The sequence below is a fragment of the Flavobacterium cheonanense genome (genome assembly GCF_039539185.1).
GTDB lineage: Bacteria > Bacteroidota > Bacteroidia > Flavobacteriales > Flavobacteriaceae > Flavobacterium > Flavobacterium cheonanense.
Map to the genome: position 1 here is coordinate 1 of NZ_BAABCT010000007.1, position 57,671 is coordinate 57,671.

At 31.8% G+C, this 57,671-nt stretch carries 61 protein-coding genes and 2 tRNA genes (1 of these 63 running past the window's edge); 25 read left to right on the forward strand and 38 right to left on the reverse strand.

The window, feature by feature from the left end; all coding sequences use genetic code 11:
• Window positions 1-2,070 (reverse strand): choice-of-anchor L domain-containing protein (locus ABD766_RS12125; protein ID WP_344816937.1); only part of this gene is annotated, 2,070 nt, incomplete at its 3' end.
• A 125-nt stretch (window positions 2,071-2,195) separates the two neighbouring features.
• On the opposite strand from ABD766_RS12125, the gene ABD766_RS12130 reads away from it, so the two are divergent.
• Together ABD766_RS12130 and ABD766_RS12135 are read left to right on the forward strand one after the other, a co-directional pair.
• Window positions 2,196-3,092, forward strand: a complete 897-nt coding sequence (locus ABD766_RS12130; protein ID WP_344816938.1) for a NifU family protein — start codon at window positions 2,196-2,198, stop codon at window positions 3,090-3,092.
• A 145-nt stretch (window positions 3,093-3,237) separates the two neighbouring features.
• On the forward strand, window positions 3,238-5,004 hold the full coding sequence (locus tag ABD766_RS12135) for a DUF885 domain-containing protein (protein ID WP_344816939.1): 1,767 nt from the start codon (window positions 3,238-3,240) through the stop codon (window positions 5,002-5,004).
• A 34-nt stretch (window positions 5,005-5,038) separates the two neighbouring features.
• Here ABD766_RS12135 and ABD766_RS12140 read toward each other — a convergent pair whose 3' ends face one another.
• Both ABD766_RS12140 and ABD766_RS12145 read right to left on the reverse strand, forming a co-directional pair.
• Window positions 5,039-5,806 (reverse strand): hypothetical protein, encoded by a 768-nt coding sequence (locus ABD766_RS12140; protein ID WP_344816940.1) that lies wholly within the window; start codon window positions 5,804-5,806, stop codon window positions 5,039-5,041.
• 246 nt (window positions 5,807-6,052) lie between these two features.
• Window positions 6,053-6,134 (reverse strand) — tRNA-Leu (locus tag ABD766_RS12145).
• A 157-nt stretch (window positions 6,135-6,291) separates the two neighbouring features.
• On the opposite strand from ABD766_RS12145, the gene ABD766_RS12150 reads away from it, so the two are divergent.
• Window positions 6,292-7,680, forward strand: coding sequence for a dipeptidase (locus ABD766_RS12150; protein ID WP_344816941.1), 1,389 nt, complete (start codon window positions 6,292-6,294; stop codon window positions 7,678-7,680).
• Between the two features lie 177 nt (window positions 7,681-7,857).
• Window positions 7,858-8,958: a DUF4407 domain-containing protein gene (locus tag ABD766_RS12155; protein WP_344816942.1), complete on the forward strand. Its 1,101-nt coding sequence runs from the start codon at window positions 7,858-7,860 to the stop codon at window positions 8,956-8,958.
• A 98-nt stretch (window positions 8,959-9,056) separates the two neighbouring features.
• Here ABD766_RS12155 and ABD766_RS12160 read toward each other — a convergent pair whose 3' ends face one another.
• The 6 genes from ABD766_RS12160 to ruvC all read right to left on the reverse strand — a co-directional run bounded on the left by ABD766_RS12160 (window position 9,057) and on the right by ruvC (window position 13,212).
• The gene (locus tag ABD766_RS12160; protein WP_344816943.1) at window positions 9,057-9,767 is read right to left on the reverse strand and encodes a PH domain-containing protein; all 711 of its coding nucleotides are present in this window, start codon (window positions 9,765-9,767) and stop codon (window positions 9,057-9,059) included.
• A gap of 46 nt (window positions 9,768-9,813) precedes the next feature.
• Window positions 9,814-10,185: an MmcQ/YjbR family DNA-binding protein gene (locus tag ABD766_RS12165; RefSeq protein WP_344816944.1), complete on the reverse strand. Its 372-nt coding sequence runs from the start codon at window positions 10,183-10,185 to the stop codon at window positions 9,814-9,816.
• A 58-nt stretch (window positions 10,186-10,243) separates the two neighbouring features.
• A complete protein-coding gene (locus ABD766_RS12170) occupies window positions 10,244-10,651 on the reverse strand; it encodes a GNAT family N-acetyltransferase (protein WP_344816945.1) in 408 nt (135 codons plus the stop codon).
• Window positions 10,648-11,400, reverse strand: a complete 753-nt coding sequence (locus tag ABD766_RS12175) for a cyclase family protein (RefSeq protein ID WP_344816946.1) — start codon at window positions 11,398-11,400, stop codon at window positions 10,648-10,650. Before ABD766_RS12175 ends, ABD766_RS12170 begins: the two co-directional genes overlap by 4 nt.
• A 61-nt stretch (window positions 11,401-11,461) precedes the next feature.
• Window positions 11,462-12,595, reverse strand: a complete 1,134-nt coding sequence (gene hemW, locus ABD766_RS12180) for a radical SAM family heme chaperone HemW (RefSeq protein WP_344816947.1) — start codon at window positions 12,593-12,595, stop codon at window positions 11,462-11,464.
• Between the two features lie 62 nt (window positions 12,596-12,657).
• Window positions 12,658-13,212, reverse strand: a complete 555-nt coding sequence (gene ruvC / locus ABD766_RS12185) for a crossover junction endodeoxyribonuclease RuvC (protein WP_344816948.1) — start codon at window positions 13,210-13,212, stop codon at window positions 12,658-12,660.
• A gap of 121 nt (window positions 13,213-13,333) precedes the next feature.
• On the opposite strand from ruvC, the gene ABD766_RS12190 reads away from it, so the two are divergent.
• Window positions 13,334-14,269, forward strand: a complete 936-nt coding sequence (locus tag ABD766_RS12190) for a hypothetical protein (RefSeq protein ID WP_344816949.1) — start codon at window positions 13,334-13,336, stop codon at window positions 14,267-14,269.
• A gap of 82 nt (window positions 14,270-14,351) precedes the next feature.
• Window positions 14,352-15,479, forward strand: a complete 1,128-nt coding sequence (locus ABD766_RS12195; RefSeq protein ID WP_344816950.1) for a glycosyltransferase family 2 protein — start codon at window positions 14,352-14,354, stop codon at window positions 15,477-15,479.
• Here ABD766_RS12195 and ABD766_RS12200 read toward each other — a convergent pair whose 3' ends face one another.
• On the reverse strand, window positions 15,480-15,959 hold the full coding sequence (locus ABD766_RS12200; protein WP_298305654.1) for a hypothetical protein: 480 nt from the start codon (window positions 15,957-15,959) through the stop codon (window positions 15,480-15,482). It abuts the gene before it with no gap.
• Window positions 15,960-15,963: 4 nt separating this feature from the next.
• Window positions 15,964-16,335, reverse strand: a complete 372-nt coding sequence (locus tag ABD766_RS12205) for a hypothetical protein (RefSeq protein ID WP_344816951.1) — start codon at window positions 16,333-16,335, stop codon at window positions 15,964-15,966.
• A 33-nt stretch (window positions 16,336-16,368) separates the two neighbouring features.
• Here ABD766_RS12205 and ABD766_RS12210 point away from each other — a divergent pair, with 33 nt between their 5' ends.
• Window positions 16,369-16,863 carry a DUF456 domain-containing protein gene (locus ABD766_RS12210; protein ID WP_344816952.1) on the forward strand — a complete coding sequence of 165 codons (495 nt, stop codon included), beginning with the start codon at window positions 16,369-16,371 and terminating at the stop codon, window positions 16,861-16,863.
• Window positions 16,864-17,081: 218 nt separating this feature from the next.
• Here the strand turns inward: ABD766_RS12210 and ABD766_RS12215 are convergent.
• The 7 genes from ABD766_RS12215 to ABD766_RS12245 all read right to left on the reverse strand — a co-directional run bounded on the left by ABD766_RS12215 (window position 17,082) and on the right by ABD766_RS12245 (window position 25,541).
• Window positions 17,082-17,155: transfer RNA gene (locus ABD766_RS12215), tRNA-Asp, on the reverse strand.
• Window positions 17,156-17,241: 86 nt separating this feature from the next.
• The gene (locus tag ABD766_RS12220; protein ID WP_344816953.1) at window positions 17,242-18,168 is read right to left on the reverse strand and encodes a DUF58 domain-containing protein; all 927 of its coding nucleotides are present in this window, start codon (window positions 18,166-18,168) and stop codon (window positions 17,242-17,244) included.
• A gap of 279 nt (window positions 18,169-18,447) precedes the next feature.
• Complete coding sequence (trxA, locus tag ABD766_RS12225) at window positions 18,448-18,765, reverse strand: thioredoxin (RefSeq protein ID WP_035128033.1); 318 nt, start codon at window positions 18,763-18,765, stop codon at window positions 18,448-18,450.
• Window positions 18,766-18,879: 114 nt separating this feature from the next.
• On the reverse strand, window positions 18,880-19,458 hold the full coding sequence (locus tag ABD766_RS12230; protein WP_344816954.1) for a peroxiredoxin family protein: 579 nt from the start codon (window positions 19,456-19,458) through the stop codon (window positions 18,880-18,882).
• 75 nt (window positions 19,459-19,533) lie between these two features.
• Complete coding sequence (gene dnaE / locus ABD766_RS12235; RefSeq protein ID WP_344816955.1) at window positions 19,534-24,093, reverse strand: DNA polymerase III subunit alpha; 4,560 nt, start codon at window positions 24,091-24,093, stop codon at window positions 19,534-19,536.
• A 193-nt stretch (window positions 24,094-24,286) separates the two neighbouring features.
• The gene (locus tag ABD766_RS12240; RefSeq protein ID WP_298306287.1) at window positions 24,287-24,661 is read right to left on the reverse strand and encodes an RNA-binding regulator; all 375 of its coding nucleotides are present in this window, start codon (window positions 24,659-24,661) and stop codon (window positions 24,287-24,289) included.
• Between the two features lie 136 nt (window positions 24,662-24,797).
• A complete protein-coding gene (locus ABD766_RS12245; protein ID WP_344816956.1) occupies window positions 24,798-25,541 on the reverse strand; it encodes a DUF6252 domain-containing protein in 744 nt (247 codons plus the stop codon).
• A 178-nt stretch (window positions 25,542-25,719) separates the two neighbouring features.
• Here ABD766_RS12245 and ABD766_RS12250 point away from each other — a divergent pair, with 178 nt between their 5' ends.
• The 8 genes from ABD766_RS12250 to ABD766_RS12285 all read left to right on the forward strand — a co-directional run bounded on the left by ABD766_RS12250 (window position 25,720) and on the right by ABD766_RS12285 (window position 31,981).
• Window positions 25,720-26,316, forward strand: coding sequence for a 30S ribosomal protein S16 (locus ABD766_RS12250; protein WP_344816957.1), 597 nt, complete (start codon window positions 25,720-25,722; stop codon window positions 26,314-26,316).
• A gap of 12 nt (window positions 26,317-26,328) precedes the next feature.
• The gene (gene rimM / locus ABD766_RS12255) at window positions 26,329-26,853 is read left to right on the forward strand and encodes a ribosome maturation factor RimM (RefSeq protein ID WP_298304784.1); all 525 of its coding nucleotides are present in this window, start codon (window positions 26,329-26,331) and stop codon (window positions 26,851-26,853) included.
• Window positions 26,854-26,922: 69 nt separating this feature from the next.
• The gene (locus ABD766_RS12260) at window positions 26,923-27,270 is read left to right on the forward strand and encodes a four helix bundle protein (RefSeq protein ID WP_344816958.1); all 348 of its coding nucleotides are present in this window, start codon (window positions 26,923-26,925) and stop codon (window positions 27,268-27,270) included.
• Window positions 27,271-27,326: 56 nt separating this feature from the next.
• On the forward strand, window positions 27,327-28,034 hold the full coding sequence (locus ABD766_RS12265; protein ID WP_344816959.1) for a tRNA1(Val) (adenine(37)-N6)-methyltransferase: 708 nt from the start codon (window positions 27,327-27,329) through the stop codon (window positions 28,032-28,034).
• Between the two features lie 128 nt (window positions 28,035-28,162).
• Window positions 28,163-29,341: an acyl-CoA dehydrogenase family protein gene (locus tag ABD766_RS12270; RefSeq protein WP_344816960.1), complete on the forward strand. Its 1,179-nt coding sequence runs from the start codon at window positions 28,163-28,165 to the stop codon at window positions 29,339-29,341.
• A gap of 169 nt (window positions 29,342-29,510) precedes the next feature.
• Complete coding sequence (locus ABD766_RS12275) at window positions 29,511-30,293, forward strand: DUF3050 domain-containing protein (protein WP_344817051.1); 783 nt, start codon at window positions 29,511-29,513, stop codon at window positions 30,291-30,293.
• 90 nt (window positions 30,294-30,383) lie between these two features.
• On the forward strand, window positions 30,384-31,286 hold the full coding sequence (locus tag ABD766_RS12280) for a metallophosphoesterase (protein ID WP_344816961.1): 903 nt from the start codon (window positions 30,384-30,386) through the stop codon (window positions 31,284-31,286).
• The gene (locus tag ABD766_RS12285; RefSeq protein ID WP_344816962.1) at window positions 31,283-31,981 is read left to right on the forward strand and encodes an SGNH/GDSL hydrolase family protein; all 699 of its coding nucleotides are present in this window, start codon (window positions 31,283-31,285) and stop codon (window positions 31,979-31,981) included. The genes ABD766_RS12280 and ABD766_RS12285 overlap by 4 nt, the downstream gene beginning before the upstream one ends.
• A 5-nt stretch (window positions 31,982-31,986) precedes the next feature.
• Here ABD766_RS12285 and ABD766_RS12290 read toward each other — a convergent pair whose 3' ends face one another.
• The 13 genes from ABD766_RS12290 to ABD766_RS12350 form a co-directional block, all read right to left on the reverse strand.
• Complete coding sequence (locus ABD766_RS12290) at window positions 31,987-33,000, reverse strand: hypothetical protein (RefSeq protein ID WP_344816963.1); 1,014 nt, start codon at window positions 32,998-33,000, stop codon at window positions 31,987-31,989.
• Window positions 33,000-34,607 (reverse strand): NAD(P)/FAD-dependent oxidoreductase, encoded by a 1,608-nt coding sequence (locus ABD766_RS12295; protein ID WP_344816964.1) that lies wholly within the window; start codon window positions 34,605-34,607, stop codon window positions 33,000-33,002. The genes ABD766_RS12290 and ABD766_RS12295 overlap by 1 nt, the downstream gene beginning before the upstream one ends.
• Window positions 34,585-36,102, reverse strand: a complete 1,518-nt coding sequence (locus tag ABD766_RS12300; protein ID WP_344816965.1) for a polyamine aminopropyltransferase — start codon at window positions 36,100-36,102, stop codon at window positions 34,585-34,587. The genes ABD766_RS12295 and ABD766_RS12300 overlap by 23 nt, the downstream gene beginning before the upstream one ends.
• Window positions 36,095-36,304: a DUF350 domain-containing protein gene (locus tag ABD766_RS12305; protein ID WP_344816966.1), complete on the reverse strand. Its 210-nt coding sequence runs from the start codon at window positions 36,302-36,304 to the stop codon at window positions 36,095-36,097. The genes ABD766_RS12300 and ABD766_RS12305 overlap by 8 nt, the downstream gene beginning before the upstream one ends.
• 17 nt (window positions 36,305-36,321) lie before the next feature.
• Window positions 36,322-36,504: a hypothetical protein gene (locus ABD766_RS12310; RefSeq protein WP_344816967.1), complete on the reverse strand. Its 183-nt coding sequence runs from the start codon at window positions 36,502-36,504 to the stop codon at window positions 36,322-36,324.
• Between the two features lie 12 nt (window positions 36,505-36,516).
• Window positions 36,517-37,719 carry a DUF4178 domain-containing protein gene (locus ABD766_RS12315; protein WP_344816968.1) on the reverse strand — a complete coding sequence of 401 codons (1,203 nt, stop codon included), beginning with the start codon at window positions 37,717-37,719 and terminating at the stop codon, window positions 36,517-36,519.
• 6 nt (window positions 37,720-37,725) lie between these two features.
• Entirely contained in the window at window positions 37,726-38,088 is a 363-nt protein-coding gene (locus ABD766_RS12320; RefSeq protein ID WP_344816969.1) for an S-adenosylmethionine decarboxylase family protein, read from the reverse strand.
• A 99-nt stretch (window positions 38,089-38,187) separates the two neighbouring features.
• Window positions 38,188-38,520 (reverse strand): 2Fe-2S iron-sulfur cluster-binding family protein, encoded by a 333-nt coding sequence (locus ABD766_RS12325; RefSeq protein WP_344816970.1) that lies wholly within the window; start codon window positions 38,518-38,520, stop codon window positions 38,188-38,190.
• Between the two features lie 31 nt (window positions 38,521-38,551).
• Window positions 38,552-39,010 carry a hypothetical protein gene (locus ABD766_RS12330; RefSeq protein ID WP_344816971.1) on the reverse strand — a complete coding sequence of 153 codons (459 nt, stop codon included), beginning with the start codon at window positions 39,008-39,010 and terminating at the stop codon, window positions 38,552-38,554.
• Window positions 38,994-39,200: a hypothetical protein gene (locus ABD766_RS12335; protein ID WP_298304815.1), complete on the reverse strand. Its 207-nt coding sequence runs from the start codon at window positions 39,198-39,200 to the stop codon at window positions 38,994-38,996. The genes ABD766_RS12330 and ABD766_RS12335 overlap by 17 nt, the downstream gene beginning before the upstream one ends.
• Before the next feature lie 91 nt (window positions 39,201-39,291).
• Window positions 39,292-40,344, reverse strand: coding sequence for an NAD(P)/FAD-dependent oxidoreductase (locus ABD766_RS12340; protein WP_344816972.1), 1,053 nt, complete (start codon window positions 40,342-40,344; stop codon window positions 39,292-39,294).
• A gap of 70 nt (window positions 40,345-40,414) precedes the next feature.
• Window positions 40,415-40,654: a NifU family protein gene (locus ABD766_RS12345; protein WP_298304821.1), complete on the reverse strand. Its 240-nt coding sequence runs from the start codon at window positions 40,652-40,654 to the stop codon at window positions 40,415-40,417.
• 76 nt (window positions 40,655-40,730) lie between these two features.
• Entirely contained in the window at window positions 40,731-41,861 is a 1,131-nt protein-coding gene (locus ABD766_RS12350; RefSeq protein WP_344816974.1) for an Mrp/NBP35 family ATP-binding protein, read from the reverse strand.
• Window positions 41,862-42,095: 234 nt separating this feature from the next.
• Between ABD766_RS12350 and ABD766_RS12355 the strand changes: the two genes are divergently transcribed.
• Window positions 42,096-42,680, forward strand: coding sequence for a hypothetical protein (locus ABD766_RS12355; protein WP_344816975.1), 585 nt, complete (start codon window positions 42,096-42,098; stop codon window positions 42,678-42,680).
• Here the strand turns inward: ABD766_RS12355 and ABD766_RS12360 are convergent, their stop codons facing one another.
• Genes ABD766_RS12360 through trmB form a run of 3 tightly spaced genes read right to left on the reverse strand, consistent with a single transcriptional unit; the run spans window position 42,681 to window position 44,367 of the window.
• The gene (locus ABD766_RS12360) at window positions 42,681-43,004 is read right to left on the reverse strand and encodes an MGMT family protein (RefSeq protein WP_344816976.1); all 324 of its coding nucleotides are present in this window, start codon (window positions 43,002-43,004) and stop codon (window positions 42,681-42,683) included.
• A complete protein-coding gene (locus ABD766_RS12365; protein WP_298304832.1) occupies window positions 43,004-43,639 on the reverse strand; it encodes a LysE family transporter in 636 nt (211 codons plus the stop codon). Before ABD766_RS12365 ends, ABD766_RS12360 begins: the two co-directional genes overlap by 1 nt.
• A gap of 53 nt (window positions 43,640-43,692) precedes the next feature.
• Window positions 43,693-44,367 carry a tRNA (guanosine(46)-N7)-methyltransferase TrmB gene (gene trmB, locus ABD766_RS12370; protein WP_344816977.1) on the reverse strand — a complete coding sequence of 225 codons (675 nt, stop codon included), beginning with the start codon at window positions 44,365-44,367 and terminating at the stop codon, window positions 43,693-43,695.
• Window positions 44,368-44,488: 121 nt separating this feature from the next.
• Here trmB and ABD766_RS12375 point away from each other — a divergent pair, with 121 nt between their 5' ends.
• Together ABD766_RS12375 and ABD766_RS12380 are read left to right on the forward strand one after the other, a co-directional pair.
• Window positions 44,489-45,307 (forward strand): UDP-2,3-diacylglucosamine diphosphatase, encoded by an 819-nt coding sequence (locus ABD766_RS12375; RefSeq protein ID WP_344816978.1) that lies wholly within the window; start codon window positions 44,489-44,491, stop codon window positions 45,305-45,307.
• A 2-nt stretch (window positions 45,308-45,309) separates the two neighbouring features.
• Window positions 45,310-46,365 carry a glycosyltransferase gene (locus ABD766_RS12380; RefSeq protein ID WP_344816979.1) on the forward strand — a complete coding sequence of 352 codons (1,056 nt, stop codon included), beginning with the start codon at window positions 45,310-45,312 and terminating at the stop codon, window positions 46,363-46,365.
• Here ABD766_RS12380 and ABD766_RS12385 read toward each other — a convergent pair.
• A complete protein-coding gene (locus ABD766_RS12385; protein ID WP_344816980.1) occupies window positions 46,339-47,379 on the reverse strand; it encodes a sensor histidine kinase in 1,041 nt (346 codons plus the stop codon). The two genes, ABD766_RS12380 and ABD766_RS12385, sit on opposite strands and share 27 nt — an antisense overlap.
• Before the next feature lie 140 nt (window positions 47,380-47,519).
• The gene (locus tag ABD766_RS12390) at window positions 47,520-48,203 is read right to left on the reverse strand and encodes a response regulator transcription factor (protein ID WP_298304844.1); all 684 of its coding nucleotides are present in this window, start codon (window positions 48,201-48,203) and stop codon (window positions 47,520-47,522) included.
• A 189-nt stretch (window positions 48,204-48,392) separates the two neighbouring features.
• On the opposite strand from ABD766_RS12390, the gene ABD766_RS12395 reads away from it, so the two are divergent.
• The 3 genes from ABD766_RS12395 to ABD766_RS12405 all read left to right on the forward strand — a co-directional run bounded on the left by ABD766_RS12395 (window position 48,393) and on the right by ABD766_RS12405 (window position 53,239).
• Window positions 48,393-51,197: a TonB-dependent receptor gene (locus tag ABD766_RS12395; RefSeq protein WP_344816981.1), complete on the forward strand. Its 2,805-nt coding sequence runs from the start codon at window positions 48,393-48,395 to the stop codon at window positions 51,195-51,197.
• A 33-nt stretch (window positions 51,198-51,230) separates the two neighbouring features.
• Window positions 51,231-52,616, forward strand: a complete 1,386-nt coding sequence (locus tag ABD766_RS12400) for a hypothetical protein (protein WP_344816982.1) — start codon at window positions 51,231-51,233, stop codon at window positions 52,614-52,616.
• Between the two features lie 71 nt (window positions 52,617-52,687).
• Entirely contained in the window at window positions 52,688-53,239 is a 552-nt protein-coding gene (locus ABD766_RS12405) for a hypothetical protein (protein WP_344816983.1), read from the forward strand.
• A gap of 54 nt (window positions 53,240-53,293) precedes the next feature.
• Here ABD766_RS12405 and ABD766_RS12410 read toward each other — a convergent pair whose 3' ends face one another.
• Complete coding sequence (locus ABD766_RS12410) at window positions 53,294-53,644, reverse strand: toxin-antitoxin system YwqK family antitoxin (RefSeq protein WP_298304855.1); 351 nt, start codon at window positions 53,642-53,644, stop codon at window positions 53,294-53,296.
• Between the two features lie 407 nt (window positions 53,645-54,051).
• Between ABD766_RS12410 and ABD766_RS12415 the strand changes: the two genes are divergently transcribed.
• From ABD766_RS12415 to ABD766_RS12430, 4 genes are all read left to right on the forward strand, one after another.
• Window positions 54,052-54,387, forward strand: coding sequence for a T9SS type A sorting domain-containing protein (locus ABD766_RS12415; protein ID WP_344816984.1), 336 nt, complete (start codon window positions 54,052-54,054; stop codon window positions 54,385-54,387).
• A gap of 95 nt (window positions 54,388-54,482) precedes the next feature.
• Window positions 54,483-55,532 carry a T9SS type A sorting domain-containing protein gene (locus ABD766_RS12420; protein ID WP_344816985.1) on the forward strand — a complete coding sequence of 350 codons (1,050 nt, stop codon included), beginning with the start codon at window positions 54,483-54,485 and terminating at the stop codon, window positions 55,530-55,532.
• Window positions 55,533-55,657: 125 nt separating this feature from the next.
• The gene (locus ABD766_RS12425; protein WP_344816986.1) at window positions 55,658-56,638 is read left to right on the forward strand and encodes a LuxE/PaaK family acyltransferase; all 981 of its coding nucleotides are present in this window, start codon (window positions 55,658-55,660) and stop codon (window positions 56,636-56,638) included.
• Window positions 56,639-56,683: 45 nt separating this feature from the next.
• Window positions 56,684-57,406, forward strand: coding sequence for a hypothetical protein (locus ABD766_RS12430; protein ID WP_344816987.1), 723 nt, complete (start codon window positions 56,684-56,686; stop codon window positions 57,404-57,406).
• Between the two features lie 28 nt (window positions 57,407-57,434).
• On the opposite strand, the gene tyrS is transcribed toward ABD766_RS12430, so the two are convergent.
• Window positions 57,435-57,671 carry the 3' end of a tyrosine--tRNA ligase gene (gene tyrS, locus ABD766_RS12435; protein ID WP_344816988.1) on the reverse strand. Its footprint extends 1,059 nt past the window's final position, so 237 of the gene's 1,296 nt are visible here — the last part of the coding sequence; its start codon lies beyond the right edge, outside the window — the gene reads right to left on this strand; it ends in the stop codon at window positions 57,435-57,437.

Genomic DNA, 57,671 nt, shown 5'->3' on the forward strand with positions numbered 1-57,671 from the left:
TGTTCCGCCACTACCCGAAGTCTGTGTCCAAACTCCTCCTGAACTCTCGCCTGTAATCAAACTAAATAAGTTTATAACACTTGAACTACTGCCGCAAATGTTTATACTGCCATCAGTGCCGGCTGTTAATGGTGTATTAACTGTAACTTGAATTTCCTGAAATGGTCTACATGCTACATCTGAAGGTAGAGGATTAGCGATTGCATAAACATAATATGTACCAGCTGTGTTAGGAAGAGAACCTATACTTCCTAATATAGGAGCATCATATACTGCTGTACCTGTTGCTGGAGTAGCATTTCCTAAAATTGTACCTCCTGTATACATATTGTCTCCTGTTTGTTGTGTATTGAAATATACATAACTTATGGCGTCAGTTCCTGTAAAGGTTGTATTTACAGAAAAAGGCGTTGGATTACCATTCAAACACAATACTTGATTTGAAGAAGGATTTGTAATTGTAGGACAAGATGTTATTGCGATACAAGTCAATGATGCTGAAACAAAACATGATCCCGATGCGCCAACTGGAGTCAAAGTAAAATTTACATTATCTCCTGATGACAAACCACTTATGTTGTAAGTTGATGTATTTCCAATTGAACCTATAGAAATTGGTGTATTTGAATTTACTTGATACGAGACTGTATAATCCGTTGCTCCAGAAAGCGGTGTCCAATCAAAAGCAACAGAAGTAGATGTAATGGTACCACAAGTTATTGCAGGGGCTATAGTTGTATTTAATTGATATAGAAAAAAAGCATCAATTGCCACGCAATTAGATCCAGATGCTAAATCTTGAATAGTTACCCATATTTGCTGTCCATTAACTCCTGGATAAGTTGTTAAATTAGCTATTGGAGATGCTATATTTTGAGCGTCTGAAAGTGAACTATGGTAACTAATTTCATAATCAGCTGCACTTTGTCCATTTAATATTATAGGATTGTTGATTGATAAATTGAAAGTTGAACCAGCACAAACTGTTAAATCAATAGGTTCATCAATTGGCATTGGTGGTAAATATTCTACAATTACACAATCTGATATTGGACAACCAAGACCATATGGATAAGCTGTTGCACAATAAGTCCCAGCTTGATTAATTGTAATTGTTGGGCCTGTCTCACCTGGCATTGGATTCCCGTTCCATGTCCAAGTGTGAGGAATAGTTGCTGCTAATCCAGTATTTAGAGTAGTAGGAGTCCCAGGACATGGTGCAAAACCATTTGAAACTAAATAATCTTGAGGAAAACTAAGTTGTGCTGTATTAAAACTCTGTGCTTGTAAAAAAACAGCAGAATCTAATGAGTTATCTCCAACATTTGCAATGGCTAATTTGATATGATAAGTTTGACCACATTGAACTACTGCATTAGCTGCAATTACAGTTGTAAAACCATCATATTGAATAGTAGCGTTAACTAAAGGTGTTGTTCCAGTTCCATTGTTTACATAAAAAGCAGAATTAGAAACATTATTTACATTATCAATAGAAATTGCAGTGGTTGTTGCTGGCACCAATGCTATATTAGCAGCTCCTCCAGTGTAGGGACCTGTAATACCAGGGCCACTCAAAAAGAAACCAAAAACATCATTAAAACCTCCGTTAACAAACTCTAAATACTCTTCTGAACCAAAAACAAAGTTAAAACTCAAGTTTTGTCCTATTGGAACAAAATCAAATTCTAAGACAGCTTTGTTTCTAATGTTTGCAGATGCTAAAGCCAGTAAGTCTGCATCACCCTGAACAGGATTTGCTGTTGCATCTGTTGCTCCTCCTTGATCATTTGGACCTACTGCTAATTGAGCATCACCAGTTGCTAGAATTATACCTGTGTTTAATCCAATATTTGTTGTGTTTCCTCCTGTAAAACTTCCAACTTGATCACGAACCATGTTAGCGTTTAATGCTGAACCATTAAATGTAATATTTGATACTGTAATACCCGAACCCAACAAAACATTCTGTACCAACTGAGCAGGTGTTTGTGTTGTATTATTTACAACTAGTTGAGCAAAAGTCGAGTTAAAACAAGAAAGTAAAAGTAATAGTAGAAATTTTTTCATGTATTGAATAAACTAAAACGTCATTAAAAAACGTCATAAATGTTAATTAATTGTTTAAAAAATTCAAATATAAACATTCCCACAAAATAACTTTGTTAAATTTGTTGAAAATTACACGAATCACTATGAAAATTACTATAAAAGAAACCCAAAATCCAACAATTCTAAAATTTGAATTCCCTGATTTTATAACTCAAAATGAAAACTTCGAATTCAAAAACATAGACGAAGCTAAAAACTCACCTTTAGCACAACAACTATTTTACCTTCCGTTTGTAAAAACAGTTTACATTTCAGGAAATTTCATAGCCATAGAACGTTTTAGCATTGTAGATTGGAATGACGTTAAAGATGATGTGGCTGAGCAAATTGAAGAGTATGTAAAAAATGGAGGAAAAATAATAATTGAAGATCCGCTTAGACCAAAAAAATCAGCAATTACTGTCTATGGTGAAACAACTCCTAATCCTGCAACATTAAAATTTGTTGTTAACAAAAGAGTCACTAAAACTGCCGTTGAATTTAAAAATATTGACCAAACAATTGCATCGCCTTTGGCTAAAGAACTTTTTAGTTTTCCGTTTGTAAAAGAAATTTTTATCGACGAAAATTACATCTCTGTCACCAAATTCGACATTGCATCTTGGGAAGAAATTACGCTTGAAATTCGCACTTTTATCAAACAATTCATTGAAAATGGTGGCATAGTTGTCGATGAAACTATGATTGTTCAAGACACCAAACAAGAAAAACAACAAATCAATAATTTCGATAATCTTGATACAACGTCTCAACAAATTATCAACATTCTTGAAGAATATGTAAAACCAGCCGTTGCTGCCGATGGTGGAAATATTTTGTTTGACTCCTTCGACCAAGATACAAAACGAGTAAAAGTTGTGCTTCAAGGTTCGTGCAATGGTTGTCCATCGTCAACTTTCACTTTGAAAAACGGCATCGAAAATATGCTAAAAGATATGCTAAACGACCAAGATATTATCGTTGAAGCACTAAATGCATAAAATAATTAGGAGCGAATGGTTCGAGAATTTTTATAAACCCTATTCCTGCTTTCCGCACCACACGGTGGATTGCTCCAATCAGGGCTAGATAACAATTGTATGGAATAAATTCAGTAGTTTTAACTAACCAATAACCAAAATACCAATGAAAAATTTGAAAACAATTTCTTTCTTCATTTTACTTTCTCTATTGTTAGTAAGCTGCAAATCGGAAGAAAAATCAGTAGATTTCAAAAAATTAACCGAAAGTTATTTTGACGAAAAAAACATTCTAAATCCTTTAGATGCAACACTCAATGGTCAAAACAAATACAACGACCAATTGCAGTTTGAAATGACGGATTCTTTCAGAAAAAAACAAGCCGATTTTTTCAACAAATACGAAACAGAACTTTCAAAAATCGATTTTGAATCACTTTCTGATGAAGAAAAAAACAGTTTCGACATCATTAAATGGGAAGTTGCTGTTGGAAAAGATTTGCTTCAACAAAATGCTAATCTTACTCCAATCCATCAATTTTGGGGAACGCATTTAACCATGGCACAATTTGCAGCTGGAGAAAGCGCACAACCATTCAAAACCGAGAACGATTACAAAAACTTCTTAAAAAGAATGGATTTATATGAAGTTTGGTTAGATTCTGCAATGGTTTATATGAAAAAAGGAATGGATAAAAATGTGGTTTTACCAAAAATTCTATCCAACAAAGTAATGCAACAATTTGATGAAATGATTACTGAAAAAGCTGAAGACAATATTTTTTTCACCACAATAAAATCAATGCCTTCTGAAATTACAGACTCTCAAAAAGAAACGCTAAAAAAAGAATACGCTTCAACAATCAACGATAAATTACTTCCTAGATTCAAGAAAATGGTTGCTTTTATAAAATCAGAATATCTTCCAAAATCTAGAACGACAAGCGGAATTGGTTCACTTCCAAACGGCAGTAATTTATACAAAGCCTATGTAAAACAATGGACTACAACCGAAATGACTCCAGAAGATATTCACACTTTAGGATTACAAGAAGTATCTCGATTGAAATCGGAAATGGAAAAAGTAAAAAGCGAAGTTGGATTTAAAGGAACCATAAAAGAATTTTTCGACTACGTAAGAAATAAAGCAGAATTAAAACCTTTTGAAAAACCAGAAGAAGTAATTGCCAATTTTAAAAAATACCACGCCACTATAAAACCAAACGTTGATAAATTATTTTCATTGCAACCCAAAACAGCTTTTCAAATAAAAAGAACCGAAGCTTTTAGAGAAAAAACGGCAAGTGCAGAATATGTTCAAGGTGCAGCAGATGGTTCTCGCCCAGGAACTTTCTATGTTCCAATTCCTGATGTAAAAAACTATAATTATTATGCTGATGAGGATTTATTTCTTCACGAAGCGATTCCGGGACATCATTTTCAAATTTCTTTACAACAAGAAAATGAAGCATTGCCCAATTTTAGAAAATTCAATTGGTTTGGAGCTTATGGTGAAGGTTGGGCTTTATACACTGAAAGTTTAGGTAAAGAACTGGGATTATACAAAGACCCATATCAATATTTCGGAATGTTAGGAAGCGAAATGCATCGTGCCATTCGTCTAGTGGTGGACACTGGAATTCATTCTAAAGGTTGGACGCGCGAGCAGGCCATTCAGTATTCTTTAGACAATGAAGCCGAAAGTGAAGCAAGTATTATATCTGAAATTGAGCGTTATATGGCAGTTCCAGGTCAGGCTTTATCTTATAAAATTGGTCAGTTAAAAATAATTGAACTTCGCAAAAAAGCTGAAAAAGAATTAGGTTCAAAATTTGACATCAAAAAATACCACCAAATAGTTTTAGAATCAGGTGTAATGCCATTGGCTCTTTTAGAGAAAAAAGTAGATAATTGGATTAAAATAAGTAAATAAAAAAAAGCCTTTCGTAACTGAAAGGCTTTTTTTTTTATGCAGTAACTTCCTCCGAAGATTTTAAGTTTATTGGTTTTCCGTCAACATCATAAAATTGGTAACGGTATTTCAATTTTCCGTTTACTTCTTCTATATCAACATGCATTTGATAGAAACCATTATTCCATTCTACAATAATATCAAAATAGTAATCTCCTACACCAAAGCTTGTGGGCAAATTACTCACATAAACCAACTTTTTAGATTTTAAATTTAAAGTGTTTACCTCAATATTATTGTAAGCGCCAACGTCTTCATTGTCGAAAGTTCTTCCCATGTAACTATATTCCTTGGCTTTTTTCTTGCTTTTACCTTCTTTTGGATCATTGTAAATATCTTTTACAGAAAAAATCACATCTTTCAACGAAAACTTTCCAACGTTTACTAAAGAGAATTTCAATTGATGAATATACGTAATACGTTGTCCTTTTTTTCGAGGCTCATCATCAGATAAATCAGCACTTTCACCCAAATCAATATCTTTAATTTCAATGATAGGAATGTTCTGACCTGATATTTGAGTAATTACTTCAGGTTTGGACTCATCCTTGTAATCTGCATCAACAAATTGCTCTTTGGTCTCTTGAATTTCGTCACTTAAAACATCAATTTTTTTATTAGCAATATCAATTTCAGTTTCACTTTTTTCTTCAATAGAAATCGCTTCGTTGCTTGAACGATACAACGAAAACAATGCACCGGTTATCAATGCAAAACCAATAAAAGCTAAAATAAGTGCTGTCATAGACGGATTCTTTTTCATTCCAATAAATTGGTTAAAACTCAGATTTAGTGATTATACAAAAATACTCATTGAAAAGGAATCAATCTTAGATAAAAAAATAAGTTCTTAACATAGAAATTAACCGATTTTGTAGAAATAAAAAAAGTCCAAACTTTCATTTGGACTTTTTGTGCGGATAATAGGACTTACTTCGACTGCGCTCAGCATAAACTTCTCGTCCTTTTTGCCCACAAAAAAAGTCCAAACTCTCGTTTGGACTTTTTGTGCGGATAATAGGACTCGAACCTACACGCCTTGCGGCACCAGATCCTAAGTCTGGCACGTCTACCAATTTCGCCATATCCGCTAAAATTGTGAGTGCAAATATAAACAATACTTTGTAATTTCCAATACTCAAATAACAAATTCCAAAAAAAATAAAACTTCTTTAAAAAATTGGAATTTGAAATTTAAATATTGGAATTTGTATTCGTATATTTGACATTATAATCAAACCATTAAAAATGAATAATATAAAACAATACGTTCAAGAAAACAAAGAGCGTTTTCTAAACGAATTAATCGAATTATTAAAAATTCCTTCTGTAAGTGCTGATACGGCTTACTCTCAAGATGTAATTGATACTGCCAATGCCGTGAAAGTTTCATTAGAAAAAGCAGGTTGCAATCATGTTGAAATTTGTGAAACTCCAGGTTACCCAATTGTCTTTGGAGAACATATTATTGATAAAAATCTTCCAACTGTTTTGGTTTATGGACATTATGACGTGCAACCGCCAGATCCAATGGAGCTTTGGACTTCTCCTCCATTTGAACCTGTAATAAAAACCACAGAAATTCATCCTGAAGGTGCAATTTTCGCTCGTGGTGCTTGTGACGATAAAGGTCAAATGTACATGCACGTGAAAGCATTTGAATACATGATTCAAAACAATTGCTTGCCTTGCAACGTAAAATTCATGATTGAAGGTGAAGAAGAAGTAGGTTCTAAAAGTTTATCATGGTTTGTTACTCAAAATCAAGAAAAACTAGCTAACGACGTGATTTTGATTTCAGATACTGGAATGATTTCTAACCAACAACCGTCAATTACAACAGGATTAAGAGGTTTAAGTTACGTTGAAGTTGAAGTTACTGGACCAAATCGTGACTTACATTCTGGACTTTATGGTGGCGCAGTTGCAAATCCAATAAATGTTTTGGCAAAAATGATTGCTTCACTTCATGACGAAAACAATCACATCACTATTCCAGGATTCTATGATAATGTAGAAGAATTATCGTTAGAAGAAAGAGCCGAAATGGCAAAAGCACCTTTCAATTTAGATAATTATAAAAAAGCATTGAACCTAAACGACATTTACGGCGAAAAAGGATATGTTACCAACGAAAGAAATTCCATTCGTCCAACGCTAGACGTAAACGGAATTTGGGGCGGATATACTGGCGAAGGTGCAAAAACTGTAATTGCAAGTCAGGCATTTGCTAAAATATCAATGCGATTAGTACCAAATCAAGATTGGGAAGAAATTACAGAATTGTTTACTAAACATTTTGAAAGCATTGCTCCTTCTGGCGTAACAGTAAAAGTAAAACCTCATCATGGCGGACAAGGTTATGTAACTCCAATCGATAGTATTGGTTACAAAGCAGCAAATAAAGCTTACACTGAAACTTTTGGAGTTCCAGCTATTCCCGTGCGTTCTGGTGGAAGTATTCCGATTGTTGCCTTATTCGAAAAAGAATTAAAATCAAAAACTATATTAATGGGATTCGGATTGGATTCTGATGCTATTCACTCACCAAACGAACATTTTGGAATTTTTAATTACTTAAAAGGTATTGAAACTATTCCTTTATTTTATAAGTATTTTGTGGAAATGAGTAAATAATTCAACCGCAAATTCGCAAATTTTAAATCCGTTTATTCTTAATTGAGTGAACGGATTTTTCTTTTAAAACAATCTGTGAATCAGTGGCCAACCAAACTAATTTACAACATTTTACAACATTATAAAATTTTTGGCGTTAAATTTGTATATCATCAATCATCATAAAATCAATCAATCATGTTAAAACGTTTTTTTATTCTTTGTTCTGGTGTCGACACTGACATTGTGAACGGTTGTTCCAACGGCGAACAAAACAAATATGCTGGTATTGGAGCCACAGTGTTCTTCACAGCAATTATGGCTTTTATTGCCAGTAGTTATGCGCTTTTTACGGTTTTTGACAATATCTATACCGCAGTTTTCTTTGGATTAGTTTGGGGATTTTTAATCTTCAATCTCGATAGATTCATTGTTTCAACTATCAAAAAACGTGATAACTTTTTAGATGAATTTATTCAAGCAACTCCTCGAATAGCTTTGGCGATTATTATTGCCATAGTAATTTCAAAACCATTGGAAATCAAAATCTTTCAGAAAGAAATTGAAACCGTTTTGTTGAAAGAGAAAATCGAAATGGCAATGGCAAACAAAAAACAAGTTACCAATTATTTTCAAAGCGATGTTGATAAAAACAAAGCCGAAATCGATAGCCTGAAAAGTGATATTACTAAAAAAGAAAAAGAAGTAAACGATTTATATTCGGTTTTCATCACGGAAGCTGAAGGAACTGCAGGAACAAAAAAATTAGGAAAAGGTCCGGTTTATAAAGAAAAACGTCAAAAACACGACATGGCTTTGAAACAATTGGATTCTATGAAAGCTGCAAATGCTGTAAAAATTAAAGAAAAAGAAGCCAAAGCCAAAACACTTCAAGCTGATTTAGACAAAAAAGTAACCGAAACACAACCTATTATTGATGGTTTTGATGGATTGATGGCTAGAATCAATGCTTTGAATAAATTACCTTGGTTACCATCATTTTTTATAATGCTTTTATTTTTAGCCATTGAAACTTCGCCAATTATTGCCAAATTACTTTCTCCAAGAGGCGAATATGATTTCAAACAAGAAGACGCTGAAATGGGAATTAAAAATGTGCTAGCACAAAATCGCTATCAAAGTGATTTGCAAAGAAAAACAGATGCCGAAATTTACGATAAAGTCTATGCTGATATTAAAGACGACAAAGAATTATACAATTATAAGAAAAAAGGAGCTTTGGAATTATTGAAATTACAAGCTGATGGATTTGTTGAAAAACAGAAGAAGTCAATGTAGATTTTCTTATAACAAAAATCACAAAAGAAAACCCGATAAAGTTAATTTTATCGGGTTATACTTTTATAAAACTTTGAGAATTATTGTCTTTGTGGTAACTACAAATAACTTAAAATTTCATTTTTCAATTTATCGTATTCTCCTTGCAGAATTAAACCATTATCTAACAATTTCTTGTAGTTCTGAAGTTTTTCAAATAATTGATCTTGAGTTAAACTTGCTAAACCACTTTCTGCGTTTAATTTTTCATCAGGAAATTGTTTTTCATCTCTATAACCTGATTGTTCTACTGGAATAATTTCGGCAAAATTAGTAACTTCTTCTGTTGCAACTTCTTCTACTTCTTCAACCACTTCATCATAAACTGGAGCAACTTCTTCAACTACTAAACTAGCAGTTGGCGCTGAACCTGGATTCTTCAATAAATCCAATTGTTCTTTAGCATAAGTATATAATTTTCGTGCTTGATTTTTTGGCAAATAATCAACCGTATGTGTCAAATCTGATTTGGTATTGAAAGTGAAATCGGCTCCAAGAATGCCTTCTTTTACAAAACTACCTGCAATATCATCCCAATCGTAATCTACAAATTCCATTGATAACCCAAGATTTTTTGGTTTACAAAGGATTATTCTTTTATTGGTAACCACAATACTATCTGGCAAAATGGTAACTGCTGGTTTTTTTTGTACTGCAATGTATCCAATTTCTTCATTAGACATTAATAAATTACTCAATTTAGAAGTAATTTTCTCAATCGCTTTTGGATCTTGGTCTTCGTTTAATATTTTCTTTAAATTATCAATCATGATAGTCGTTTTGAATTTTATTATAATAGTTTCACAAAAGTAATGCCTAATTTTCTAAATTTAGAATTTCGTTCTGAATTTTTTTGGTCAAACTTTTGAAAACCAATTCGTAAGAATGATTTATTAGTTCACACATCATTTTATTGGAAACATCACTATTAAAATCGATAGTATTCCAATGAATTTTACTCATGTGATAACCAGGATTTATGGCTTCATATTCTGCTCGAAGTTCTAATGCTTTTTCTGGATCACATTTTAAATTTAACGATGGCGTTCCGTTTTCCCATTCTTTTAAAGTAGTAAGACAAAACATTTTTCCACCAACTTTAAATACTAAAGTATCTTCATCAAAAGGAAAATGTTCGGTTACACCTTTTTTGGACAAACAGAATTCGTAGAGTTGTTGAATATTCATTTTTTAAAGTGATTAGTGATGAGTAATTAGTGATTAGCTTTTGACTATTCACTAATCACTATTTACTAGTTATTATTTTCTCCATCATTTTCTCTGGATGTACCAAAGAAGTAAATCCGTATTTCTCGTATAAAAAATGTGCGTCTGATGTTGCTAATCGCCAAATTTTGACTTGTTGCAATTTGGGTTCGGTCATCATTGCATTTATTAAAATTGATGAATAGCCTTTTCCGCGATGATTTTCATCTATAAAAACATCCATTACATAAGCAAAAACTACATAATCGGTGATTACTCGGCAAAAGCCTATTTGCTTTTCGTCTAAGTAAATTCCAAAGCAAAACGAACTGTCAATTGTAGTTTGAACTTCTTCCATTGTTCTTCCTGCTGCCCAATAAACGTCTTTCAAAAAGTTTTGAATAAACGGAATATCAAGTTTTGATTTGTCTGTTGAAACTGAAATCATATTTTATACAAAATAGGTTTTGATGGTGATGCATCATTTTCAAACGAAGCAATTTGTAGATTTAGTATATAACTTCCATCTTGAATACTATCTTCTACAAAAATCATTTCGGTAATCGTGCAATTCAATCTAGCATCGTCGTTTAAATCATTTACATCTTTTACATTCCAAAAAGCTTTATGTGCCAATAATTTTCCTTCGTCTTCTTCTCTATCAACACTTGGCAAATCGATTAATAAATGTTGAATTCCGATTTCTCGGATGTAAATTGCTGCTTCTTCTGCTAAATATGGCGGATTGGTTTTGGAATAATTTTTATGCTTTTTCGATTCTGAATTTGATAATGTTCTGATTATAATTGCTTCAGGAATTTTTCCGTTTAATGCTCTTTCTATTTGATTTTTTGTAATTACCAAATCACTATTTATATCTTCTGGTGTAATCGAAATTAATTCAGCTTTGAAGAAAAACTGTTTCAAACATTGATTTATCGAATAAAAATCTCGCGTAATGTGTCCGAGACATTCGGTGTGCGTTCCGTGACCGTGTGGATTGAAGAAAATATTATTGAAATTGGTCGAACTTCCTTCGGAAACTTTTCCTATCCAATCGCCAAATTTTACTGGTTCAATTTCGGGTTTTTCAATGTACCACGCAATCGGATTTTCATCAGTATTGGATAATGGAATGGAAATATCAATTGGTTTTGATAGGTCGATTTGATATTTATTGTCAATGAATGCAATCATAATAGAACGCGGATTTAACGGATTTTCAAACGCGGATTTAACGGATTTTTCTGCGTTACTTTTACTCCAAATTTAGCAAAAACAAATCACTTGCAATTCCGTCACTTAAAAATTTACCTTTTTTGGTAGTTCGTAAAATGTTTTCATCTACAAAAAGTAAATGATCTTCAATGTATTTTGCAGCTTGTTGGTTGAGATAGTCTAAATAGGTTTTGCCAAATTCAGTTTGAATTCTATCTAAGGAAATTCCCCAAATAGTTCGCAAACCTGTCATAATATATTCGTTATATCTATCAGTTTTGGATAATATTTCGGTTTCTGATGGCAGTTTATTTTCTTGAATGGATTTCAAATACAAAGTATTATTTGACACATTCCAACTACGTTTTTCTCCATCATAACTATGAGCCGAAGGACCAATTCCGATGTATTTTTTGCCCAACCAATAACTCGAATTGTTTTTAGAAAAATAATTTTCTTTTCCAAAATTTGACAATTCGTAGTGAATAAAATCATTTTCGGATAGTTTATCCACCAAAATTTGAAAATGTTCTTGAGCCACTTCGTCGTCTGGCTGTGGAATTATTCCTTTTTGTATAAACGAATGCAAAGCGGTTTTTGGTTCAACCGTCAAAGCATAACTTGAAATATGCGGAATATTGAACGACAAAGCAGTTTCGATATTCTGAAGCCATTTTTCGTTGCTCATTTCGGGAATTCCATAAATTAAATCAACCGAGATATTATCGAAGTATTGAGTTGCAAATTCGAGACATTCTTTAGCTTCTTCCGAATTATGAGCGCGATTCATCATTTTCAAATCGTCTTCAAAAAACGATTGAATTCCGATAGAAAGACGATTGATTTTGTTATTTGATAATTCGATTATTCGTTCTTTAGACAAATCATCTGGATTGGCTTCGACTGTAATTTCAGGATTTTCGACGACTTTATAATTAGAATAAACAGTGTCAATCAATAATTTCAAATCAGAAATTTCTAAAATACTCGGTGTTCCACCACCAAAATATATGGTTTCTACAACTTCGTCTTGAAACTCACTATTTCGCATTTCAATTTCTTTAGCCAAGGCCAAAACCATCTCATCTTTTTTCTTCAATGAAGTAGAAAAATGAAAGTCGCAATAGTGACACGCTTGCTTGCAAAATGGTATGTGTATGTAGATTCCGGACATTTATTTAGTGTTCAGTCGCAGTCGCAGTTTGCAGTACTGAGACTGAAAACTGAGACTGAAAACTATTTTTTAACTCGAGATTCATTATTTTTCACAAAAGCATCCCAACCTGAATAACTTTTTTCACCAACCACTTTTCCAGAGTTGAAAAAATGACAAACTGCCGCTGCCAATCCATCGGTAGAATCTAGATTTTTTGGTAATTCTTTTAATCCTAGAAGTTGTTGCAACATTTTGGCAACTTGCTCTTTGCTGGCGTTTCCGTTTCCGGTGATTGCCATTTTTATTTTTTTTGGTTCGTATTCTGTAATTGGTATTTGACGCGATAATCCTGCAGCCATCGCAACGCCTTGAGCTCGACCTAATTTTAACATCGATTGCACGTTTTTTCCAAAAAATGGTGCTTCGATGGCAATCTCATCTGGATGATGCGTTTCTATTAACTCGATGGTTCTTTCAAAAATAACTTTTAGTTTGGTATAATGATCGTCGTATTTACTCAATATCAGTTCGTTCAACTGAAGAAACTGCATTTTCTTGTTGACTACTTTTATCAATCCAAAACCCATAATGGTTGTTCCTGGGTCGATTCCTAAAATTATTCTTTCGTTTGCCATTTTACTTTCACAGAGATACACAAAGATTTCACAGAGATGCACAAAGAATAATCGTTAGCCTTTGCGAAACTTTGTGTTTTTTGCGTGACTTTGTGTTATTGATTTTCTTTACTTTGTACCAATGATTACAATTCCTCACAAAGCTAAACAATTCTTGGTTTTTTCAGTCAAACTTTTGATTGTTGTTGGTGCATTTTATTTTATCTACAATCAATTGACTTCAAATGATAAATTAGAGTGGGATAAATTTTTGGTGTTATTTCATAAAAATCAATCGTTTGCTGGAATTTCGTTTATCTTATTTTTTAGTTTTTTGAATCGTTTTTTTGAAATTCTGAAATGGCAAAATCTGGCTCAAGTTGTAAAACCTATTTCTGTAAATGAAGCTACTAAACAAGTTCTTGCAGCATTAACTTTGGGTGTTTTTACTCCGGTTGGCGTTGGTGAATATGCCGGAAAAGCATTGTATTTTGATAAAAAAGACACTAAAAAAATCATTTTTCTGAATTTAATTTGCAATGGCGTTCAAATTGTTGCTACAGGAATTTTTGGTGTTTTGGGCATGATGATTTTAGGCTATTGGCTTTGGTGTTTTGGAATAATAGCTTTTACAATTGCCTTTTTTCTATTTTCTTATTTCACGAAAAAAATCAAAATTAAAGGCTATTCTATTGAAGATTTGATTGAAAAAATAAATGAGATTCCGAAGAAAATTCATCGTAAGAACTTGATTTTAGGATTTTGTCGATACTTAGTTTTTTCGAATCAATACTATTTTTTGTTTTTGGCATTTGATGTCGATTTGCCTTATTCAACTTTAATGGCAACTATTACAACTGTCTATTTTTTAGCTTCAGTTGTTCCGAGTTTTCAGTTTTTGGACTTTGCATTAAAAGGAAGTTTGGCGATTTATTTCTTTGGATTACTTGGCGTTAACGAATGGATTGTGGTTTTTGTTACGATGCTGATGTGGTTTTTAAATGTGGTTTTACCAGTAGTTTTTGGAAGTTATTATGTTATGATTTTTAAGGTTTTACCTCTAAGAAGTAAAGTTTAAAACCATTAAGAAATTAAGTTGCATTAAGATTTATATTCGTGAAATCTTTTAATTTGTGTAAATTCGTGTAAAATAGTCACTTATGATTGAAATAGTATTATTCGTTGTTTTGGTAATTTATGTTGTGTTTATTTTGCAACTGATATTTGGTTTTGATAAAGTAAAATCATTTGTAAGAACAGATGAAAAACCTGTCACAAAATTTTCGATAATTGTTCCTTTTAGGAATGAAGAAAAGAATTTGCCGAAACTTTTAAAATCAATTTCTAAGCTAAATTATCCAAAGGATTTATTTGAAATTATTCTCGTTGATGATTTTTCTACCGATGCTTCGGAACGTGTTTACATCAAATGGCGTATGGAAAATGGATTGATTGAAACGACGCTTTTAGAAAATCTACGTTTATCCAATTCACCGAAAAAAGATGCCATTTCTAGAGCAATTCCGATTTTGAAACACGATTGGGTTGTAACAACTGATGCCGATTGCACAGTAAATAAAAACTGGCTTTTGACTTTAGACAATTTTATTCAAAAAAATAATACCGAAATGGTTGTTGGCGCTGTGGTTTATAAAACTAAAAACAACTGGTTTCATCAGTTTCAGCAATTGGATTTATTGAGTTTGCAAGGAACTACGATTGGAAGTTTTGGAATTGGAAAACCGTTTATGTGCAACGGAGCAAATTTTGCTTATACTAAAAAACTTTTTAATGAAATTGGAGGTTTTGGTGGAAACAACAAAATGGCAAGTGGTGACGATGTTTTTTTATTGCAAAAAGCATTGAAAAATAATGCTGATAAAGTACATTATCTAAAAAATACAGATATCATTGTAAAAACAAAACCCGAAAATGATTTGTACAAATTGTTTATGCAACGTGTTCGATGGGCAAGTAAAACAACCGGGTATTCTGGATATTACTCTAAAAGTTTGGCGGTTATGGTATTGTCGATGAACTTTAGTTTGATTGTTAGTTTGTATTTATTAATTACAAATTGCCTCAATTGGAAAACTTTACTAATTGTCTTTTCAGTTAAATATTTTGTTGATTATTTATTGCTTTTGAAATCGAATCAATATTTGAGAAAAAATAAATTTATATTCCCAATTGCAAGTAGTTTGGTTTATCCTTTCTTCTCGAGTTTTGTTGGACTTTACTCTCTTGTTGGAGGTTTTACTTGGAAAGGTAGAAGCTTTTCTAAATAATTATTTTTCAGTTTTGATTATAACTGGTAAAACAAATTGGGTTTTTACAGGAATTCCGCGTTTTATGGCTGGATTTACTTTTGGAAAATCCACTAATTTTACTCTTAGAATACTATCAATTTTAATGGTATCATAAGCGACTGTATCTTTTGGAAATTGTGGCTCAAATTGCATTGAGGCATCAGGATTGACCGTAACCCTGACCTCTATAGTGTCTAATTCTGGATACAAAATAGATAAGGTGTCTACACTTAGCTTTTGTTGAATTGTACTCGCTAAAAACTCAAAAAAACATTGTTTACGTAGTGTTTCGTCTGAAATGGCTTCACAGTCTGCAACAGATGGATACTCATCTACTTCTTTCCAATTGATTTCCTTCATTTCTTTTTCCAACAATTCTTGTTCAGAAGGTACTTGCTTCTCAAAATATTGACAAGAAACTAAAGAAATTAACAAGATATAAGAAACAATTTTTTTCAAAAGATTATGGTTTGGATTTTAAATACTCAGCATAGCTTTTATTAAACCATTCTTGCTTCGTTTTATCGGATTCTTCTTTTTGGTCTTTGTACAAAAGTCCTAATTTTTCTGAATAAATAGCAATTTTAATGGTATAAGTATAATATTCTTCTTTTGTCAAAGTAATCTTACTGTCAGATTGTTTCTGAAAAAACTCAAAAAACAAAGTGTCAAAGTCTTTTTTATCAAAAGAAAGTACTTCTTTCTTGTATTTAGTATAAAGTGTTTCTTTTATTACAATATCTGGATCTACAGATGCTGTCTGCTGCGCAAAAGATTGACTTGTGGCACAAAAAATTAGACTAAAAAAAACCGCTATTTGAATTATTTTTCTCATATTCGTTTTCAAAAATACTAAAAATTTATTTCAATGGATATTATATTAGTTGTTATTGGGTTACTATGTTGTATTCTTGGCTTATTAGGAAGCTTTCTTCCTGCTTTACCAGGACCACCAATTAGCTGGGTTGGCCTTTTGTTACTATACTTAACAAGCTTTGTAGAAAATAATTATTGGGTTCTTGGAATAACACTTGTGTTAACCATAATTATTTCTGTTTTAGATTATGTTATTCCATCAAAAGGAACTCAAAAGTTTGGAGGAACTAAATATGGTGTTTGGGGAACCAATATTGGATTAATCATAGGATTATTTTTTCCGCCAATTGGTTTTATAATTGGACTATTTGTTGGTGCATTTATAGGAGAATTAATATACAACTTTGACGATAAAAAAGGAGCTCTAAAAGCAGCTACAGGAGCTTTTCTTGGATTTTTAGCATCTACATTTATGAAATTTATGGTTTGCTTGTGTTTTATCGTTTTGTTCGTTTATGTGGCAATTAGCAGTTATATACAGACCTAAACTAAAAAGTTCCAAAAAAACAAAAAAGCCATCCACAAAAGTGGAAAGCTTTTCATTGGTCTAACTACTAAACCGTGCTACGAGTTACAAAGTCGTAGCGAAACAACACAACTAATTTTGAGTGACTCTTTGAACATTAACATTTGTTCTAGACTTCACTTCGGATGCTTTTTTGGGCAAAAAAGCACTTCATTTCTGAAGTGCTTTTCCCAATTTAGCGGTCTGGACGGGACTCGAACCCGCGACCCCATGCGTGACAGGCATGTATTCTAACCAACTGAACTACCAAACCATCGCTTTATTGCGGTTGCAAATATACACACGTTTTTTATTTTTGCAACTATTTTTTTAATTTTTTTTCAATTAATTTCAATGAAATCAACCAAAGTTTTGTTTTTCAACCAAGTATGTCGTAAGAATTTTTTCAAAATTTGCTCCAACATTTACTGGAACGTATTTAATTTTGTTTTGCGCACAGGTTAAAGATAACTTTTTGAAGTATTCTGAAACGTTTTTTTCATATTCTTCTTTAATATTTTCAGCATATAAATTGATAACTTCACCCGTTTCTACATCAATAAACTTTCTTGGCGAGTTGTCAAAATTGAAATTTAACTCGGTTTTTTCATCAATTACATGAAAAACTACTACTTTATGTTTGTTATGTTTTAGATGTTGTAATGCGTTAAAAAGCTGCTCTTGATTGCCGTCTTGAAACATATCTGTAAAAAGAACAATCATAGAACGACGGTGCATTTTTTCGGCAATTAAATGAAGATACGTTATTGTATCTGTATTTTTTGGTGTTTTAGAATTCTCAAGTAAATTTTCTAATTGATTTAACAACATTCTATGATGTCTATCACTCCCTTTTTCAGGTGAATAATATTCATACTTATCAGAAAATACACTCAGTCCAACAGCATCTCTTTGTTTCTTTAGTAAATTCATTAAAACAGCCGATGCAAGTACCGAAAAACCAATTTTACTTTCGTAAAAAGGTTGGTTGCTTTTCAATTTCGGAAAATGCATGGAAGACGAATTATCAATAATCAAATGACATCGCAGGTTGGTTTCTTCTTCAAATCTTTTGGTATATAATCTATCGGTTTTCGCAAAAAGCTTCCAATCGATATGTTTTGTACTTTCGCCTGAATTATAAATTTTATGTTCAGCAAACTCAGCGGAAAACCCATGAAATGGTGACTTATGCATACCCGAAATAAATCCTTCTACTACTTGATTAGCCAGTAATTCAAGATGCTTAAAACCAGATATTATTTCTTTTTGTTCTTCTATCCTCATAGTTCAAATGTAAATAAAAGTTTAAGAGTTTAAAAGTTTAGAAGTTTAAAAGTTTCACAAAGTTTTTATAATTTTTGATTTTTTACAAATACAGAATACTAATTAGCCCTGATGCAAGGGAAAAACCTCGCATTTCTTGCGAGTTTTGGAAAGGCAGCAGGAAAAGGGATTACTGAAGATGCCCGAATGATTCGCTACTGATAATCATCAGCATAAATCATAAAAAAACCCTTCAAAAATTTCTTTTCAAAGGGTTTCAAAACAATTATTATTAATTTATTATAGTAATGCGTCTATAGCATCTGTATAAGTTTTCTTTGGAGCAACACCAACTTGGCGACCAACAACTTCTCCATTTTGGAAAATTAAAACGGTTGGAATGTTTCTAACTCCGTATTTTGCTGCAAATTCTTGATTGGCGTCTACATCTACTTTACCTACTACAGCTTTACCTTCATATTCTGCAGAAACCTCATCAATAACTGGTCCAACCATTCTACATGGTCCACACCAAGCTGCCCAAAAATCTACTACTACTGGTTTATCTGATTTTAATACTACTTCATCAAAAGTAGCATCTGTTATTGCTAATGCCATATTTTTTTATATTTAGTTTATTAATTATGAAGTACAAAGATAAAGAAACATTTCGCTTCTGAATTGTAACTTACATTACTTTTAACTATTTTTTTATTGAAAGAATTGATGCATTTAATTTTCAAGTGACTTTAAAACAGCAAGCAACATTTCACCTTTCAATCGTTTTGCATAATTTGGATTGATGTATAAAAACTCAATTTCTCTATTTTCATCCAAAATATATACCGTTGGAACTGGAAGAAAACCCGGATTTTTTCCTTCTGAATATTTATCTAATTTTGGTTTGTCTCTTTTAAAAGCTATAACCAAAGCCTCAGAAAATTTTCCGTCACTATCTGAAAATAATTGGTAGTTTAATTTGTCTTCTTTGGTAGTTTCTTTTAAAAATTTTGGAGAATCTGGACTGATTGCAACTATTTGATAACCTAATGCAATAATTTGATTTTCAATTTCTTGCATTTCCATTAATTGCGAATTGCAATAAGGACACCAACCGCCACGATAGATAATCAAAACCGTTTTTTTGTTAAAAATGTCACTAGTCGAAACCGCTTTATTATCAACAGAAATCAAATCTTGTTTCGGAATTTTTTCTCCAATTAATAGTGGTGAAATATCTTCTGCTTTCTCTGCAATTTGTGCAAAACTAAATCCTGAAATTGCCAACAAAATAAAAAGGAACTTTTTCATGGGTATTTTTTTAATTTATTTAGCAAAGATAAAGCCGTCAAAATAATTGAAATGTAAGATGGATGACATTAGAGATTAATTCAATTTAAAATTCACCTGCAACTTCTCTAATTGTTCCAATAATTCTTTTGAAATTTTCACTTTTAGCTTTCTGCTTTTCATTTCTAGTGAAGTTATTTTGCGTATTTCCTCAACTTCTGTTTTGGTGATTTCCATCGCAACTTCTTCTTCATTATCGGTTTCAACTTCAATGATTTCGTCTTCTGCTTCTGATTCATCATCAGTTAATTCTGCAGAAGGAATTGGCATTGGAGCAGCAACAGTTTCTATCGTTCTTTTAACAATTTCGGTTTCTACTACTTCAAAATCTACTTGCTTATCACCTTCATTTTGTTGAAAAACAGCACTCAATTGTTGAATTAAATCTTGTTTTATATCTTTAATATTGATTTGAACTGCTAATTTTTTGGCAAAAGTTGGCAAAACATCGGCTAATAATTTGGCATCAAGAAAAGTAATTCGCGGATCAGATTTCTTTCCGGTTTCGCGATTTACCCAGCCATCTTTTACATTAATTTTAAAATAAATAAACTGATTATTAACCAAGAAATGACGGAATTTCAGATACTCTTCATCAAAAATTCTAAAGTCATAACTTTCGTCATATCCTTCCAAAGTAAACATTGCCCAATCTTTTCCGTTTTTCCCTGTTCGATACTGCACATTTGTTACGATACCTCCAAAGGTTAGATTTTTACCAATTAGGTTTCCTAAACTCTTTAAATGCGTCAATTTCACATTGCAGAAATAATTCATTTCAAATCGATAATCATCAAGCGGATGTCCCGAAATGTATATTCCGACAACTTCTTTTTCTTTGGCTAATTTTTCCATTGTACTCCATTCTTCACATGGTGGCACAACTGGTTCGGCAATTTGAACATCACTAGCTTCACCAAATAAACTCACTTGTGATGAATTTTCGTTTTCTTGAAATTTGGAACCAAATCGCATGGCTTTTTCTAGAAATGTAATTCCTTCGCCTTCAATGTGGAAATATTGAGCACGATGCGTATCGGGGAAACAATCAAATCCTCCAGCATAAGCCAAACTTTCAAACGCTTTTTTATTGGCAGAACGCAAATCAATTTTTTTAGCCAAATCAAATATCGACTTGTAAGGCGCATCTTTTCTACTTTGAACAATAGTATCCACAGCATTGGCTCCAACGCCTTTAACAGCTCCCATTCCAAAACGTACGGCATTGTTTTCGTTTACGGTAAATTTATAATACGATTCGTTTACATCTGGACCAAGAACTTGCAATCCCATACGCTTACATTCTTCCATAAAGAACGAAACTTGCTTGATATCGTTCATGTTATTAGAAAGCACCGCAGCCATATATTCCGCTGGATAATGCGCTTTTAGATAAGCCGTTTGATAAGCAATCCAAGCGTAACATGTGGAGTGCGATTTATTAAAAGCATAACTTGCAAAAGCTTCCCAGTCTTTCCAAATTTTTTCCAAAACTGCTGCATCATGACCTTTTGCTGAAGCTTGTTCCACAAATTTTGGCTTCATTTTATCCAAAGTTGGTCGGTCTTTTTTACCCATTGCTTTACGCAAAACGTCGGCATCACCTTTAGAGAAATCGGCTAACGATTGTGACAAAAGCATTACTTGCTCTTGATAAACCGTAATTCCGTAGGTTTCGCCTAAGTATTCTTCGCAAGCATCTAAATCATATTTTATTTCCTCTTCACCATTTTTTCTACGGACAAAAGAAGGAATATATTCCAATGGTCCAGGTCGATAAAGTGCGTTCATAGCAATTAAATCACCAAAAACTGTTGGCTTTAAATCACGAAGGTATTTTTGCATTCCAGGTGACTCATATTGGAAAATACCAACCGTTTCACCTCTTTGGAATAATTCATAAGTTTTAACATCGTCAATTGGAAAAGTATCTGGATCTAATTGAATTCCGGTTCTGTACTTTACTAATTTGACTGTGTCTTTTATTAAGGTAAGGGTTTTCAAACCCAAGAAGTCCATTTTTAATAATCCGGCACTTTCTGCAACCGAGTTGTCAAATTGGGTTACATATAATTCAGAATCTTTGGCTGTTGTAACTGGAACGAAATTCGTAATATCACTTGGTGTAATAATCACTCCACAAGCATGAATTCCTGTATTTCGGAGCGAGCCTTCCAAGACTTTAGCTTGTTGAATAGTTTCACCTGATAATTCTCCGTCGTTAGCAATAGCAATTAATTCTTTTACTCTATCAAATTCATCGGAACGTAATGCTTTTTTGACGTCTTCTTCTTTTTCAGAAATGAATCGAGCCAAATTCCATTTAGAAGGCATCATTCCTGGAATTAATTTTGCAATTCTATCGGCTTCAAAAAGTGGTAAATCCAATACTCGAGCCGTATCACGAATGGCCGATTTGGTTGCCATTTTACCATAAGTAATAATCTGAGCTACTTGATTTGAACCGTATTTATTGATAACATAGTCCATAACACGACCACGACCTTCATCGTCGAAATCAATATCAATATCGGGCATCGAAACCCTGTCTGGATTCAAGAATCTCTCAAAAAGCAAATCATACTTAATCGGGTCAATATTGGTAATTCCTAAACAATAAGCAACCGCAGAACCTGCAGCAGAACCACGACCTGGACCAACCGAAACGTCCATTTTTCTAGCTTCGGCAATGAAATCCTGTACAATTAAGAAATAGCCAGGATAACCGGAATTGGAAATGGTTAGTAATTCAAAATCCAATCGTTCTTGAATTTCTGGAGTAATTTCTCCATAACGCTTTTGAGCGCCATTCATGGTTAGATGTCGTAAATAAGCATTTTCACCTCTTACTCCACCATCAGCTTCATCTTCTGGATTTACAAATTCTTCAGGAATTGTAAATTTTGGAAGTAATACATCGCGATACAACGAATAGGTCTCAACTTTATCAATAATTTCTTGAACATTGATTATGGCTTCTGGCAAATCAGTAAACAATTTTTTCATCTCATCTTCCGATTTGAAATAATATTCCTGATTTGGCAATCCATAACGATAACCTCTACCTCTACCTATTGGTGTGGCTTGTTTTTCGCCATCTTTAACACACAATAAAATATCGTGGGCATTCGCATCCTCTTTGTTTACGTAGTAAGTATTATTGGTAGCAACTAATTTTACTTTATGCTTTTGTGAAAACTCAATCAAGGTTTTATTGACACGATTTTCGTCCTCTTGATTGTGGCGCATGATTTCTAAATAAAAATCATCTCCAAATTGTTCTTTCCACCAAATTAGCGCTTCTTCAGCTTGATTTTCTCCAACATTTAAAATTTTACTCGGAATTTCACCATATAAATTTCCTGATAAAACAATGATATCTTCTTTATATTGCTCCACAACTGATTTATCAATTCTAGGAACGTAATAAAAACCATCGATGTATGCGATAGAAGACATTTTGGCTAAATTATGATAGCCTTTTTTATTTTTCGCCAAAAAAACTACTTGATAGCCGTTATCTTTTTTTGTTTTGTCTTTATGATTGTCACAAATATTGAACTCACAACCTACGATTGGAATAATTTCATTGTCAGATGGTTCTTCTCCGTTTTCAATTGCGGCTTCAATTTTGGGTTTAACAGCTTTGTTATGATTCATAACCGCACTTACAAAATGAAAGGCACCCATCATGTTTCCTGTATCGGTCATGGCTACAGCAGGCATTTTTGTTTTTGCAGCTGCGGCAACTAGTGACGGAATTCCGATGGTAGATTGTAAAACTGAAAATTGGGAATGGTTGTGTAAATGAGCAAATCGAGATTGTTTAAAATCTTTTTTATCGGCTTCAGAAATAGATGTTTGAACCGTTTCATCTTCACTTTTTTGAAGTTTTTTTCTGATTTGTTCAGAAGCTTCTTTAAGATTGATGTGTTTCAATCCAATTAATTGAATTGATCTTAGATTTTTTAATTGAAAATCTTCAAAATATTCTGGTTCAACATCAAGTTCTTCTTTAGTAAAAACTTCTGTACGAATTAATTCTAAGAAACAACGTGTTGTAGCTTCAACGTCGGCAGTTGCGTTGTGTGCTTCTGCAAATGGTTCGTTAAAAAGATATTGATGTAATTCTGTTAATGTTGGCAATTTGAATTTTCCGCCTCGTCCACCAGGAAGTTTTAATAACGATGCTGTAACTTCGGTACAAGTATCTAAAATTGGCATTTGCGACATTGGAGAACTGATTCCCATTCGGTAGAATTCGCAACCCATGATATTGATATCAAACCCAACGTTTTGTCCGACGATATACTTTGCTTTGGATAATGCTATATTGAATTTCTCCAACATTTCTTTAAGTTGGATGCCTTGTTGTTGTGCTAATTCGGTTGAAATTCCGTGAATTCTTTCGGCATCATAAGGAATATTGAAACCTTCTGGATTAATAAGATAATCTTGATGTTCAACAAGATTTCCCATATCATCGTGCAACTGCCATGCAATTTGAATACATCTTGGCCAATTGTCTGTATCAGAAATTGGTGCAGCCCAACTTTTTGGCAATCCTGTGGTTTCGGTGTCGAATATTAAATACATACTTTATAAAATTCCAATTGTAAAACTCCAAATTCCAATTGTAAAATCATTCATTTTGGGATTTGAAATTTATTTTTTTGTTAATTATCAAAAGTACATTTTAAGGAAGAGATTGTCAATTTTAGTTATTAACAAAAACAAAAAAACCATCCGAATTCTCGAATGGTTTTTGTAGTATAATAAGTTTGAAAAACTAGTATCTTCCTCTGTTACCGCCACCACTGTTTCTATCGTTGTAGCTTGAACCACCACCACGAGAATTACCACCACCATTGTAACCACCACTACTTGGACGGTTGTTAGAAAAAGATTTTCTCTCTCCTTCTGGTTTTGGTTCTGATTTGTTTACTACAATTGTACGACCTTCTACAGTAGCACCGTTCAATTCAGTAATTGCTTTTTCAGCTTCTTCATCGCTTTCCATTTCAACAAAACCGAAACCTTTACTTCTTCCAGTAAATTTATCAGTAATAATTTTAACAGAACTAACCGATCCGTACACTTCAAAAGACTCTCTTAAATCTGCTTCCTCAATACTCCAAGGAAGACTTCCAACAAAAATGTTCATAATTTTATTTTAAAATTCCTGTCAAAGGTACACTAAATAAAATGTAATCTACTATTAATTAGGTATTAATTATTATTTTAACAAAAAAAGCCGTTCCTAAATTGGGAACGGCTTTTTGTAAATATCTTTTATTTTTTTATGGTGCTGGAACAATTGGAATCTTGTAAAAAGTTCCATATTGAAAATTAACTAATGGCGAACCAACTGCACCTAAATTTATGGCATTAAATTTAAATGTTCCAGTAACAGTAGTGCCTGTGTTTTCTGTTATAACAACTTCTCCATTACTTCCTTCTACATTTAGAACTCTCACTTTAGCGTTATTTCCACCACCTGTAATTGTTATTAAATCTCCTGCTTTGTAGCCATTTCCTGGAGAAGCAACTTTTACTGATGTCACAACACCACTAGTATTTGTTATTACACTTAATGTTAATCCAGAACCTGAACCACCTGTAGTTGCATGAGAACTGTTGCATGCATAACTGCCATCAATCAATACGCAATCAGAAGTATATCCTGATCCGCCAGCGAACATTTGCGAATTCATTCTAGCAACAGGTCCATTTATGATTTTAGTTTCATAATTCAAATTAACATCATCAAATGATGAAGAATAAGATGCCATGGTATTTAGATTTGTTGTACCTAAATAATATGTTCCTTTAGCTCCACTAGCAATATCAATTTCTACTTCTTCATCCTGCGCAAGAGCTACCAAAGTTAAAGCTCCATTAGATGACCTATATGCTTTTACATCAATACCATTAAAAAAAACATCATCTCTGTAAGCCTGAAATGCAGGATTACTAAATTTAACTTCTTCACTACATGATGCTAAAGCAAGCGTAATTACTAATAAGGAAACTAATTTTTTCATTTTGAATATGTATTACAACCACAAAAATAGTTTTTTTCACGAATTAAGCTATTTTTTTTAACTAAAAATCGATGAAAAAGTATTTTTTTTAATTGTATTAGTTTGAATGAAAAAGTTTTATATCTTTGCACCCTTAATTAATCGAGGTCGAGTACCTCAAAATTTAATCAAAAAGATTATGTCAGTAAAAATTAGATTACAAAGACACGGTAAAAAACAAAAACCATTTTACTGGATCGTAGCGGCTGATGCTCGCGCAAAAAGAGATGGTAGATTCCTTGAAAAATTAGGAACTTACAATCCAAACACAAATCCTGCAACTATTGATTTAAACCTTGACCAAGCGGTACAATGGTTACACAATGGAGCTCAACCAACAGATACTGCTAGAGCAATTCTTTCTTACAAAGGTGCTTTATTGAAACACCACCTTGATGGAGGAGTTCGTAAAGGCGCTTTAACTCAAGAACAAGCTGATGCAAAATTAGCTGCTTGGATTGAAGAAAAAGCTGGAAAAGTTGACGCTAAAAAAGACGGATTGTCTAAAAAACAAGCTGAAGCTAAAGCTAAAGCATTAAAAGCTGAAGTTGCTGCAAACGAAAAACGTGCAAACGCTGCTGCTGAAGCATTGAAAGCTGCTGAAGCTCCAGAAGTTGTAGAAGAAGAAGTTGCTGAAGTTACCGAAGAGGTTGTTGCTGAAGTTGCTGTTGAGGAAACTCCTGCAGTAGAAGAAGCTCCAGCTACTGAAGAAGCTAGCGAAGAAACTGAAGCTTAATTTGTTGCGATAATGCGTAAAGAAGATTGTTTCTACTTAGGCAAAATCGCTAAAAAATTTAGTTTTAAAGGTGAAGTCCTTATCTATTTAGATACTGATGAACCAGAGTTATATGAAGATATGGAATCAGTTTTTGTTGAATACAACAAAAATCTGGTTCCATTTTTTATTGAAAATTGTAACCTACACAAAGGTGATTTTCTTCGAGTGAAATTTGAAGATGTCGATGATGAAGCAGAAGCTGACTCTATTATGGGTTGCGAAATTTACCTTCCTTTAAATATGTTGCCAAAACTTGAAGGCAACAAATTCTACTTTCATGAAGTTATCGGTTTTGAAATTGAAGACCAACGTTTAGGAGTTTTTGGAAAAATTGTTTCAATAAACGATACCTCAGCACAACCACTTTTTGAAGTAATCAATGGCAATGTTGAAATACTTGTCCCTATGATTGATCAGTTTTTGGTTAAAATCGATAGAGAGAATAAGAAAGTAATTATGGATTTACCAGAAGGATTGGTGGAAATGTATCTTTAGGAAATTCCAATATTTTAAATCCCAAATTCCAATCCTTAGAAAAATTCTAATTTAAAAAATTTGACTTTTATGAGTAAACCATTTGATTTAGAGGAAAGAACTTATTTGTTTGCTAGAGATTGTAGACTATATATTGAAAAACTACCAAAAACTATTTCAAATATTGAAGACGGAAAGCAATTAGTTAGATCTTCGGGATCTGTTGGCGCTAATTATATTGAAGCTAATGAAAAACTAGGCGATAAAGATTTGTCTTTTAGATTAAAGAATGCTAGAAAAGAAGCAAAAGAATCTAAATATTGGATACGCTTATTAGAAGACTTAAATTCTAATTTAAAAGAAGAATCAAACTTATTGTTTATTGAAGCCGAAGAATTGAGAAAAATACTTTCTACTATAATATCTAAAACATCCTAAATTTAACCTGAGTTCAAATTGGAATTTGGAATTTAAAATATTGGAATTTTATAACTATGTTTTCATTCAAACAATTTAACGTTCAACAAGACAAATGCGCTATGAAAATTGGCACAGATGGCGTTTTACTTGGCGCTTGGTGTCCGATTGATAATAACCCATTTTCGGTTTTGGATATTGGAGCTGGAACTGGAATTTTGTCATTGATGTTAGCGCAACGAAGTAATGCCGAACAAATTGATTCTTTAGAAATTGATGAGGAAGCCTACGAACAATGTGTGGAAAACTTCGAAAATTCTCCTTGGTCTGATAGATTATTTTGTTTTCACGCAGGTTTGGATGAGTTTGTTGATGAACCCGAAGATGAATATGATATCATAATTTCAAATCCTCCATTTTATTCAGAAGATTATAAAACTGACAGTTCTCAGCGTGATTTGGCAAGATTTCAAGATGCCTTGCCTTTTGAAGATTTGATTGAGGCTGCCGATTTACTATTATCTGAAAACGGAATTTTTGCTGTTATCATTCCTTTTAAAGAAGAAGAACGATTTATAGATTTATGTTCCGAAGTGGAACTGTTTCCTGTAAAAGTAACTCGTGTAAAAGGCTCACATACCACACCTATTGTTAGAAGTTTACTTGCATTTAAACGTTACGAACTTTCTGTATTAACAGCAGACGAATTGGTTATTGAAATCAGTCGTCATGAATACACTGATGATTACATTAATCTTACAAAAGATTTCTACTTGAAGATGTAATTTCACTTTTAATAATATTCTTTCTTTTTTTCGTAAAAAAATTAACAAATTCTGAAAATTTATAACATTCGTTGAATGATATAATAAATTAGTTTATGTAATTTTGCCATCATTAAAATTTCAATCAAATGAAACCAGATTTATTTCAAGCTCCAGATTATTACTTGTTAGACGATTTGCTAACAGAAGAACATAAATTAGTTAGAGATTCTGCTCGTGCGTGGGTAAAAAGAGAAGTATCTCCAATAATTGAAGATTATGCACAACGTGCTGAATTCCCTAAACAAATCATCAAAGGTTTGGGAGAAATTGGTGGTTTTGGTCCTTATATTCCTGAAGAATATGGCGGTGCAGGATTAGATCAAATTTCTTATGGTTTGATTATGCAAGAAATAGAAAGAGGTGATTCTGGTGTTCGTTCTACTTCATCAGTTCAATCTTCATTAGTGATGTATCCAATATGGAAATTCGGAACTGAAGAGCAAAGAATGAAATATTTGCCAAAATTAGCAACAGGAGAATTCATGGGTTGTTTCGGGTTGACAGAACCAGATCATGGTTCGAATCCAAGTGGAATGACTACGAATTTTAAAGATATGGGTGACCATTATTTATTGAATGGTGCTAAAATGTGGATTTCAAATGCTCCATTCGCAGATGTTGCTGTGGTTTGGGCAAAAAATGAAGAAGGAAGAATTCACGGATTAATTGTTGAACGTGGTATGGAAGGTTTTACAACTCCAGAAACGCATAATAAATGGTCACTTCGTGCAAGTGCAACTGGTGAATTGATTTTTGATAATGTAAAAGTTCCGAAAGAAAATTTATTGCCAGGAAAATCTGGTCTTGGAGCTCCAATGATGTGTTTGGATTCTGCAAGATACGGAATCGCTTGGGGTGCAATTGGTGCTGCAATGGATTGTTATGACACTGCTTTGCGTTATGCAAAAGAAAGAATTCAGTTTGACAAACCAATTGCTGGAACTCAATTACAACAAAAGAAATTAGCCGAAATGATTACGGAAATCACTAAAGCACAATTACTTACTTGGAGATTAGGAGTTTTGCGTAATGAAGGAAAAGCCACAACAGCTCAAATTTCTATGGCAAAAAGAAACAACGTTGATATGGCAATAAACATTGCTCGTGAAGCGCGTCAAATTCTTGGCGGAATGGGAATTACAGGAGAATATTCTATCATGCGTCACAGTATGAATTTAGAATCTGTAATTACTTATGAAGGAACACACGATATTCACTTGTTAATTACTGGCGCAGATATTACTGGAATTCCTGCTTTTAAATAAAAATTAAATCTCATTGCCTTCGAGAGCCTCAGGCAACAAAATTTAATTAAACAATAAATAAAATTGATATAAAAAGCTTCTCTATTTCGAGGAGCTTTTTTACTTTTGATAAAGTATTTTGAAATCTAAATGGTTTTATTTTACGTAAATGCTAAAAAAAAAAATTGCAATGACTATTCAAACCATCAACAACAATATTCAAGAATATAAAAATCAATTACTTACCCATTCATTATATGAGAAAGTAAAGACCATTGAAGATCTTCACTGCTTTTTAGAAAATCATATCTATGCCGTTTGGGATTTTATGTCGTTGTTAAAAGCTTTACAGAACAAGCTAACATGTACCTCAACACCATGGTTACCAATAGGAAATCCTGAGATACGTTACTTAATCAACGAAATTGTAGTTGCTGAAGAAACCGATTTAAGTATAGATGGATTACGTCAAAGCCATTTTGAAATGTACATTGATGCAATGGAACAATGTGGCGCAAATACTACGCAAATACATGAATTTTTAATTAACGTAAAAGCTACTCAAAACATTTTTGTATCCATCAAACAAAGTGATTTGCATCCAAATGTGAAAGCTTTTTTAGATTTCACTTTCAGAGTTATTGAAGAAGGAAAACCACACAAAATTGCCGCAGCATTTACTTTTGGAAGAGAAGATTTAATTCCGAATATGTTTACTGAAATCTTGAAAAACTTTCAGAACAATTTTCCTGAAACCGATTTGTCAAAATTGATTTACTATTTTGAACGTCATATCGAACTTGATGCTGACGAACACGGACCAATGGCAATGCAAATGGTAACTGAACTTTGCGGTGATTCTGAACAAAAATGGAAAGAAGTTGAAGAAGTTTCTGTTCGAGCACTTGAAAAACGTATTGGACTTTGGAATGCTATCGAAGAACAAGTGGAACAGAAATTAGAAATGGTTTAATACTACTTTTGATAAATTAAATTTCATTACTTTTGATTTCTATCAATCCCATTTGGAATTTGGAATTTAAAATATTGGAATTTAAAACTTATGTCATCTCAAACAAGATTAACACGCGCCTACAAAGAAGCTAAACGAATTCAATTTACCAATCAAGATAAATTTATTCTGTTTAGTGATTGTCATCGTGGCGATGGAAGTTTTGCTGATGATTTTGCCAATAATCGCAATATTTATGTTCACGCTTTAAACCAATATTACAAAAACGGGTTTCAATATGTAGAACTTGGTGATGGTGATGAACTATGGGAAAATTTATTTTTCAAAGATATTTTGGAAGCCAACAAAAATGTTTTTTTATTACTAAAGAAATTCTATTTGCAAAAAAAACTTCACATGATTTATGGAAATCATGATATGGTTTATAGAAATCCTTCTATTGTAAAAAAGAATTTTGCAGAATATTTTGATACCGGCGAAGGAAAAAACATGCCTTTGATGCCCGATTTAAAGTTTCATGAAGCTATCGTTTTAGAAAACTCAGAAACAGGTCAAGAATTATTTTTAACCCACGGACATCAAGCCGATTTTTTCAATTATGTTGGTTGGAAATTCAATCGTTTTTTTGTGAGAATTCTGTGGAAACCTTTGCAAGTTTGGGGAATAAAAGACCCAACAAGTCCGGCGAAGAATTATCTTGAATCCATAAAAGTAGAACGAAGAATTAAAAAGTGGATTGCTGATAATGGGAATAAAATAACTATTGTAGGTCATACACACCGACCTCGTTTTCCAAAACCTAATCGAAATGCACTAAACTTATTTAATGATGGAAGTTGTGTCCATCCAAGAAATATTACCGGCATTGAAATAGAAAACGGAAAAATCGCTTTAGTCAAATGGTTGATAGACACTAATAATGATGGTGTTTTACAAATTGTAAAAGAATATATTGAAACTCCTGTAGATTTAATTTCGTATAAATCATTATGAAACATTTACTTAAAATAAGTTGTTTACTATTATTTACTTTACTTGTTAGTTGTTCAGCAAATGACACTGTGCAAACATCATCAAGTGGAAAAACAATTAAATATTTAGCTCTTGGAGATAGTTACACCATAGGACAAAGTGTTTGTGAGACTTGTCGTTTCCCAATTCAATTGCAAAACGAACTTAAAAACTATCTTACCTCAAAAGATGTTTTTATAACTAATATTATAGCTCAAACAGGTTGGACAACTACCAATTTAAAATCGGCAATTGCTTCACAAAATCCAACGAATGATTATGATTTGGTAACTTTATTAATAGGTGTCAACAATCAATATCAAAACAGACCTTTCAGTCTATATGAACAAGAATTTCCAGAATTGGTAAACATTGCCATTGATAAGGCAAAAGGAATAAAAGCAAATGTAATTGTAGTTTCAATACCAGACTATGCCTACACACCTTTTGGAAATGGAAACACAACTATTTCGATGCAAATTGATGCTTACAACGCTTTTGCAGAAAATTATTGCATTCAAAATAACATCACTTTTGTGAACATCACTGATATTACTAGACAAGGATTAATCCAACCTAATTTGGTTGCCATTGATGGTTTACATCCTTCAGAACTTGCCTATTCTAAATTTGTGGAAAGAATTTTTCCTAAGGCTAAAATGGTTTTGGGGTTGTAACTCCGTTACTTTTTGGATTTCCAAATAAATCCATCCAATAAATAATGAGTAAACTGAGGAACTGTTAGCAAAGGAACTAAGATAAATTGCCAATTTGAAAAGTCAAAGTTTGTTATTGAAATTTGTTCGTTCCAAACTAAAATCTCCCACAAAAATTCTTCGGAAAAAGCTATAATCATAAGGATTATTACAAAAATAAATACACCTTTATATTGCTTTAGAATGCTTAAAAATCCTAAATCTTCTTTAGTTTTTTTCTCAATTTCGTTCAAATAAATCAAAGACATATAGGGAATTCCGTGCGAAACAACATTTAATAATGTAAAAACTAAATCGTTATTAAAGTAAACAATCCCAAAATACCAAGAAAGCATTGTTCCAACAATAATAGCGTTTTTTGGGATGTTAAAAGAGTTCGATTTTATCGAATTATAAACGGTTCTAACGAGATAAAATACTACTATTGCAAAATAGATCCATTTAAAAACCTCAAGTAATGTTGCGTTTTCATACTTCAAAAATTCATTTTCTACAAACCAATTGAACTTTCGTTTTGGAGATAAAAACCAATACAACATGGGATAAACAGTAGCCGAATAAATAATTAAATTATCAATCCATGCATACGTTTTATCTTCATTTCTAGAGTACAATCGCATAAAACCATATTGCTGACGAATGAAATGAAAAACAGCCACATAAGCCAAAACAGACCAAAACACCTGACTTCCAAATAGAAATAAAATGAAACCAATTAAGAAACAAAAAATGGGCAATCCAATGTACAATTGCTTTCTTCTTTGAAATTCTGAGGCAACAAAATAGGTTTTAAATAATGTAGAATAAACATGAGCAACATCAATAAAAACAATTAAAAACAACCAAGTATAAAACGAATAACTTTCTTCGATTTCGGTTAACCAATTTTGAAATAACAAAACAATTGCCAACACGATAAAAGATGGTGCAAGTATAAAAACTCCGTCGGTTTTAGCTTTATGTATCCATGGTTGAACCATTACACTATTTTATTTACAACGTTAATTCCTTGATGAAAAGCTTCTTCAAAAATAGATATTCCCGATAAATCTGAATGTGCAAAATGGATTTTATCATCAATAGATTGCCCTGCTTTTCGTTTGCTTTCGCCAAATAGAAATTCTGGTTTTGGGCTAATCATTCCGTGACCTAACAAATGAATATCTATACTTTCTGTTACTTCTTCAATATTAGGATGCGCAATTTTCAAATCTTCGAAAACTAAATTTTTCCAATATTCTTTTGGTTTTTTATAGATTTCTCGTCTGCTTTTCCCACAATCAGATGATGAGAAACTGTAATAATACGTAATCACTTTTTTATCCTGAATTTGTTGCAACGACTGATGTTGATCGTAAATATAACCCAATCCTTTCGAGCCATGAGCCACATTATCCCAGCACAATGGAAAACTAAAATTATCGGTTAAATCAGAAACTACTAATGTTGCCAAAAGCCAAGGCGCATAATGAAAATCTTCGGTTAATTCTTTTCTGTCTTTAAACAAATATTGATTTACAAATTGTGGCGTTGCCATAATAATTTTATCAGCAATAATCTCAATAGAAGTTTTTGTTTTATCATCAAAAACCAAGGCTATTGCTTTACAATTTTCGATTTTCACTTCGTAAACCAAATGATTTTGCAATGTTTTTCCTTTGGAATATTTTTTTAAATGATGCGTAAGTCTTGCGTTACCTTCGGGCCAAGTTAAAACGTTATCATTTTTATCTTGCGTACTGTTTTGTTTTCTCGCTGCAAAATAATGAATTCCGGCGTAAGCAGAAACGAATTCAATTCCTAAACCAAAATCATCTCTGCAGCAATAATCTACATAAACCAAAAGCGGATTTGATTTAAAATTTTGTTGCTCCAACCATTCTTTCATAGTTAGTTGGTCCAAACTTTTAACGGCATCATTTTGAGAAGATAGAGCCATCGGAATATTGAACCAATACAAACCAAAGTCATCTTTTTTGGTTCTAAAATCATCCATCATCGAAAAAAATCGAAGCAATTCTGCGTCTTCCTCTGCTGAATTTCCAACTTTCGGAACAATTCCTTCTTGCCAGTTGTTTTTATAAAATAGTCGTTCATCTGGTGAAAACGTTAGTTGCGTTTCATCAAACTTTGGAAATCCTTTTTCATCATAACCTAAAATAATTTTTTCTTCTTCAAGAAATTGCAACAACTCTTTATCTTCTTGATTTGGTAGAGGCAAATAATGCGCACCAAGAGGAAATTTAGAATACTGATTTTCACCATTGGAAGAATTTCCACCCAAATGATTTTCTAATTCAACCAACAAAAATTTGGAAATTCCTTTTTTAGAAAGCTGTCTTGCAGCAGTTAAACCGGTAATTCCGCCACCAACAATTAAATAAGGAATAGAAATTTGCTTAGAAGGTTTTGAAAAATTCTTAACTCGAAGTTTATGTCCTAAAATATGATTGGTTCCAGACAATCGAATTAAAAGTGTAATCACTTGTTCTTTACAAGCATTAAGAAGTGGAACAATCAGTAAAGTTGCTCCTAAAAACTTGAAGAAATTCCTTCTCGAACTACTATAATTTTCCCCATTCTTCATCGAAATAGCGTACTAAAACTTGGTTATCTAATCGATTAATTTCAATGTCTTTTGAAATCATATCTTTGGAAAAATAATTGAATTTTTCAAACTGATAATTGTAAAAACGCAATCCATCAACGGTTCTATTGACTTTATTGAAATTGGTTCTAAAACCATTTATTGCAATAGTAAAACCCCATTCACCAAACGATGGAACATAAGCATGATAAGCATCAATTTGAGGAAAAACTTGCATTGCTGTTTTATTGATACACCAAAATGATTTTGGAGCAAAGTAAGGCGAAGTCGTTTGAATTACTACTACAGCATCCGTTGAAAGCAGCTGTTGCATCGTGCTGTAAAAATTCAATGAATATAATTTACCCAAACTATAATTGGAAGGATCCGGAAAATCGATGATTACTACATCAAATTTTTCTTTGGTTTCTTTAGCCCAAATGTAGGCATCTTTGTTGTAAACCGTAACTTTGGGATTGTTCAAAGCGTTTTTATTAAAATCGACTAGCACTTGATTGGTTTTAAACAACTTGGTCATGCCTTCATCTAAATCGACTAATGTAATTTTTTTTACTTCTTGATATTTTAGAATTTCACGAACCGCTAAACCATCTCCACCACCAAGAACTAATACATTATCAACTTTTTTAGCCATTGACATTGCTGGATGAACCAAAGCTTCGTGATAGCGGTATTCGTCGGCTGAACTAAATTGGAGATTGTTGTTTAAGTATAATCGATAATCGCTTTTATTGTGCGTTAAAACGATGCGTTGGTATTGAGTCGAATTGGTATAAATGATGTTTTCGCCATACAATTTACCTTCTGAATAGGACAGTATATTTTCGGAGAAAAAGAAAGTTACCAATAAAACTAGAAAAGAAAAAATTGCTTTAGCTCGCAGTAGTTTTACTTTTTTTAATTCTGATTTTAATAAATAACAAAGTACAATAGCAATAGAAATATTAATCATTCCGAAGAATAAAGATGTTCCTATAATTCCGAGTTTTGGAACTAAAATTAATGGAAAAAGAATGGATGCTAATAAAGCTCCAATGTAATCAAATGTAAAAACGTTGGAAACCAAATCTTTAAACTCAACTTTGTCTTTAAGGATGTTCATTAGTAACGGAATTTCCAATCCGACAAGACAGCCTGTGACGAAAACTAAAAAATAAAGAATAAATTGAAAGGCAAAAGCGGTTTCAAATAACAGAAAAAGTATAACCGAACTTAATCCGCCAATTAATCCGACTAGAATTTCGATTTCTACAAAAGTATTGAGTAGATTTTTGGTTAAGAATTTCGAAAAATACGACCCAATTCCCATCGAAAAGAGATACACTCCAATAATGAAAGAAAATTGTTTTACAGAATCGCCCAATAAATAACTCGCCAAAGTTCCTGCAACTAATTCGTAAACTAGCCCACAAGTAGCAATGGTAAAAACTGCAAAAAGTAGTAAATATTCAAATTTTAGAAATTTATTACCCATGAATAGCTGCGCTAATAATCATTGAAATTCCAATAATTAAGGCTGCAAAAACAATAGCAACAGCAACATTATTTTCTTGAGTAATTTTTTTCCAAGTGTTTTCTGGAGTAATTTTTTCTACAATAAAATAGGCAACAAAAAGCACTGCAATTCCAACAGCTGAAAACACTAATGAGTTGATAACAAGTTGTCCAATATTCATAATTTTAATTTTTTTAGTTATTTATGATAAAAACGATTTACAGAACTATGTCCTGAATTAGTTGGTTTGTAATTTTCAGTCGATTCGCAGTCACATAGGCTATTTCCTTGAGTTGTATAATAAAGGAATAATCCGTAAAAACACAAACCTATTATCAATGCTAGATAATTTTCTTTTATAAAATTTGATACTTTTTCCATGTACAATTTATTTTATTCGCTCCATCGTTTTTCTTCAAAATATTTTGAAATGTAATAGACAATAATAACAAATACAACCATAAAAATAAGCGTCATATAAAAATTTCTTAATGATGGTTTATTCCAAGTAGCACTTATATTTATTAAACTATTTGAATAATCTTCGGCAGCTTTTAAAGGCGTGATTGTTAAATGATATTTTCCTGCTCCAACACCACAAATATTAAAATCTTCTGCTGTGCTTCCTTCAGTCCAACTTTCACCATCGGTATAGCCGTGATAATACTCTATATCTTTGGATGCGTAAACTTCTTCATTAGTTTTTTCATTTACTAATGCAATTTGAACATTTGCCCAAGAGTTATTGACATTAGATGAAACCGAAATTTGTAATGGAGCCGAACTTCCTTTTAGTTCAAAAGAAGGACTAACAAAATCTTTACTGGTATAATTTTCAAAAGGAATTGAGGTGTTTAACACTTCTTGCTGCGTTCTATCTTTGTTTAAAAACCAATGTGATACTAAAATTAGGATGGCCACAGAACAAAAAATCATGACTAAATTCCTAACATTAATAGGAAAAGGTTGTGCCATTCCAATTTCAGATTTTGATGGAATTGCTGAAGATTTGAAAGCACTTTTTATGGCACTTCTAGAAATATGTTTGCCATAAAATGCGGTTTGCTCTTTTCCGAATTTTTCGAACGATACTATATAGGGTGGATTTATATATTCGATTAATTCAATTTTATCCAAAATATTATAATCAAAATATCCTGATGCGTAATCTAGTTTAGGATATGTGTAATCATATCTATCAAAAGTTTTGTCAAGATAATCAATTGTTAATGGATGATTGCCAACTTTCTTTTCAAATTCAATTTGCTCCAATAAAATAAAATTTCCTGAAGACTCTGATAAATAGAGAAACTCTCCTTTTTCGTTTTGTAAAACATACTCTGCCCATCTTGTAACCGCATCGAATCTCTTAATTAAAAGTCCAATGATGGTATAGGTTTCATTTTTAAAGTCAGCTTTTTGACCAACAGAAAAAGCATTGTTGTAAATTTCTTTTTTAAATCGATCCTTGAATGTAAATTCATTGTTGTTATTCTTTGAATACAATGTGCCACAACTTGGACAGGCAAAAAAACTTACGTCAATTTTTACATCTAATTTAGTTTCAGTATTACAATGGAAACAAGGAAAATCCATATCTATTTATCTATTAATTTCAAAATCTTTTAAAACAACTGCATTAAAATAATTTATAAAAGCATTGGTAATACTTTTTACTTTTTGAGTATTATCTTGTAAATAATTACACAAATAAACATCAAGAGTAAGCTGCTTAAATTCTGGCCATGTGTGAATACAAATATGAGATTCTTTTAAACAAATAGCAATGGTAAAACTATTATTTTCAAAATTATGAGTAATTATTCCAACTTTTTCGAGTTCAAATTCTTGGATAACTTTTTCTGAAAATACAATAAAAGAGCTGCTATTCATGAGCAAATCAATATTTTCAACTTGAAGTGTAACTAACTTATGTAATCCCGGAGAATAGGTGTTTTGATCCATCAAAATAAGATTCCAATTAATTTAATGGAATATTTTGATTATACGTAAGTGTTAAAATTTTGTTACAAAAAAAAGCGAAAATTTCTTTTCGCTTTTTTATTATTGTTCTGGTGCTATTTCGAGTTCTAATCCGTCGATTTCTTCAGTAATTGGAATTTGGCAACCCAATCTTGAGTTTTCTTTTACATGATAAGCTTCCCAAAGCATGGCTTCTTCATCTGGATTTCTTTCTAATGAAATAACATCATTTAAAACGTAGCATTGACAAGAAGCGCACATTGCCATTCCGCCGCAAACACCAACAGTTCCTTCTTCGGCTAGTTCATAGGCACGAATTAGTTCCATGATGTTCATGTTCATGTCGGTTGGAGCTTGGACTTCATGTCGTTCTCCGTTTCTATCGGTTATGTATACTGTTACGTCTTGTGACATTTTATATGGACTATCGATTTTATTTACTTTTTTAAAGATTTCTTTTTTTGTTTAATTGCTGAAAATCTAATAAATCTTTCAATCTTCCTGAAGCAAGTTTATTTTTCATTAAATCTTCAAAATCTATGTAAGGGACTTTAAAATCTTTTTCATTAATCCAGTTACAATGACTTTTACTTTCGACAAAATTTAATCCCGAAACTTTAGTTAAAATTTCAATCTTTCTAGGTTCTACACCCATACTCCAAACATCAAATTTATCACTAAAAAATTCCTCTATGGAAAATATTGGAGCTCCAAACTCCTCGTAGACTTCCTTTAATTTAAAATAATTTTCTTCGTTTTGATTTACCCATAAGTCCATATCTCCTGTACTCCTTCCATAACCGTGAAGTATTACAGCATAACCACCAACTAGTAAATAATCTACATTATACTTGTCTAGAAGCAGTAAGAAATCTAAAAAATCTTTATTAAATAGATTCGGCATGTTTTCTTGAAGATATTATGGTTCTATCCACTTTTTGCTCTGGACTTGAATTAAAAATCGAATTAATAATATCACATGCAAAATTCAATCGCTCCAAAGGAGATTTATCATTGTAGAAAGTTACATGATCATCTGCTTCTTCAAATGTCAATTTTGTGGCAACGCTTCTATCCATTCTAATATTTTCCATTAATAAACTATTTGACAACAAATATAATTATTAAATTTATTCTATTGGTATGTCTTTTTAACCTCAAACTTGAAACCTGAAACAAAATTAACTAATCTATCGATTTTACAACTGCTTTTTCAGCTTCTTTTCTAGTTCCGTCGAATCCGTCAACTCCAGAAACTGTTGTGTATTTTAAAACATATTTTTTACCCGGATTAATTCGGTTGTAAACACTTTGGCACATTAAAGTTGCTTCGTGGAAACCACATAAAATTAATTTCAATTTTCCTGGATAAATATTTACGTCACCGATAGCATAAATTCCGTCGATATTGGTTTGGTAATCTAAAGCGTTGTTTACTTTGATGGCATTTTTCTCAATTTCTAATCCCCAATTGGCAATCGCTCCTAATTTTGGAGTCAATCCGAAAAGCGGAATAAAATAATCCGTTTCAAAAACTTGTTGCACACCTTCGTTTTCTAAAACAATACTTTCAACATGGTCTTTTCCGTTAATAGCCACAACTTCTGCTGGAGTAATCAAGTTAATTTTTCCAAGTTTTTTCAATTCTTGTACTTTTTCAACTGAATCTAAAGCGCCACGGAATTCGTTTCTTCTGTGAACCAAAGTAACTTCTGAAGCTACATTAGAAAGGAAAATACTCCAATCTAAAGCAGAATCTCCACCACCTGCAATTACAATTCGTTTATCACGAAATAATTCTGGATCTTTTACAAAATATTCTACTCCTTTTTCTTCGTAGAAAGCTATGTTTTCTAATTGTGGTTTTCTTGGTTCGAAAGTTCCTAAACCTCCAGCAATAGCAACAGCTTTTGCATGGTGTTTTGTTCCTTTATTAGTAGTAACTATAAAAGTTCCGTCTTCTAATTTATCAATAGTTTCAGCAGTTTCAGCCAAGGTAAATCCTGGTTGAAATTGTTTGATTTGTTCCATTAAATTGGTTACTAAATCACCTGCTAAAACTTCAGGATACCCTGGAATATCAAAAATTGGTTTTTTAGGATATAACTCTGCCAATTGTCCTCCTGGTTGTGGAAGTGCGTCAATAATGTGACATTTTAATTGTAAAAGTCCAGCTTCAAAAACGGTGAAAAGTCCTGTTGGACCTGCGCCTATAATAAGTATATCAGTTTCGATCATTTTTTAAGTTTCAAAGTCGCAAAGTAACAAAGTGAAAAGGTCTTTAAATATGATTTTTATCATACAAGAATTATGCAATGTTTTCAACTGTCTCAATTTGAGGAGCATACTTTTTTATTGTAGTTTCAACTCCTGCTTTTAAAGTCATTTGATTTACACTACAACCTGTACAAGCACCTTCAAAACGCACCTTCACATGTTTTTCTTCATCAATAGAAACCAATGAAATATCACCACCATCAGAATTCAAAAAAGGTCTGATTTCTTCTAATGCTTTTTCGATATTTAAAGTTAATTCTTCGTGTGTCATCTTTTTGGAATTTTGGATTACTAGAATTTTGGATTGTTGGACTTCAAAAAATCTAACAATCCAAATATCTACAAATCTATTTTTTTACAGCAGAACATCCTGCCATTGTTGTTATTTTGATTGCTTCGGTTGGCGCAAGATTTTCGTTTCTGTTTACTGTTTCTTGAACCACATTTCTTGCGATTTCTTCGTATATTTTTTCTAAAGGTGAAGCAGTTTGTAAAGCTGCTGGACGACCGTAATCACCTGCTTCGCGAATACTTTGCACCAATGGAACTTCTCCCAAGAATGGCACTTGTAAATCTTCTGCAAGATTTTTGGCACCTTCTTTTCCGAAGATATAATATTTGTTATTTGGTAATTCCTCTGGTGTGAAATACGCCATATTTTCTATAATTCCTAAAACTGGAACATTGATAGCATCACTTTGGAACATTGAAACTCCTTTTCGAGCATCGGCTAAAGCTACATTTTGAGGCGTACTTACAACAACCGCACCTGTAATTGGTAAAGCTTGCATAATTGACAAGTGAATATCGCCTGTTCCTGGAGGTAAATCAATTAACATGAAGTCTAATTGTCCCCAATCGGCGTCAAAAATCATTTGGTTTAATGCTTTAGAAGCCATCGGTCCACGCCAAATAACAGCTTGACTTGGAGAAGTGAAAAATCCAATGGAAAGTAATTTTATTTCATAACTTTCAATTGGTTTCATTTTAGACTTTCCGTCAACTTCAATAGAAATTGGTTTTTCGTTTTCAACATCAAACATTATTGGCATACTTGGCCCATATATATCGGCATCAAGAACTCCAACTTTGAATCCCATTTTAGCTAAAGTTACAGCTAAATTGGCTGTTGTTGTAGATTTTCCAACACCACCTTTTCCTGAAGCTACAGCAATAATATTGCTGATTCCAGGAATAGATTTTCCTTTTATTTCGTTTGGATTTTCTTTAGCTTCTACTTTGATATTTACTTTCACAACAGCATCTGGAGAGAATTGTTCGTGAATTAGTTTTTTAATATCGTCTTCAGCTCTTTTTTTAATGTGCATTGCAGGAGTTGAAATCAATAAATCAACTACAACCTCATCGCCAAAAGTGATTACATTTTGAACCGCACCACTTTCAACCATATTTTTTCCTTCACCAGCAATAGTAATTGTTTCTAATGCTTTTAGGATTTCTTTTCTATCTAACTTCATCTTCCTGTTTAAAAGTTTATGAGTTTAAAAGTTTAAAAGTTGACTAACTTTTTATTTAAACTGAATATGAATTGCAAAGATAGTAAGAAGTTTAAAAGTATGATAGTAACAAGGTTTAAAGTTTTGTTATAATCAGATAGTTTGATTCTATTGTTTTTGTAATTATTTGTAAATTTTTAGAAAATTAGGAAATAATTGTAAATAAAATTAAATTTGATAATTACATATAAAATTATGGGATTAACAATTCATTATAAAGGAGAATTAAAAAATGCATCTGATTTAAAATCGTTAATAGATACAGTTAAAGATGTAGCAAAAGCCGAGAAATGGGATTATTTTGTTTTTGAAGAACAATTTGAAAACAATTCTTTTTCTGAAATTATTGATAAAGAAAATCTTTTTGGAATAATGATTTCTCCACCAAAATGTGATCCTTTTTGCATTTCATTTTTATCTAATGGGAAAATGAGTGGAATAATAAATTTTAATGTAATGCAAAAAGAAGGAGAAATTAATGAAGATTTAATTTATGCTGTATTTTCAAAAACACAATATTCTGGTTATGAAAACCATAAAAAACTAATTTTACTTTTAGATCATATTAGTATAAAATATTTAAAATCATTTGAGTGTATTGATGAAGGTTATTATTGGGAAACAAGAGATGAAGATTTACTTAAAAAAACATTTGAAAAATACACCAATTTGATTGATAGTTTTACAAGTTCAATTGAAATGATTACAATAAATGAAGGCGAAAATTTGGAAGATTATTTAACTAGAATGGCAGAAATCACTAACAAAAACTTAAAATAATTATATTTTCATTTCAGGTTCCCAAAAATATTTTTCGAAATCTACAATTTGATTATCAACCACTTCAATTCCTTCGTTTTCTAAAAGTTGTTGCATAAGATTGGTTCCATCAAAATGATGCTTCCCAGAAAGTAATCCTTTTCTATTCACAACTCGATGTGCTGGAACATCGTCACGATTATGACTTGCATTCATTGCCCAACCTACCATTCTTGCTGAACGAGCTGTTCCTAATGCTTTGGCAATTGCTCCGTAAGAAGTTACCTTTCCTTCTGGAATTTGTTTTGCAATTGCATAAACTCGTTCAAAGAAATTTTCTTCCATTACAAATGATACTTTACAACATTGTATAAGGTAAAAATAGCTACAACTCCGGTAATGATTCCGATGATTTTGTTCATGTTTTGCATAAAATAATCGGTTTTTGATTTCATTTTATTGAAAAACAAAACGTACAAATAGAACACTAAAAACGAACCTAAAACAACCCCAAAAACCAAGCTATAAATCGATATCGGATTGAAGGTAAAAATATTAAAGGAAGCTAAAGTAACACTAACAAAAACATAATATGGAATTGGGAAAAAGTTTATCGCCGAAATCAACATTCCCATAAAAAAGCGACTTCTTTTACTTTTTAAATGTAGTGAATCTTGCGATTTTAATTTTGGCTTCTTAGCAAAAAATAAAAAGTAAACAGATAAAATTGAAAAAATAACCAAACCAATTTCACGTAATAAAACCACAATTTCTTGATGACTATTAATGTATCTAGCAAAAATTACAGAAATATACGTTTGAAAAAATATCACTATTAAAGCTCCAAGAACAAAAACCATGGCGCGTTTTCTTCCATCAGTGAAATCGACTTTAGCTGCTGTCATATTAATTAATCCTGGTGGAAGAATTCCTATTACAGCTGCAATAAATCCCGATAAAAGTGGAAGGATGATGTTCATAAATTCCAATTTTCAAATCCCAAATTCCAAAATTGGAAAGTATAAACTTGACGTTATTTTATTTTAAAACGAATATACGTAATTGCTTTGTTAATTTCCAAATATTGTTTTTCGTAAAACGTTTGAATTTCAGTTACTTCACTTGGAGCACCTTCATTTTTGTAAACATTATGATTAGCGTATAAAACTTCGTGACCTTCACCGTGTAAAAGACCTAAAGTATAACCGTGCATGAACTCAGAATCAGTTTTTAGATTGACAACGCCATCTACTTTCAAAATTCTTTTATATAATTTCAAGAATTCTGAATTGGTCATTCTATGTTTGGTTCGCTTGTATTTTATTTGTGGATCTGGAAATGTTATCCAAATTTCAGAAACTTCACCATCGGCAAAAATATGATTGATTAGTGCTATTTGAGTTCTAACAAACGCTACATTATGCATTCCTTCATCGACAGCCGTTTTTGCTCCACGCCAAAATCTAGCTCCTTTTATATCAATTCCAACAAAGTTTTTATCTGGATAACGTTCGGCTAAACCAACTGAATATTCGCCTTTTCCGCAACCTAATTCAATGATTATTGGATTGTCATTTTTGAAGAAATCTGAATTCCATTTTCCTAATAACGGAAACTCATTTCCTACTACTTCTTCTCTTGTTGGTTGAAAAACGTTGGTGAACGTCTCGTTTTCCTTGAATCTTTTTAACTTATTTTTACTTCCCACGTTTCTATAAAATATTTTAGCAAAATTAAGGAAATAATATCCACAACAAATAAAGTTTTGATAATGTTTATGTAACCTTAACAATACAGCTATTCACTTATTTTTGTAGAAACTATTTATTTTGAAGAAAAGAAAAGTTGAAGTTGTAGTTATTTCTGATGTTCATTTAGGAACTTATGGGTGCCATGCCAAAGAATTATTACAGTATTTATCTGAAATTAAGCCAAAAATACTCATTCTAAATGGCGATATTATTGATATTTGGCAATTCAGAAAGTCTTATTTTCCGGCAAGTCATTTGAAAGTGATTAAGAAAATCATTTCGTTAAGTTCAAAAGGCACCAAAGTCTATTATCTGACCGGAAATCACGACGAATTTTTAAGGAAATTTACTGATTTACATCTAGGAAATTTAAGTTTGCTAAATAAACTAGTCCTAAATTTAGATGGGAAAAAAGCTTGGATTTTTCACGGAGATGTTTTTGATGCTTCAATAAATCATGCCAAATGGTTGGCTAAACTTGGTGGTTGGGGTTATGATATTCTAATTCTAATTAATCGTTTTCTGAATTGGATTTTGGCTCAAATGAATAAAGAACCTTATTCACTTTCAAAGAAAATTAAAAACAATGTGAAATCGGCTGTGAAATTTATTACTAACTTTGAAAATGTTTGCACAGATTTGGCTATTGAAAACAACTATGATTATGTAATTTGCGGACACATTCATGAGCCAAAAATTGAGTACATTACAACCGAAAAAGGAAAGACAATCTATTTGAATTCAGGTGATTGGATTGAAAATTTAACAGCTTTAGAATACAATAATAAAAAGTGGAAATTATACAAGCATGCTCCAAGTGAAATTGTTACAGAAGAAGAACAATTTGAATATGAAAACCAACTTGCAGAACAATTTATCACTTTATTAAAAAACTAAAAATGACTAAAAATATTCTCGTTGCACCACTAAATTGGGGTTTAGGTCATGCTACTCGATGTATACCTATTATTCGTGAATTAGAAAAAAATGGTTTTACACCAATCATTGCTTCAGATGGTGTTGCTTTAGCTTTATTGAAAAAAGAATTTTCACACTTGACTGCTTTAGAATTGCCATCATATCAAATTGAATATGCCAAAAAAGGTGAGAATTTTAAATGGAAATTGATAAAAAATAGTCCAAAAACGATTAGTGCTATTTTATCTGAAAAACAATGGGTTAAAAAATGGGTTAAAGAATATGATCTGAAAGGAATTATTTCCGACAATCGATTGGGTGTACATTCTAAGAAAGTGCCTTCGGTGTTCATGACACATCAATTAACCGTTTTATCAGGAAAAACAACTTGGATTTCTAGTAAATTACATCAATTTTTTATTAGAAAATTCGATGAATGTTGGGTTCCTGACATTGAAAAATCTCCAAATTTGACTGGGAAATTAGGGCATTTAAAAAACTCAAATTTAAACATAAAATATATTGGTGTTTTAAGCAGATTAGAAAAAAAAGTCCTAGAAATAAAATACGGCATTATGGTTCTGCTTTCTGGTCCGGAACCTCAACGAACTATTTTGGAAGAAAAACTAATTGAAGAACTTAAAGACAACAAAGAAAAAATAGTTTTTATAAAAGGAAAGGTAACCAATGAACAAGTAAAAGAACAAAAAGGGAATATCACTTTTTATAATTTTATGCAATCTGAAGAATTGGAAAAAACTTTTAACGAAAGTGAAATGGTGCTATGTCGTTCGGGTTATACAACCGTTATGGATTTGTGTAAACTTGAAAAGAAAGCATTTTTTATTCCAACTCCAGGTCAATTTGAACAAGAATATTTGGCAAAAAAATATAAGAGAGAAGCCTTAGTTCCTTATAGTAAACAAGATAGATTTGTTATTGATGATATTCTTTCAGTTCCTTTATACAAAGGTTTGCCTTTGATACCTTCGGAAATCAATTGGAAGCAATTATTTCTTCTTTTCGAGCGTGAATGAAAATTCTGAACCTTTTCCGTATTCACTTTCTATGTAGATTTTTTCATTGTGTCCTTCAATAATATGTTTCACAATTGAAAGTCCTAAACCTGAGCCACCTTCACTTCTTGCACCACTTTTGTCCACTCTGAAAAAGCGTTCAAAAAGTCGTGGAATATGTTGTTGTTCAATTCCTTCGCCATTGTCTCTTACACGAACAATGATTTTATTTTTAACCAAATCTTCAATGGATACTTCGGTTGTACCATTTTCTTTTCCATATTTTATAGAGTTCATTATCAAGTTTGTAAGCACTTGTTGAATCTTTTCTTGATCAGCAAAAACGTTTATTGGTTTATTATATTTTCTGTCAAACATTAGAATAATATTCTTTTTATCGGCTTGCATTTCAAGTAAATCAAATACATTTTGAATTAACTCAACTATATTGAATTCAGAAAATTCTAAATTCAAATCGCCCATTTCAAGTTTAGAAATCATATCTAAATCTTCTACAATATAAATCAGTCGTTCAACACCTTTTTCAGCTCTTTCTAGATATTTTTTCCTTTGATCTTTGTCTCTAACTCCATCAACCAATGTAGAAATATAACCTTGAACCGTAAAAAGTGGTGTTTTCAATTCATGCGAAACATTTCCCATAAATTCTCTTCTATATTCTTCTCTTACTTTAAGATTTTCGATTTCGAGTTTCTTGTCGGTGGCAAATTTCTTAACTTCTTTAGTTAAGGTTGCCATATCTGTAGTAATGGATTGACTTCGTAAAGTTGTCGAATCTAATAAAGATACATCATCATAAATCTTTTTCACACGACGATATATAAAATGTTCTACGCGATATTGAAGTACAAAAAATGAAAAAATAGCAATTGATACTGCATAGATTAAACAAAATAGCCAAGAAAATGTGGCAAATAAAAATAGCAATCCGGCAACTAAACTAGTTGAAAAAAGAGTAATATATAAAGTTGATATTACGGCGAATCGGTATGTTTTTTTGAAATTTAAAGGCATTGAAAAGCTGGAAGTTAGATGATGGAAGTTGGAAGTTTTACTTTGCTTTTAAAAATGTATAATATTCAAATAAACAGTACAGTTTTATTAAAAATTTTGTTGCTATTTTACATTATACATTTATACTATATACAAAAAAATTAAGCTTCAAATTTGTATCCGACACCTTTAATGGTTTTGAATAAATCTTCTCCAATTTTTTCACGGAGTTTTCTAATGTGAACGTCAATAGTTCTTCCGCCAACAATAACTTCGTTACCCCAAACTTTATCAAGAATTTCTTCTCTTTTAAATACTTTACCAGGTTTTGAAGCTAACAAATAGAACAATTCAAATTCTTTCCTTGGAAGAACAATTTCTCTTCCATCCATAACTATTTTATATTCTTCACGATTAATTTCAATGCCACCAACATTTAGGTTTTCACTTGAAGTTGTTTCGTCTTTTAGTCGTCTTAATAAAGCTTTTACTTTACTTACCAATAATTTTGGTTTTATTGGTTTAGCAATATAATCATCTGCACCAGCATCAAAACCTGCTACTTGAGAATAGTCTTCGCTTCTTGCCGTTAAAAATGTTATGATGATATTACTCAATTCAGGAATTTTTCTAATGTTTTCACAAGCTTCCATTCCGTCCATTTCTGGCATCATTACATCCATGATGATTAGTTGTGGTCGTTCCTTTTTTGCAACTGCAATTGCTTCTTTACCATTAGAAGCTGTTACAATTTTATAACCTTCTTGAGTCAAGTTATACCCTACAATTTCTAGGATATCTTGTTCATCATCAACCAATAAAATCTTTATGTCTTTTTTCTTCATAATGCAAAAAATTATAATGTTTTGCGATGTAAATATACTATTTTATCAGTAATTAATTCTTATTAAAAATGAGTTAACGGTAATTTAATCTGTTAACAATATCATAATGTTATAAAAACACAAAGGTAATTTTCGATTAAGATGAACTTTACATAGTACATGTTACTTTGCAAAAAATTATTTAACCAGATGAAACAAAAACTATTATTTATAACAATTTTATTTACAGCTTTTTCTTTTGCTCAGACCAAAAGCGTTATTAAGGGTAAAATTACCGACAAAGACATGAATAATGCACCTCTTGCATTTGCAAATGTTTCTGTAAAAGGTTCTTCAAATGGAGTAACCACTAATGAAAAAGGAGAATACTCTATATCGCTTCCTTCAGGAGAATACGTTGTGGTATTTAGCTTTATAGGTTACGAAACTATTGAAAAAATAATTGATTTGAAGCCTAATCAAACAATTGAGTTAAATGTAGCATTAGGAAGTGGAGGTTATAAGTTAGACGATGTTGTTATTAAGAGTGTAAAGAAAAGAAATACTGAAACAGCTATTCTAACAGAAATAAAAGAAGCCAAGCAAGTTGTAAGTGCTATTAGTGCTGAACAAATGGCAAAAGGAACCGATGGAAATGCAGCTCAAGCTATTCAAAGAATTCCTGGAATCACAATTGTTGATGGAAAGTTTGTAATGATTAGAGGTTTAAGTGAGCGCTACAATAATGTGTTGATTAATGGTTCACTTGCTCCAAGTACAGAAATAGATAAAAGAACGTTTTCTTTTGACCTAGTTCCTACAGGACTTTTAGATAAAATGGTTATCTATAAAACTGGTTCTGCAGATAAACCAGGAGATTTTTCTGGAGGTATTATTTCATTGAACACTATCGAAAGCACATCAGATTTTACAAAATTTGATATCAGTTTTGGTTACAGATCAAAAACAACATTCAATGATTATTTACAATCTGAAGGTTCAAATACAGATTTTGTTGGGATAGATAACTCTTTTAGACCATTACCTTCAAGTTTTCCAACTACATCACAATTAAATAATAGTGCAGCTACTTCACAACTTCGTGTTGACGCTGCAAGATCATTACCAAATAATTTTGACACTAATTCAAGTAATGCCTTTTTAGACAATAGCACAGGTTTTTCATTGGGTAGAAAAATAAACCTAGGAAATACAAAAATATTTAGTGTTAACGCACTTAATTATTCAACAAGTTATCAGTCTTTTTCAAGAAGTTTTAGAAGATATAATTTCTTGAATGCCGGCGAAACAAGACCTACAGATTGGTTTACATTTAATGACATGAACTACCAACAAGAAGTACGCATCACTGCATTGTCTAATTGGTCATTAAAAACTGCGAAATCAAAATTTACTTTCAAAAATTTATTCAACCAAATTGGAGAAAATGAAACTACAATTCGTCAAGGAATTAATTTTAATCAACAGGCTAATAACACATTAAAAAACTATATGTATGCTTATAAGAGCAGAAGTATATATATGGGGCAATTGAATGGTGATCATAATTTAAATTCTAACAACAATATTGATTGGGTTGTTGGATACAATTATATCAGAGAAAATGAACCAGATTTAAGACGTTTCAGAACTTTTAAAGATGTTAACTCAACTTCAGACAATTATACATTTCAAGATCCATCATCTTCTAATTTATTTTCTGGTAGATACTATGGAAACTTAAGAGAGTTTAGCGCTAATAACGGTGTTAACTATACTTATACTATCAATAGAGATTCAGAAACAGAAGAACGTTCTCCAATAAAAATTAAAGCTGGTTACTTGGCAGATTACAAGTTTAGAATTTTCAAATCAAGATATGTGTCTTATGTTTTGAAAGATTATCTTACATCAGCAAGAAAAGACGAATTAAGAAACCTTCCTTTATCAACAATTTTCAGCAATGAAAACATAAACAATCAAAATGGATGGGTTTTAGAAGAAGGAACAAAACCAGATGATTCATACAAAGCAGACAATACTTTATTAAGTGGTTACATCAACACAGAATTACCTCTTGGAAAATTTGACATTAACATGGGTGTTCGTATAGAAAACAATACTCAAAAACTGAGAGCTTTTTCAAATGGTAATCCTGTAAATGTTGACAATCCTGTTACTTCTATTTTACCTTCTTTGAACATTGGATATAATATCAATGAAAAATCTTTAGTAAGAGCTGCTTATTCAAGAACAGTAAACAGACCTGAATTTAGAGAAATTGCACCTTTCTTATTTTATGATTTCGAATATGAAGTTTTAAAATTTGGAAATGCTGACTTAAAAGTTGCTACAATAGACAATATTGATTTTAGATACGAATGGTATCCAAGCAAAGGAGAAACTGTTTCATTTGGAGGTTTCTATAAAAAATTCACTAATCCAATTGAGCAAATCATTCAAAGAACTGCTGAAGATCCATCTTTCAATTTTAAAAATGCTACAAGTGCAGTAAATTATGGAGCTGAATTGGAAATTAAAAAATCATTCAAAGATTTAACCAACATTCCAATTTTAAATAGACTTTCTATCAACATCAACGCATCTTACATATTCTCAGAAGTTGACCTTGGTGCTGCTGCACAATCACAAGATTCTAAAAGAGCTTTACAAGGACAATCACCTTATATTATTAACGGTGCTCTAGGATATGAAGATGAAAAAGGACTTGGAATTAACTTAATTTACAACCGATTTGGAAACCGAATTTTCTCTGTAGGTGACGACGCATTCAATACTTATTATGAAATTGAACGTAATCAACTTGATGCTACTATTTCTAAAAAATTTAAAAAACTAAAAGTTAAACTTGGTTTACAAAACATACTTAACGATCCTTTCAAATTAATGGAAGATTCAAATAGAGATAACAAAATAAGCAAAGCTAACGATAATGTAATTTCTTCTTTCAAAAGAGGTTCTTTATATACTTTAGGTTTTTCTTACAACTTATAATACTAAAATTCAAAAACTGTAATACACAAAAAAATGAAAAAAATAATCTTACTTTTATTACTATCTACTTTATTCACTTCGTGTTTAAAAGATGATTTATCCTTTGGTACAGATGGAGATACAGAAAATTATGTAATCCTTTCTGGAGATTTAAATACTCAAACGCTTACTAAAGGTGTTCGTTATTTAATTAAAGGTCAAGTCTTTGTTAAAGACACTAAAGTTTTAACAATCCAACCAGGAACTGTTATTTTTGGTGATAAAGCAACTAAGGGAACACTTATTATTACTCCAGGAGGAAAAATCATTGCAGAAGGAACAGCAAACGAACCTATTGTATTCACTTCTTCACAAAAAGCAGAGTCTAGAGACCGTGGAGACTGGGGTGGATTAGTAATCTTGGGTAAAGCTAAAACAAATCAAACCAATCCAGCTATTGAAGGAATTAATCCTCCTGTAATATTTGGTGGAGCTGATGACGCAGACAATTCTGGTATTTTAAAATATGTAAGAATTGAATATGCAGGAATTGAATTAACACCAAACAACGAAACCAATTCTATAACTTTAGGTGGTGTTGGAAGTGGAACACAAATGGAATACTGTCAAGTATCATATGGTGGTGACGATGGTTTTGAATGGTTTGGCGGTACTGTTAACGCAAAACACTTAATTTCTCTTGGTTTGTGGGATGATGATTTTGATATTGATTTTGGTTACACGGGGAAAATACAATTTGCTCTTGCAGTTAGATACCCAACTTTTGCAGATCAATCGGGTTCAAATATTATTGAAACTGATAATGGCCCAAATGACAATGTAACAACATTACTAACAGAAGGTGTTATTTCAAACTTAACAGGAATTGGTCCAAAGTTAACTAATGCTCAAGCTATTAATGCAAATTATCAACATGCTATTGATATGAGAAGAAGAACTGCATTGACTATTGCAAACTCAGTATTTGTTGGTATGCCAAGAGGTATTAGAATGAATCAACAATCTGTTTATGATAATTACAATAACGGAACAGGATTTCTTTTAAACAATGTAATGTCTGCTCCATCAACTACGTTTTCTGTTGGAACAGGTATGACTGCTACTGCAACCAATGTACAAAATCTTTGGAATGCAAATAATACAACTGTTGCAGGAACCGATTTCGAAACTCCAACAACAGGAATTTACAATACACTTGGATTGAATCTAAATGTTTTTTACGGAAATAATACTCAGAACTTTTATAGTTCAAACCCAACTTATCAAGTAACAAGTGGTACTTTATCTACTGGAGCTTCATTTACAAATGCAAAACTTAACAATACATTTTTTACCACTACTACTTATAGAGGTGCATTTGGAGCAACAGATTGGACAGCAACTTGGGCTGAATTTATTCCGAATTTAAAAGCTTACTAAATTTTATTAAAATAGGTATATTTGATGAGTTTAATCACTACGATTAAACTCATCACTTTTATTATAGAACTATGAAGTACTTATTAATTTTATCTTTATTTATTTGTTTCTCTTGTTCAAAACCGAAAGACACCATTCCTAAAAACCATCTTTCGCCTGAAAAAATAGAAGATTTTAAATACAAAATAAGTCGTTATATTGAGAAATTACCTCGATTAGCAACAGAGAAAAACAAATTTGACAAACAATTTGACACAACCTATAAGCTAAGTGCAAAAAATAGTGAATTAATGCACTATTACATTGATGAAGACAATTACATCTATTTTGCCATTAGCAAAATCGCTCCAAGTATAAAATTAAAAAAAACAACTACTGTAGGAAAATTAAAATTTGATAAAAATGATTCCATAGTGTTCTATCAAGAAGCTTTTAGAACCTGGAAAATGGAACCAAAAGAATTAGAGGAAAAAACAAAATTGCTTTTTGATAAATATTTGAACAACGAAGATTTGTCTGACTATTATACTGTAAATTCTAATCCTGAATTTTTTATAGAATTTCCAGATGAAATTACCCAATTTGATACTATAAGTAGAACTTGGAAAATTAAAACTAAATAAAAAAGGCTGACTATAATAAAAATATAGTCAGCCTTTTTTAGATTAATTTAAAATTTAATCTTTATCTGCTATGCTATTTTGTGAAAACTTCTTTACATCAACAATACGATTATCAACATAGCTTACTTCACTTACAGTACTACCATTTGAATAAAACATCCATTTTCCTGACTTTTCACCATTTGTATATTCAGCAATAGCACTAACATTTCCGTTTACGTCATATGAAGTCCATTTTCCATCTAACTTTCCGTCTTTAAAATATCCTACTTGTTGTACAGCACCATTTTCATAGTGGTAAGTAGCTTTAACCAATCCATTTTCTGCTTCTAAAACTGGCTCAATTGCTTGACCAAATGATAAACCAGAAATCAAAATTACAAGTGTTAAAAGAAGGTTTTTCATGATATTTGGGTTTTTGAATTAATAATTAGATAACAAATATATAACTATTTTTACAATAACCAAACTTTCTCTTAACAATTTGGTAACATTGGGAAAATTTTATGAAAACTTTAAACTTTATTATATCTAACCTGTTGGTGTGAAATCATCATAAATAGACTAAAAAAACTATACTTTGTCATTTTGACGAAAGAAAAATCACATAATTATGTACTTGATGCGATTCTCCTTCGACGAAATGACAAACTAAACTAAAAATCACTAAAGTTAAAATTGAAACACACAAGATTGATTTGTAATACATCTACATCACCATTAAAAAATCAATATAAAATTTGTTAAAATTGTGATTTTTGGCATTGTATTTGAAAACTTATTTATATATTTGCTTTAACCAAGTTGAACTCATGACAAAAAACTACTTTTATATTATTCTTTTTTTCCTGATGCTAAGCACTACAAATGTGATGGCTCAAGATGGAAAACCAGCATCAAAAGTGCAAGAGAACACTATTGAAGGTCTGAGTTTTTACCCAAATCCTGCAACTGGTGGAAAGATTTACATATCTACAAAATCTAATGAAGATAAGCAAATCACCATTTTTGACGTTCTTGGAAAAAAAGTACTTCAAACTACTCTTTCTTCTAGAGAACTTAACATTTCTTCGCTTTCACCAGGAATTTATCTTATTAAGATAGAAGAAGGTGACGCAAGCGCTACTAGAAAATTAATTGTCAGATAGTTAAATATCTATATTGTTAACTATTTTTTTACTTTGATTATTTTTATTTAAAAAAATAGTCTTTATCTTTGTATCCTAAAATTATATTTAAAATTATGAAAAAACTTTACACTTTATTATTTATTGCATTAACAAGCTTTTCTTTTGGACAAACTGCCTTGTACGAAGGATTTGACTATACAGTTCCTGGATTTGTTGGAGGAAATTTAGCTACAACAAGTGATGCCGTTGGATCAAACAATTGGTTTACACATAGTAATACTGCAACAACTGGAACAGGTACTATTGATTTAGTTACTGGAAGTTTAAGTTATCCTGGTTTAGCAACTTCAACAGGAAATAAAATTTTGTTACCTGGTGCTAATGCAACAACACCTCGTGACATAAATAGAGGATTTACAGCTTCAACTGCTAATGCATATTATTATTCACTTCTTTTAAATGTTATAGACAACACCCAATTGTCAGCTACGGCATCTGGAAACACCTACTTTATGAGTTTTGGTGGTGCATCTGGTGGAACTGTAACTAGTTTAGGTGGAAGATTGGCAATAGCATCAACTAATTCAGGTGCTAACTACAGATTAAGTATTTCAAATACTTCTACAGGAACTTTAACATACACAGAAAATCCAGTAGATTTAAATTTTGGAACAACATACTTAGTGGTTGTGAAATATGACAGATCTGCTTCGCCAACTGTAGCGTCTTTATGGGTAAACCCATCTAACCTTGGAGGTACTGAACCAGCAACGACTGTAACTAATAACTCTGGAACAAATACTTTTGCAACATTTGCTTCTATTTGTTTAAGAAACTCATCTGGTACACCAAAAGCTGAAATCGACGAAATCAGAGTTGGTGAAACTTGGGCAGATGTTACTACACCAAATTTAAGAAACAACCAAAACGCTATCGCTGGTTTATCAGTTTTCCCTAATCCAGTGAAAAATGGTGTTTTCTACATCAATACTGATGCAAATGCTGAAAGAACAGTTACTGTTTTTGATGTATTAGGAAAACAAGTTTTAAACACTACAACTTCTGAATCTGCAATCAATGTAAGCAACCTTACTGCTGGTGTTTACATGGTTCAAATTTCTGAAGAAGGAAATACAGCAACTAAAAAATTAGTTATTGAATAACTAGATTTAAAATTATATTAGAAAGCTCCAATTTATGTTGGAGCTTTTTTATTTTCATTACTTTTGCAATGCTACTGTCCCGAAACTTCGGGATGTTTCAAAATTAAACAAAAAGCATCTTAACTTTGATTTCATCTCACGATATATTCACCATTCAAAACCAAAAGCAGTTTGAAAAAATAGCTTTAAAGGTTTTTCGTTTTCAATACGACAATAACCAAGTGTATCGCGAATTCTGTGAGTTATTAAAAATTGAAAAAGGAAGCGTAAAATCATTGCAACAAATTCCGTTTTTACCCATTCAGTTTTTTAAAAGTCACGATGTTATATCTTCAAATGATGCCATTCAAGAGACCTTCACAAGTAGCGGAACCACCGGAATGATTACAAGTAAACACCTTATAACCGATGTAACTTTGTATGAAGAAAGTTATCGCAATGCTTTTTCAGAATTTTATGGAAATATAGAAGACTATGCGGTTTTAGCTTTGCTTCCATCCTATCTTGAGCGTTCTGGCTCTTCTTTAATCTATATGGTAAAAGACTTGATAGCGCTTACAAATAATGAAAATAGTGGTTTTTATCTACACAATTACGACGAACTAATTTCAAAATTAATCGAACTTGATGAATCCGGACAAAACGTACTTTTGATTGGTGTAACTTATGCTTTATTGGATTTAATAGAGCAACGAAAGTTTCAATTAAAAAACACAATAATCATGGAAACTGGAGGAATGAAAGGCAAACGCAAAGAAATCATCCGTGAAGAATTGCATGAAATTCTTTGTAATGGTTTTGGAGTTTCTAGCATTCATTCAGAATATGGCATGACCGAATTGTTATCGCAAGCCTATTCCTTAGGTAACGGAATTTTTGAATGTCCAAACTGGATGACCGTTTTAATTCGTGATACCGAAGATGCTTTGTCTTATGTAGAAAGCGGTAAAACAGGAGGAATAAACGTTATTGATTTAGCCAACATCAATTCGTGTTCTTTCATAGCAACACAAGATCTAGGAAAAAAATATCCCAACAATTCGTTTGAAGTATTGGGACGTTTTGATAATTCAGATATTCGAGGTTGTAATTTAATGGTGTTGTAATTTTTTATATTTTTATGCGTTATTTAACTAACTGAAAATAAATTTATGCGCCATCTTCATTACTTACTTTTCTTCATAACTTTTTCAGTTTCAAGCCAAATTGAAGTAACAATTGACTCAATTATTTCCGTTGATATTAGTTCCAAAAAGAGAGCATTTTCTATCAATTACCACATCACAAACACTACAGATAGAGAACTATCCTTTTTTTTAATTCCAAATACATTGATTGCAAATTCTGCAGGTTCATTGACATTATTTCCGGTTTATAAAATATACCAAAATGGAATTTTTGAGGATGTTGATGGTCCATTTTACGAAAAAATTTATAAAGAACAAGAGGAAATTGAAGAGACAGATGATGTAGAAAAAAGAAAAAAACTGATAGAAGAAATTACAAAAAAATACACTTTAGAATACAATAACATAATTGAAACTTACAAAAAAAATGGTGGAACTAATACTGATGAAGCATGGATTTATAAAAATCAAAAGCTACTTCAGTCTATTATAATTCTAAAACCAAATGAAACTAAAAATTACATTATAAAGACTAATTGGAATAAAGAACGTTATTATAAAATAGATGACAAAGAATTTTATTTGAATGAAAATGATAAATTCGAAATAGAACTTTCATTAAGTTTAGACAAGCTGAATAGAAAGACTTCACTTTCACTTGAAGAATACTCTAAATTTGAAAAGGACAATAACTTTCTTCATGGAACTTTTACTTCCAACAAAATGGAAATAAATTTTGGAGAATAAAAAAGGAGCCGTTAAGCTCCTTTCCTAATTATATTACTTTTATCAAATAATAATTTTTCTTTCCTTTTTGAAGGACTAAAAATTTACCTTTTACCAAATCTTTTTCGGTAATGATATAATCTTCAGCGACTTTTTCTTTGTTTAAAGAAACTGCATTCTGTTTCAATTCGCGTCGAGCATCACTATTGGAAGCTAAGAAACCTGTTTTTGCAGCAAGTGCAGCAATCATATCCAATCCGGCAATGATATCTTCTTTAGCAATTTC

Bases quoted from the DNA above. Each gene is read 5' to 3' on its own strand.
- ABD766_RS12130 (WP_344816938.1), top strand. From the start codon at position 2,196: ATGAAAATTACTATAAAAGAAACCCAAAATCCAACAATTCTAAAATTT.
- ABD766_RS12135 (WP_344816939.1), top strand. From the start codon at position 3,238: ATGAAAAATTTGAAAACAATTTCTTTCTTCATTTTACTTTCTCTATTG.
- ABD766_RS12140 (WP_344816940.1), bottom strand. From the start codon at position 5,806: ATGAAAAAGAATCCGTCTATGACAGCACTTATTTTAGCTTTTATTGGT.
- ABD766_RS12150 (WP_344816941.1), top strand. From the start codon at position 6,292: ATGAATAATATAAAACAATACGTTCAAGAAAACAAAGAGCGTTTTCTA.
- ABD766_RS12155 (WP_344816942.1), top strand. From the start codon at position 7,858: ATGTTAAAACGTTTTTTTATTCTTTGTTCTGGTGTCGACACTGACATT.
- ABD766_RS12160 (WP_344816943.1), bottom strand. From the start codon at position 9,767: ATGATTGATAATTTAAAGAAAATATTAAACGAAGACCAAGATCCAAAA.
- ABD766_RS12165 (WP_344816944.1), bottom strand. From the start codon at position 10,185: ATGAATATTCAACAACTCTACGAATTCTGTTTGTCCAAAAAAGGTGTA.
- ABD766_RS12170 (WP_344816945.1), bottom strand. From the start codon at position 10,651: ATGATTTCAGTTTCAACAGACAAATCAAAACTTGATATTCCGTTTATT.
- ABD766_RS12175 (WP_344816946.1), bottom strand. From the start codon at position 11,400: ATGATTGCATTCATTGACAATAAATATCAAATCGACCTATCAAAACCA.
- hemW (WP_344816947.1), bottom strand. From the start codon at position 12,595: ATGTCCGGAATCTACATACACATACCATTTTGCAAGCAAGCGTGTCAC.
- ruvC (WP_344816948.1), bottom strand. From the start codon at position 13,212: ATGGCAAACGAAAGAATAATTTTAGGAATCGACCCAGGAACAACCATT.
- ABD766_RS12190 (WP_344816949.1), top strand. From the start codon at position 13,334: ATGATTACAATTCCTCACAAAGCTAAACAATTCTTGGTTTTTTCAGTC.
- ABD766_RS12195 (WP_344816950.1), top strand. From the start codon at position 14,352: ATGATTGAAATAGTATTATTCGTTGTTTTGGTAATTTATGTTGTGTTT.
- ABD766_RS12205 (WP_344816951.1), bottom strand. From the start codon at position 16,335: ATGAGAAAAATAATTCAAATAGCGGTTTTTTTTAGTCTAATTTTTTGT.
- ABD766_RS12210 (WP_344816952.1), top strand. From the start codon at position 16,369: ATGGATATTATATTAGTTGTTATTGGGTTACTATGTTGTATTCTTGGC.
- ABD766_RS12220 (WP_344816953.1), bottom strand. From the start codon at position 18,168: ATGAGGATAGAAGAACAAAAAGAAATAATATCTGGTTTTAAGCATCTT.
- trxA (WP_035128033.1), bottom strand. From the start codon at position 18,765: ATGGCATTAGCAATAACAGATGCTACTTTTGATGAAGTAGTATTAAAA.
- ABD766_RS12230 (WP_344816954.1), bottom strand. From the start codon at position 19,458: ATGAAAAAGTTCCTTTTTATTTTGTTGGCAATTTCAGGATTTAGTTTT.
- dnaE (WP_344816955.1), bottom strand. From the start codon at position 24,093: ATGTATTTAATATTCGACACCGAAACCACAGGATTGCCAAAAAGTTGG.
- ABD766_RS12240 (WP_298306287.1), bottom strand. From the start codon at position 24,661: ATGAACATTTTTGTTGGAAGTCTTCCTTGGAGTATTGAGGAAGCAGAT.
- ABD766_RS12245 (WP_344816956.1), bottom strand. From the start codon at position 25,541: ATGAAAAAATTAGTTTCCTTATTAGTAATTACGCTTGCTTTAGCATCA.
- ABD766_RS12250 (WP_344816957.1), top strand. From the start codon at position 25,720: ATGTCAGTAAAAATTAGATTACAAAGACACGGTAAAAAACAAAAACCA.
- rimM (WP_298304784.1), top strand. From the start codon at position 26,329: ATGCGTAAAGAAGATTGTTTCTACTTAGGCAAAATCGCTAAAAAATTT.
- ABD766_RS12260 (WP_344816958.1), top strand. From the start codon at position 26,923: ATGAGTAAACCATTTGATTTAGAGGAAAGAACTTATTTGTTTGCTAGA.
- ABD766_RS12265 (WP_344816959.1), top strand. From the start codon at position 27,327: ATGTTTTCATTCAAACAATTTAACGTTCAACAAGACAAATGCGCTATG.
- ABD766_RS12270 (WP_344816960.1), top strand. From the start codon at position 28,163: ATGAAACCAGATTTATTTCAAGCTCCAGATTATTACTTGTTAGACGAT.
- ABD766_RS12275 (WP_344817051.1), top strand. From the start codon at position 29,511: ATGACTATTCAAACCATCAACAACAATATTCAAGAATATAAAAATCAA.
- ABD766_RS12280 (WP_344816961.1), top strand. From the start codon at position 30,384: ATGTCATCTCAAACAAGATTAACACGCGCCTACAAAGAAGCTAAACGA.
- ABD766_RS12285 (WP_344816962.1), top strand. From the start codon at position 31,283: ATGAAACATTTACTTAAAATAAGTTGTTTACTATTATTTACTTTACTT.
- ABD766_RS12290 (WP_344816963.1), bottom strand. From the start codon at position 33,000: ATGGTTCAACCATGGATACATAAAGCTAAAACCGACGGAGTTTTTATA.
- ABD766_RS12295 (WP_344816964.1), bottom strand. From the start codon at position 34,607: ATGAAGAATGGGGAAAATTATAGTAGTTCGAGAAGGAATTTCTTCAAG.
- ABD766_RS12300 (WP_344816965.1), bottom strand. From the start codon at position 36,102: ATGGGTAATAAATTTCTAAAATTTGAATATTTACTACTTTTTGCAGTT.
- ABD766_RS12305 (WP_344816966.1), bottom strand. From the start codon at position 36,304: ATGAATATTGGACAACTTGTTATCAACTCATTAGTGTTTTCAGCTGTT.
- ABD766_RS12310 (WP_344816967.1), bottom strand. From the start codon at position 36,504: ATGGAAAAAGTATCAAATTTTATAAAAGAAAATTATCTAGCATTGATA.
- ABD766_RS12315 (WP_344816968.1), bottom strand. From the start codon at position 37,719: ATGGATTTTCCTTGTTTCCATTGTAATACTGAAACTAAATTAGATGTA.
- ABD766_RS12320 (WP_344816969.1), bottom strand. From the start codon at position 38,088: ATGGATCAAAACACCTATTCTCCGGGATTACATAAGTTAGTTACACTT.
- ABD766_RS12325 (WP_344816970.1), bottom strand. From the start codon at position 38,520: ATGTCACAAGACGTAACAGTATACATAACCGATAGAAACGGAGAACGA.
- ABD766_RS12330 (WP_344816971.1), bottom strand. From the start codon at position 39,010: ATGCCGAATCTATTTAATAAAGATTTTTTAGATTTCTTACTGCTTCTA.
- ABD766_RS12335 (WP_298304815.1), bottom strand. From the start codon at position 39,200: ATGGAAAATATTAGAATGGATAGAAGCGTTGCCACAAAATTGACATTT.
- ABD766_RS12340 (WP_344816972.1), bottom strand. From the start codon at position 40,344: ATGATCGAAACTGATATACTTATTATAGGCGCAGGTCCAACAGGACTT.
- ABD766_RS12345 (WP_298304821.1), bottom strand. From the start codon at position 40,654: ATGACACACGAAGAATTAACTTTAAATATCGAAAAAGCATTAGAAGAA.
- ABD766_RS12350 (WP_344816974.1), bottom strand. From the start codon at position 41,861: ATGAAGTTAGATAGAAAAGAAATCCTAAAAGCATTAGAAACAATTACT.
- ABD766_RS12355 (WP_344816975.1), top strand. From the start codon at position 42,096: ATGGGATTAACAATTCATTATAAAGGAGAATTAAAAAATGCATCTGAT.
- ABD766_RS12360 (WP_344816976.1), bottom strand. From the start codon at position 43,004: ATGGAAGAAAATTTCTTTGAACGAGTTTATGCAATTGCAAAACAAATT.
- ABD766_RS12365 (WP_298304832.1), bottom strand. From the start codon at position 43,639: ATGAACATCATCCTTCCACTTTTATCGGGATTTATTGCAGCTGTAATA.
- ABD766_RS12380 (WP_344816979.1), top strand. From the start codon at position 45,310: ATGACTAAAAATATTCTCGTTGCACCACTAAATTGGGGTTTAGGTCAT.
- ABD766_RS12385 (WP_344816980.1), bottom strand. From the start codon at position 47,379: ATGCCTTTAAATTTCAAAAAAACATACCGATTCGCCGTAATATCAACT.
- ABD766_RS12390 (WP_298304844.1), bottom strand. From the start codon at position 48,203: ATGAAGAAAAAAGACATAAAGATTTTATTGGTTGATGATGAACAAGAT.
- ABD766_RS12395 (WP_344816981.1), top strand. From the start codon at position 48,393: ATGAAACAAAAACTATTATTTATAACAATTTTATTTACAGCTTTTTCT.
- ABD766_RS12400 (WP_344816982.1), top strand. From the start codon at position 51,231: ATGAAAAAAATAATCTTACTTTTATTACTATCTACTTTATTCACTTCG.
- ABD766_RS12405 (WP_344816983.1), top strand. From the start codon at position 52,688: ATGAAGTACTTATTAATTTTATCTTTATTTATTTGTTTCTCTTGTTCA.
- ABD766_RS12410 (WP_298304855.1), bottom strand. From the start codon at position 53,644: ATGAAAAACCTTCTTTTAACACTTGTAATTTTGATTTCTGGTTTATCA.
- ABD766_RS12415 (WP_344816984.1), top strand. From the start codon at position 54,052: ATGACAAAAAACTACTTTTATATTATTCTTTTTTTCCTGATGCTAAGC.
- ABD766_RS12420 (WP_344816985.1), top strand. From the start codon at position 54,483: ATGAAAAAACTTTACACTTTATTATTTATTGCATTAACAAGCTTTTCT.
- ABD766_RS12430 (WP_344816987.1), top strand. From the start codon at position 56,684: ATGCGCCATCTTCATTACTTACTTTTCTTCATAACTTTTTCAGTTTCA.